Genomic DNA, 57,496 nt, shown 5'->3' on the forward strand with positions numbered 1-57,496 from the left:
ATCGCCGACGTGTACGAGGGCCGCCTGCAGCAGGCCGACAAGCTCTATTTGGCTGGCATGAGCCAGACGCTGCGTTCCGCCGGCGTCATCGCGGTCTTTAGCGTGGCACTGTTCCTCACGCGCGGCATGCCCATCGCGGCCATGGCCATGGGCATCGCCGCAATCGCCTCGCTCGTGCTGGTCACCGCCCCGCTCGCCCTGCTCGAAACCGAAAAATCACGCCGCATGAGTCTGCGCGAGGCTGGCCACCTGTTTATCCAGTGCGCCCCACTTTTTGGCGCGCTGTTCCTGTTCAACCTAATCGAGAGCATGCCCAAATTCGTGATGGAAGGCACGCTGGCCTACAAGTATCAGCTGTACTTTAATGCACTGTTCTTTCCGGCGCAGGCTATTTTGTTGAGCATTGGATTTATCTATAAACCGCAGCTCCTGCGTCTGTCGAGCATTTGGGCGAATCCGCGCAAGCGTCGCCGCTTTGACTTGATTATTGTTGCCGTTATGGCGCTGATCGTGGTCATCACCGGCATGTGCGCCGCATTTATGGCAGGCCCCGGCATCCCCATTATGAGCTTTATGTACGGCCTTAACTTTGAGCGCTACCGTACGCTGGCGCTGCTGATGGTCGTCGCCGGCGGCGTCACCGCAGCCATCGACTTTATCTACGCCATCATCACGGTGCTGCGTCATGCCGGCGACGTCACCAAGGTCTACCTGATCTGCTTTGCCGTGAGCGTGGCGCTACCGGTGATTCTGATCAATCTGCTCGGCCTGATGGGCGCCGTCGTGAGCTACCTGGCCATCATGGCCCTGCTGCTGGTGCTGCTGATCGTCGAGTACGCCCACATCCGCCAGCGCATCGAGCGAGATCGCAACCCATACGGTGCCTAGGTAGCTAATTTGCGTCACCCAAAACTAAGTGAGTAGGCTTTTGTCGAATCGCCGACCACGCCGACAAAGCACAAGTCTGTGTCCTGCGGTTTTATTGAAGCAAATCTGTTGTGTGCTCAGCATTTCTAAAATAGCCTACTCACTTAGCCAGCGAGCAGCCAAAAAAGAACCGTCGCAACGTTATTGAACTCCGTTGCGACGGTTTTTCGTGCATTTTCGCGCATCCGCGGTCGCAGACGCGCCCCATTTCTAGTAGATAGACCGCTTTCGAATGTGACAAAGGGACTGCCCCTTTGTCACATTCCGGCGGAGCCCCTACTCGCCCGGATGAACGTCAGCGTAAAACTCCGCTCCGTCGTCCAAGCGCAGGATGCCCACGCGGCCGAATTCCGAGCCCGTTGCCGCCGCGCAGTCGATGTCGATGCGATCGGGCACGCCGGCGGTATCCTCGCCGCCCAGGCGCACGATCTGCCCGCGGCCCGAATCCTCATCGAGCCCCGCCAGGCCGCCCACCTCGCAATAACGCCCGAGCGACACCGTGGGCGTGTGGCCGCTCACCACGACCGGGCCCTTGCCGTCGGCAGAAAGCAACCCTGTCGGCGCATCCCAATAGCCGTGACGAATCCACAGCAGGTCATCGGACGACTGCACGGCAAGCATCTGCTTCAGCAGTTCGCGATCGGCGCCAACCGCTCCGGCACCATCGGCACAATCCACATCGTGTTCAAGCAAAAACGCTCGCGCAGCCTCGGTCTGGATGCCGGCATGCACCAGCAAGTACGGACGCTCGTCAGTCTCGGCCACCGCGTAGAGCGGCAGCGTCGCCATCCAACGCACGAGCTCCTCGTACGCCTCAAATTCCATGTCGTTGAGCTGCTGACGGGTAGTCCAACCGCCGTTGATATCCCAGGTCTCGGCATCGAGCGGATCCTGCCCAATGATGGCGTCGAGCATGATCTGCTCGTGATTGCCCTTGAGCACGCGGGCGTTGGGCAGCGAGCGCACGAGCTTAATAACGCCGACCGGATCGGGCCCGCGATCGATCATGTCGCCCAGCACGTACAGCGTGTCGTCGGACGTCAACGAGATCTTAGACAGGGCCTCGTCAAGCGCACGCACGTGCCCGTGAGCATCAGATGTCACATAGATCGCCATGGTACGCCTCTCCTTGCATTGCGGCCGAAGCCCGGTGCCGCAACTAAAACTTCAAGTTGAACTTAAACGTTACCCATTGTACTCCGTTGCAATAAAGCTGGAAAGGGTTTCCGAGCAGAGGCAAAGACGGCAGCCGTCTATGACGATATCGCGCACGCCCGCAATCCAACCCCATAAACCCACCATCTTTGGGTACAAATAACCGCAGACAACTGACCGTGCCACGCCAACCACCCAGGAGCGGACACCATCCATGAACCAGATCCTTCTCTTTATCGGCCTCGTTATTATTCTGTGCCTGACCATCAAACCCGTCGGCAAAAAGCTCCCCTTCCCCACCCTGCTCATCTTTATCGCGCTCGGCATGCTGTTGGGTGTCAACGGCCCGGCGCATATCGACTTTAGCGACTACGCACTCACCGAAACCGTCTGCAGCACGGCGCTATTGTTCATCATGTTCTACGGCGGCTTTAACACCAACATCGACCGTGCCAAGCCCGTCGCTGCGCCGGCGGTTCTGCTGAGCACGCTCGGCGTCGTCATCACTGCCGGCATCACCGGCGTGTTCGCCCACTTTGTGCTGGGCTTCGACTGGATCGGCGGCCTGCTGCTGGGATCGGTCGTGGCGTCCACCGACGCGGCCAGCGTCTTTAGCGTTCTGCGCGAGCACAGCCTTTCGCTAAAGGGCGGCACCGACTCGCTGCTCGAGGTCGAATCGGGCTCCAACGATCCCGTCGCCTACATGCTCACCGCGGTGCTCGCCACACTCGCAGCCGGCGGCGACATCAACATTCCCGCACTGCTGGCCAAGCAGATTATCTTGGGCGTGGGTCTGGGCCTCGTCATCGGCTGGGCGGCGGGCCGCCTGATTGAACGCGCGCACGCAACGGCCGAGGGCGCGCAGACCATCTTTTTGTTCGCCGTGGCCATCGTCGCCTACGCGCTGCCGAGCTACCTGGGCGGCAACGGATTTTTGGCCGTGTACCTGGCCGGCATTGTGCTGGGTGCGAGCGACATCACCGGCAAGGTCGAGCTGGCGCACTTTTTTGACACCCTCACCGAGATGGCCGAGATGACCATCTTCTTTTTGCTGGGCCTGCTCGTCACGCCCGCGCGCCTGCCGCAGATGCTGCTGCCGGGCCTGGCGCTCATGGCGTTTATGCTCTTTGCGAGCCGCCCCATCGCCGTCGGTCTGCTGCTGGTGCCCTTTAAGACGAACCCTCGCCAGGTTGCACTCGTAAGCTGGGCGGGCTTGCGCGGCGCGGCTTCGGTCGTCTTTAGCCTCTTTGCCATGGTAGCCGGCGTTCCCGGCGGTCACGACCTGTTTGACCTGGTATTTGTAATTGCCGTGTCGAGCATTGTGGTGCAGGGCTCGCTGCTGCCAGCGGTGGCGAAGAAGCTCGATATGATCGATGAGACCGGCGACGTGCGCCGCACCTTTAACGACTACCGCGACGAGGACGGCATGTCGTTTGTAAAGCTCAAGGTGGGCGCTGGACATCCGTTTGCCGGACGCTCGCTCGCCGATATTGGCAGCGCAACGGACATGCTGGTTGTCTTGGTACTGCGCGATGGTGCACACCCGGTGCTGCCCAACGGCGATACCGTAATTGAGGAAGGCGACCTATTGGTGATGGCCGCGCCGACGTTTGAAGAGCGTGCCGAGGTTACGCTGCGCGAGGTCACCGTGACGCCCCACGGTCGCCTGGCCGGCCAGCGCCTGCGCGATGTGCCGCAAGGCAAGCATCCGTTTATTGTGGTGATGCTCAAACGCGACGGCCAAACGATCATCCCCGACGGCAACACCCTCATATACGCCGGCGACGAAGCCGTCATCGCCACACTGGCGTCGTAGTGACCAGGAGGTAGCTAAAAGAGACACGTCCCGAATTGGCTACATTTGAGCATCAATCGCCCAGACTGAGGCCTCGTTGCGGACAATTTACGTCTGGCAAAACTAAGTGAGTAGACTTTTGCCGAATCGCCGACCACGTCACCAAAGCACAACTCTGTGACCTGCGGGTTTGTTGAAGCAAATTAGTCGTGTGTTCAGGATTTCCAATAAAGCCTACTCACTTAGCCAGCGTGCAGTCAAAATAGAACGGTCGCGAGGTCATTAGACTCCATTGCGACGGCTTATCGTGCATTTTCGCGCAGCTGCGGGTGCAGACGCCCCGTCCCAAATTAGCTACCCTAGTCATCGTCGACGGCGAAGGCACGGAGGTCGAGGCCTTCGCGTGCGGCTCGGGCTAGGAGCTTTTGGGGCGACTCGTCCTCGATATCCATCACGTCGAGCATAGCGGCCGGAAAGCCCACGCCCGCCGCACTCCCCGCGCGGTCGAGCTGGCTCTCGCGCAGCTGATCTACATCAACTTCGATTTTCATGGTGAAACCTCCTACCGGCCAATCGCGACCGAACAAACCGCACGCCCCAAATGATGTGCAATAAACCCCAAATACGGCCATAATAAAACAATGAACATCAGGGAGGCTGCGGACGATGGATAAGCTCGATGCCATGACGGCACAAGTTAGGGACTTTTGCGATGCACGCGACTGGCGCAAATATCACACGCCAAAGGAGCTTGCCATCGGCATAGCGACTGAGTCCTCCGAACTCCTTCAGCTTTTCCGCTTTATGAGCGACGAGCGCATTGCAGGAATGTTCGATAACCCTGATCAGCGCCAAGTCATCGAAGACGAAGTCGCTGACACGCTCCTCTTTCTCCTGCGTTTCGCCGATCTAAACGGGATCGACCTCCCAAAGGCGCTCTCGTCCAAACTCAAACGCAACGACGAGCGCTATCCCGTCGACGCCAGCTCCAGCGAATACAGAAAGGCGGACTACCATGAGTAACGAGTTCGCCCTTCGGCAATACACGCTTCCCCTGCCCCAGCCCTTCAAGACAAGCGAATCGCTGCAGGACTTTGGCACGCCAAAGCCAGGGTCGCACCACGACGAAAGCTGGCCTGTTCTCTACATCCTGACCAACAGCAGAAACAAGACGGCATACATCGGCCAAACAACCAACTACCAGCGCCGTATGAAACAACACGCTGCAAACGTGGACAAGGACTTCGACCGGACTCTTCTGATCGACAATCCCACCTTCAACCAATCCGCAACGTTCGAGTTCGAGAATCGACTTATTGAGCTGTTCTGCGCCGACGAAAAATTCCAGGTAACCAATGCCAACAACGGCTATGCACAGTTCGATTATTTTGAGCGACCTCAGTATCGCCAGAAGTTCCGGACTCTATGGACGAAACTTCGCGAAGAAAACTATGCGATTCACCCTATCGAAGAGCTCGAGAATACCGACCTGTTCAAATTCTCTCCTTTCAAAACGCTCACGCCAGATCAATACGAAACGATTGAGGCGATTTACAAGCGTCTTGAGCAGGAACATGAGGACGTTGTGCACGGTGCTCCCAAGAGAAAGCGCGTGACCGTCGTAAACGGCGCGCCGGGAACAGGCAAAACGATTCTCGCCATCAGTCTCATGTTCAAAATCAAAAATGAGCCCAACCTTTCCGACCTGCGGGTCGGCTTCGTGACACCCATGGAGTCCCTTAATAAGACGCTCAAAAAACTCACGCACTATCTTCCTGGGTTAAAGCCTGGCGACATCCTGACCCCCAGCGACGCAACCAAGACGGATCGGTATGACATCTTGCTTGTCGACGAGGCACACCGACTGGGCAATTACTTGACAGCCGGTGCCGGCATCGGAGCTTTTTACAACACATGCGAGCGACTCAACTTGCCTCGTACGAGCAGCCAGGTGGAATGGATTTTCAAATGCTGCGACAAGGCTTACCTGTTCTACGACCCCAAACAGCAGGTCCGCGCATCTGGACTCAATCGAGACGGCCTTGAGCAGCGACTCAATCAGCTCGAAGAAGCGGGTATCGAAACTGAAGAATTCAACCTAAGCACGCAAATGCGCGTACGCGGTGGCGACGAATACCTCGATTTTATCTACGACTTACTCGACAACAAGGCGTACATGCATGCCGGCATGAAGTTCGAAGAACTCTTTTCATCGGAGCCTTACGATTCGCGAGCCGGGGATCCGGACAGCGATATCCCCAGATACCAGTTTGGAATCGTCGACCGATTTGAGGATTTCTGTTCCCTGCAGCAAGCCAAGGAAGAAGAAGTTGGTCTTTCCCGCATGATGGCAGGCTTTGCGTGGAAGTGGGAAACGAAGAATAACAAAGACGCGTTCGACATCGTCATCGAGGGCATCCCTAAACGTTGGAACTCAACTCAAAAGGATTGGGTCAACTCCGTCAACGCCGTCAATGAAGTCGGATGCATCCATACAGTACAGGGCTATGACCTCAACTACGGATTCGTCATTCTGGGGCCAGACATTTACTACGACACCGACAAGGATGCCGTCTGCGTCAACAAGGCGAACTTCAGAGATGCCGTCGCAAAGAAGAAGGCAAGCGACGATGATCTGCGAAAGATCATCGTCAACGCCTACTACGTCCTCATGACACGCGGCATGCTGGGAACATTTCTCTATGTGTGCGACCCCGCTCTCAAGGAATATTTGTCACGGTATATCCCGATGATATAGACCTAGCGAGCGCCCTCCCCCATGTAACCATCCTGTAAATCATAGCGGCGCAGTCGAGTTCTACCGTGATGCGGTCGCGCTTGGCGCTCCACTGTGCTAAAGTATCCCGAACGCTCAAACGACTACGAGGGGGACTTAGAAGATGGCACGTGTGCACAACTTCTCAGCAGGCCCGGCCGCACTGCCCACCAGCGTGCTTGCCGAGATCGCCGACGAGATGATGGACTACCGCGGTTGCGGCATGTCCGTGCTCGAGATGAGCCATCGATCTAACATGTACCAGCAGATCATCGACGACGCCGAGGCAACCCTGCGCCGCCTGCTGAGCATCCCCGACAACTACCGTGTCCTGTTTTTGCAGGGCGGTGCCACGCTGCAGTTTGCGGGCATCCCCATGAACCTCATGCGTCGCGGCCGCGCCGGCTACGTCGTGACCGGCAACTTTGCCAACAAGGCGCACCAAGAGGCCGCCAAGTACGGTGAGGCTGTGCTGCTCGCGAGCTCCGAGGGCACCAATTTCGACCGCATTCCCAACATGGCCGACATCAACGCGCGCATTGCCGCCGAGGCCGCGGGCAAAGGCCTCGACTACGTCTACATCTGCCAGAACAACACCATCTTTGGCACCATGTTCCACGAGCTGCCCGATTGCGGCGATGTGCCGCTTGTCGCCGATGTCTCGAGCTGCTTTCTGTCGCAGCCGCTCGACGTCGAGCGCTACGGGCTCATCTACGCCGGCGCCCAGAAAAACGCCGGCGCCGCGGGCGTAACCGTGATTATCGTGCGCGACGACCTGATCGCCGAAGGCCCCGCCTTTGCGCAGACGCCGCAGTACATGGACCTTAAGACCCAGGCCGCCAAGGGCTCCATGCTCAACACGCCCAACACCTTTGGCATCTACGTGTGCGGCAAGGTGTTCCGTTGGGTCGAGCAGACTGGCGGACTTGCCGCCATGGCCGAGCGCAACTGGGCCAAGGCCAACCTGCTCTACGACCTGCTCGAGAACAGCGTGCTGTTCCATGGCACCACACAGGCCGACAGCCGCTCCATCGCCAACGTCACCTTCCGCACCGGCGACGCCGAACTCGACGCGGCCTTTGTCGCAGGCGCGGCCGAGCACCAGATTCAAAACGTCAAAGGCCATCGCCTGGTGGGCGGCATGCGCGCCAGCGTCTACAACGCCGTAACCATGGAAGACATGCAGGCACTGGCCTCGTACATGAAGGACTTCGAAGCACAGCATAGTTTGAGTCCGCGATCTAACTAGCCCGCAACCCGCGGGCCGACCAGCCACTTCAAACCACCTGTTTAAACCAAACCTGCTAAGGAGTTTTCCATGCGCAAGATTAAGACCATCGACGACATCACCAAGGACGGCAAGGTCGAGTTTGGCGAGGGCTACGAGTTTGTGAGCACCGCCGAGGAGGCCGACGCTATCCTGATGCGCTCCACCGACCTGCACGGCTACGAGCTGCCCGAGGGCATCCGCGCCATCGCCCGCTGCGGCGCCGGCGTCAACAACATCCCCATCGAGGAGTACGCCAAGAAGGGCGTCGTGGTCTTTAACTCCCCCGGCGCCAACAGCAACGCCGTCAAGGAACTCGTCCTGGGCATGCTGGTGCTTTCGAGCCGTGGCGTGGTGCAGTCGATGAACTGGGTGCGCGACAACGCCGACGACCCCGAGATCCAGGTCGATGCCGAGAAAGCCAAGAAGGCCTTTGTGGGCCGCGAGCTCAAGGGCAAGCGCATCGGCGTCATCGGTCTGGGTAACGTGGGCTCCAAGGTCGCCAACGCCTGCGTCGACCTGGGCATGGACGTCTACGGCTACGATCCGTTCATTTCCGTCGAGCACGCGTGGGTGCTGAGCCGCGAGGTGCAGCGCGTGGGCACGCTCGAGGACCTCTGCCGCGGCTGCGACTACCTCACCGTGCACGTACCCAGCAAGGCCGACACCATCGGCATGATCAGCACCGAGCAGATTAACCTGCTGGCGCCCGACGCCGTGCTCATCAACTACGCGCGCGAGACCATCATTGACGAGGACGCCGTCGACGCTGCCCTGCGTGAGGGCAAGCTGAGCTGGTTTAGCTGCGACTTTGCCACACCCAAGACCGTCAAGATGCCCAACACATTTATCACCACGCACTCGGGCGCCGGCACCGGCGAGGCCGAGGCCAACTGCGCCGACATGGCCATCAGCGAGCTCAAGGATTACCTGGAGAACGGCAACATCGCGCACAGCGTCAACTACCCCGCCTGCAGCATGGGCAAGGCGCGCGCCGCGAGCCGCATCGCCTGCCTGCACGCCAACGTGCCCAACATGATCGGCCAGATCACGGCAATTCTTGCCAAGGACAACGCCAACGTGCAGCGCATGACCAACGAGTCTGCCGGCGAGAACGCCTACACCATGTTCGACACGGACGAGCACCTGGACAGCAGCACCATCGAGGCGCTCAAGCAGATTCCGTCGATGTATCGCGTGCGCGTGATCAAATAGAGCCGGCGCCAAGCCTACCAGGCAGGCCACGAAGCCCATTCGCCCCCCGTTTTCACGAAATGGGGGGCGATTTCGTTGCTCCGGACGACTTTAAAATGATACTCAGAACAAGTTTTTTCGGATAATGGATAGTGAGGCTCAATTCGCTAAGCACACCCGCTTTGATAAACAGCTTTATCAGGGACTTTAATAGGTAAAAATCGATCTCTATGTATCGAATGTAATTTGACTGTCTATTTTCCGAAACAACTTATTCTAGATAGCATTTTTAGGGTCCCTCCAAGGCAAAATTGAAGCCTTTTTCGCGCCCAAAACTCTAGCTCGCGCGACCGTTTTCCGCCCGCACGACTATATTCCCGCCCAATCGATAAAAATCTCCTCACGAAGCCGCCGTTCGAGCTCCTGCTGCCGCGGCGTCTTGTCTTTCAACGGCACATCGAGATAGGACATGATAAGTTCCATCACCACGCGAAAGGCATCGGGGTCGGCCAGCTGGCCATAGGTCATCAAAACGACGGGATATCCCATCGCTTGCAGCGCCGTCGTTCGATCGGAGTCCGAGATCTTGGATTCTATGGATCCATGAATGGCTTTACCTTGACATTCAACCAGGCACTCTCGGCTGCCGTCCTTATTTGCCAGCAGAATATCGGCATAGCGCCGATCAAGCCCCGAAATCAGGCGGGCACTGCGCGTCATGCGAATCTCGACGTTATTGGTAAGGCGCAGCCCTTCGCCGCCGCGCAACCTCGTAAGGCCAAACAGCATCGAAGCCTGGACCTCGAGCGGCGATGCCGCCACCCCCGTAATACACTTCGCGGCACGCGTGAACGATTTAGCGCCGCGGAGCCCCCGGATCTTATTGGCGAACTCCGTTAGTTCAGAGAGCTCGATCAAGGGCGGTCGTTTCCACAAGTCTGTTGGATTCCCCGAGGTATCCTTTACGTTTTCCCAGCCCGACCGTGCGTCACCCCACCGGTCCCCATATGCCTGCTCAAGTGCCAACTTTACCTGAGGCGCAATCTTACACACGGCAAAGGTGCCGCACATCTCATACATGCACATGATCAGACGCTCGTTTGAGACCGAGGAAGCCAGGGTCAGCAGGGTAAAGAGCGGGGACGCGACATCGAGGCCAAACTCTGTCTGCCGCACGGAATCAAACGGCCTCTCCCCGTTCCAAACATGCCTGACAATGCGATCGCCCTTACGTCCGCAGCCGCCTTGCGCCAACACGTGTAACGGAGTGCCCAGGAAATGCTTGACGAGCGGATGCTCACAAAGATGCTCCCTGCGCGGATCGTCTACAGAATCGGGCAGGTCCGGCATTATTGCCAAGACCTGTGGGGGTATCCGGTGATACCGAAAGGCAGATATGTCGCACAGTATGTCGTCCATAAAAGGTACGTACCCACCGCGTCGTTTGCAAACCCGCCTGGACGGCAAACGCGCTGGCTCGGCCTGCGAACGGTAAATACTGCTGCGCGCACGTCGCGGATCTCTTGGGAGGCTTACAATCGGCTTGGAAAGCAGACTGATTGTGAGGTTGCATATGGTTGATGAGGACTTTGCCTGGCGGCTTGCGCAGGACCTTGTGAAGATTGACAGCTCGGACCCCGGCGCATATGAGGGCGAGATCGAGTGCTTCATTAAGAGGCTCATTGAGCAGCAGCTGGCGCAGCTCGATAGCTCTGCGCTCGATGCCGTGCAGATTGAGGAACTCGAGGTGCTGCCCGGGCGCCGTAACCTTATGGTCACCGTGCCGGTACTGAGCGACGAGCCGCGGCTGGTCTATATCTGCCATATGGATACCGTTACCTTGGGCGATGGCTGGGACGCGGACATCGCACCGCTTGGAGCGATTGTGCGTAACGACAAACTCTATGGCCGCGGCTCCTGCGACATGAAAGGCGGCCTGGCCTGCGCCATTGCCGCACTTGTCCACACGTTCGAGCGCGCGGCGGCGGAGGGCGAGCTGCCCCGCCGTGGCTTTTCGCTCATCTGCTCGGTCGACGAGGAAGACTTTATGCGCGGCTCAGAGGCCGCGATCAATGCCGGCTGGGTCGGCTCGCGCGAATGGGTGCTAGATACCGAGCCCACCGACGGACAGATTCAGGTAGCGCACAAGGGGCGCACGTGGTTCGAGATCGAGATGGCCGGCGTCACGGCGCATGCGAGCCAGCCTTGGAAGGGCGCCGACGCCGTCGCCGCCATGTCCGAGGTCGTGTGCTCGCTTCGCCATGCGTTCGCGGCGCTGCCCGTGCATGATGAGCTGGGGCCTTCGACCATTACGTTTGGACAAATCGAGGGCGGCTATCGCCCCTACGTCGTGCCCGACCACGCCAAGGTCTGGGTCGATATGCGCCTGACGCCGCCGACCGATACGGCCGCCGCGACGCGCATAGTAGAGCAGGCCATCGACGACGCCGAAGCCGCGGTCCCCGGCTGTCACGGCAGCTATGTTGTGACGGGCGATCGCCCCGCCATTGAGCGCGACCCAAACGCTCCGCTTCTGGCGGCGCTCAAGCGTGCCGCCGATGACGTGACGGGCGCGGACACGACCGTCGGCTTCTTTACCGGCTACACCGACACTGCCGTCATTGCCAGCAAGACAGGCAACCGCAACTGCATGAGCTATGGCCCAGGCTCGCTCGCACTTGCCCACAAGCCCAACGAATATGTACCCCACGCCGATATCGTTCGCTGCCAGCAAGTGCTGATCGCGCTTGCCGACAACACGCTCTGGGACGCGAGCAGCCAAGTTGGGGCATAATAAGCCGCGAACAAACCGACTCGCTCGTTAGGACCGCCCATGAAAGCACTTCCGTTTCCCTGCATCCGTCCAGCTCAGGACCGCGTGCTCGAGGCACTGCCTGCGATGGGTGGTATCCTGAGCGGCAACGACGCCCTGCGCGGCGCCATCGCCGACGGCCTGATGCTCAAGGATCCAGGCGCGGCGTATTACGTGTACGAGTGTTCGGGAGAGCCGGGGCGCGTAACGGGTGTCGTGGCGATTTGCCCGGTTGGCGCGCTGGCGGGCGGCAAGGGCGATGCCAACGCTGACGTGGCCGCCGCTGCGCACGCGATCGCTGAACTCAAAGTTCAGCCTCGTCCCGTGTCGCTCGCCTACGAAGCCTCGCCTGTCATGGATATCATCCTCGGCGCCGCCAAAGAGGGCGCTTCGCTCTATGCCGTCACCGACCCCGCCGGCATTACGCATCGCGTGTGGGAGGTCAAACGCAATGACGCCGTTGCCGCCATCCACGCCATGCTCGACCAGGCACCGGAGCCTGTCCCCGCAGACGATCCGGCCTACGTTGCCGCGCTTGCAGGTGTGGCACAGCTCCTGGCTGACGAGGCCCGCGGCGCCGGCACCTACACGGGCAAGGAGCCGTTCAACTTTGTCATTTCCGCGCTGTTCCCTGCCGCGCAGGTCGCAGGCGGCGCGCCGCAGGTTCCAACGGGTCTGCTCACTCACCAGATTGCACGATACTAGCAGGGCCTAAACGCTTAGCGCAAAGACTCGGCAGTCCAACAAACGAAGGGCGGAGATGCAATGCCAGCGCATGCATCTCCGCCCCTTTCTCATCGAGCAAGTATGTCGGCGACCCGTATCGCCACGCCCGCGTTACCCGCGCTGCGGACCCGCTGCCGCCACCAGCGGCTCAAGACCCAACTCGCGCGCATAATCTTCCTGTGTAAAGACTTCGACCAGGTCAAATGTGTCGATCGCATCGGCAAACGCAAAATGCAGCACCGAGCAGTTGCCCGGCACGCGCTCGCGCTCGTCGGCCGCTGCTCCCCTCACGTGATCCAAAAACTCCTTGATGGCCGAGCCATGGCTCACCGCGAGCACGCACGAATGGCCCGGGCGTCGCATCAAATCGGTCAACGTCGCCACCATGCGCTCGCGCACCTGCATCTGTCCCTCGCCGCCAAACTGGCGGTAGAAGTCACGCCACGGACGCTCGGGCATCAGCATCACGCGCTCGGCCTCAAAGTCGCCAAAGAACCACTCGCGCAGGCCATCCAGGCGCTCGTAGGCAAGGCCCGGCCACAGATTAGCGATGGTCTGCTCCGTGCGATGCAGCGTCGAGGTGTAGGCATGATCGGGCTCAATGCCGCGCGCTCGCAAGAACATGCCGGCGCGCGCCGCCTGATCGCAGCCCAGCTGCGTGAGCGGCGAATCGCTCCACCCCTGAATGATGCGCTTAAGGTTAAATATTGTCTGTCCATGACGGACCAGATACAGGTCTTTATTCATAGGGGTCCTTTCGTTCGTTACCAATCAAGGAGCGAAAACGCCCCGTCGCAATAGCCAAAATGGAGCACGGCACCGTTGTCGGGCAGTTCTCCCCCGCCGGCCACGTACTCAAGAAACTCCTGGCAGGCTGAGCCGTGGGAAACCGCCAGCACGCAGTCGTGCTGCGGCCTGGCCATGATGCGGGACAACGCCGCGACCATGCGCGACTGAAGCTGCACTTCCGACTCGCCGCCAAAGGCCACCGGATAATCGCCCCAGGGCTGCGGCGGCATCTCGCGATTTGATGTGCCCTCCAGCGAGCCAAAATGCCACTCGCGCAGGTCATCGACCAGTTCTATGGTGCGGCCCTTACCAACGATAAGCTCGGCCGTACGCTGCGCCCGCCCCAGCGGCGAGGAATACACATGGTCAAAGGTCACGCCACGGTCCGCAAACGCCGCACGCGTCGCCAGCGCCTGCTCGCGCCCGCGCTCCGTGAGCGGCGAATCGTGCCAGCCCTGCAAAATGTTCTGCACATTGAGCTCAGTCTGCCCATGCCGCACCAAATACAGATCTGCCACACACCCTCCCCTCGTACCACCACAAAGGGGACAGGAGCCTTTGTGGTGGTTTACCGCCGGATCACACCGCGGTGACACTCAACTACACCAGCACGTCGGCGAGCGAACGCTTGGGTACGTGGTGCACCTGCGCCTCGTCGCGCCAATAATTGATGGAGCCGTCGGGGTTGGAATCGATCGCATCGATCACCTGCGTCTCGGCCGGAACGCCAAACGCCATGATCAGCTTGAGCTCATACTTGTCGTTATCGAGCCCCATGGCATCGATCGCGTGGGACGTAAAGGCCTTGAACATGCAGGCTGCCACCTCGGGCGTGGCGCTGCGGGCGGCGAACATCATCGTCTGCGCGGCAATGCCCGTGTCGACATCGGTAATGGGAGCGGCGGGCTTGCCCGGAACGGCGCGCTCAGCAAGAATCGCGATGTAGCCGGTCGGGCGCTCGCCCTCATCGGGACCCGGCCAATCCTTGAGCGCACCGGCCCATGCAAGCTCGTCAAATACACGCGCGCAGTCCTCTGCACCGCTTACCACATGAAAACGCAGACGCTGAGCATTGGCGCCGCAGGGAGCCAGGTGCGCCAGTTCCGCCAGCTCGAGCAAAAACTCGCGCGGCACGCGCATAGACTCGTCAAAGCGACGGCACGTACGGGCACGACGGACCAGCGCATCAAACGCTTCCAGACCGAGCTTTTCGCAACCTTGCTTTGCCATCGATTCGACACTCGACGGTGCCTCGGGAACTGCTTCGTTCATAGGGACCCCCAAATAAAAGGCAATTGTTCTTAGAAAAATCTAACCTAAAACGTAGGCAATAACGAACAGAGCTGCAATGTTCTACATCTGTTGAATATCCCACATCCAAACGGGAACAAAGATAACAATTCGGGAATGTGGGGCGGCAATTCGTCCTTTCCACCCCATACATCGGCGCCCTTGGGCGATACTGGTTGCAAGAGCCACGGCTTACGCCGCACGGAAAGGAGACATTATGGGCATCTTTAAGAACGATGACCAAAAATCGAGCCAGTTTGGATTTGACGAGAAAAGCATGGCGGGCAAAGCCGTCAAGGCCGTACGCTGGATCTACGCCATCACGGGTGTCTTAGCACTCATTGCTGGTATCGCGCTGCTTTTTGCACCCGCCAAGTCCCTCGTCTTTTTGACGACCGTCCTGGGTTTTTACTTTGTGATTACGGCAGCCATCAGGCTGTTCACTGCCATTTTTGAGCCGCTGCTGCCCACCGGCTGGCGCGTGACGAGCATCATCTCCAACCTACTCATTATCTTGGGCGGCGTCATAATCCTGCGCAACCAGGCCTTCTCGACCGCGACGCTCACCACGATGGTGGTTATCGTGGCCGGCTTTGGCTGGATTGTCGAAGGTGTCATGTCCATTCTGGAGTCCGAGCTTTCGTCCAACCGCGCCCTCGCCATCCTGAGCGGCGCGCTCTCCATCATCGCCGGCATGTTCGTGTTTATCTATCCGCTGTGGTCGGCAAAGATGCTCGTCATCTTTAGCGGCGCCGCGCTGCTGGTGTTTGGCGTAACGCTGATTGTTCGCGCTATTCAATTTGGCAAACTGGTGCACTAGATGCCACGAACGCTCTTTATTGATGCAGACGCCTGCCCGGTCACGCGCGAGTCGATTGACTGCGCGCGGCGGGCGGGCGTCGCCGTCGTTATCGCCGGCAACAGCACGCAAAACCTGGAACGGCACATTCGCCGCGACGACCCGCGCGATGCCGAGCACGCGCGACGCGGATTTTGGGTCACGACGCTCGATGTGAGCGTGGGCGCCGACAGCGCCGACTTTGCCATTGTCGAACGCCTGCAGGCGGGCGACGTGGTCGTGACGCAGGACATTGGCTTGGCGAGCATGGTGCTCGGGCGCGATGCCGCCGCCATCGGTGTGCGCGGGCGCGTCTACGACAAAGCGACCATCGACATGCAGTTGTTTATTCGCCACGAGGAAAAGAAGGTACGCCGCGCCGGCGGACGCACTCGCGGACCGGCGGCATTTACCAGCGAAGACCGCGCCCGCTTTAAACGCAACCTCACCGAGTTGCTGCACTAACCAAGGTAGATTTTTAGGACATGCCCGAAAATCTACCTTTTTGTTTTGGCAGCGGGGAATGCCCTGGTCACAGGGGTAGATCGTAAGACATGCCCCAAACATCCACTTAGAACCCAAAGGCGGAAAGGATAAGGCCCCAGCCCGCGCCGATGACATACATCATGATCAGAAACACAGCGTTTTCGCGGGCGCTGCGGTTGGTGCGGAACAGCACCAGGTAGCCCACGCCAGCGGAGATAAGCGTGCCGGCGAGCATCGGGGCCAGCTGCAGCGCGCCTTCCAGGTACAGTTGCGTGATGACGACGCTGGCCGAGCAGTTGGGGATCAGGCCGACGAGTGCCGAGCCCAGGACCGCAAGCGTCTCGTTGCCGCGCAGGAACTGCTCGATTGCGGACTCGCCGAACGTCTCGAGCACGGCAACCAGAATCAGCGTCACCAGGAAAATGAATACCGATACCTGCACGGTGTGGGAGATGGCGCTGCGGATAATCGACAGGACAGGCGTCCCTTCGTGGGAATGGGAGTGACCGTGACCATCATGGTGTTCATATTCGCCCTCATGACCGTGATCGTGGCCATGTCCGTGTTCGTGCTCGTTCTCGTCTTCATCACAACCGCAATGGTCGCGCTCGCACAGCTCGTGGATGTGGTCGGCGCTCACGCCCGCCTCGGCCACCTCGTCGATGATGTCACCGCCGCTGTGGTCGTCGTGCGCGCAGTTCACATGAGCCGGATTGGCAGCGGTCCCCAGCACGGTACGGCGAATCGCCGCATGCGCGCGAGCGTTACGACGCAGGCCGCGAATGGCAGCGTCCACAATAAAACCCGTGACCAGCGCGATCAGTGCCTTCGAAGCCAAAAGCATCGCCATGGTCTGCACGGGCACCTGCTCGGCGAGCAACAGCGGCAGCATCTCATCGGAGGTCGAAAGGAACACCGCCACCAACGTGCCCAAGGTCACGACACGACCGGCGTACAGCGTGGCCGCCATGGCCGAAAAGCCGCACTGCGGCACCATGCCCAACAACGAGCCAACCACAGGGCCCGCAGCGCCGGCGCGCTTGATGGCGCCGTTAACGCGGTCGCCCGCAACATGCTCAAGCGTCTCGAGCGCAAGGTACGTCACCAACAAAAACGGCACCAGCGAGAGCGTGTCTTTGCCGGCATCGAGCAGAATATCTATCAGTAAATCCATGACGGATGGAACCTTTCGTGTCTTTCGGCAGCATTGTAAAAGTCCTAGCGGTCAACTAGGGTATTGTAGTTGTCCTAGGCGCGATGCCAATAGTTGCCCATGGTAAACTATCATCTCGCCACATCTCAATGAACCCGAGCCGCGCGGTGTGGCCCGTCCAAGGAGCAGTTATATGAACGTTTCACAAGCACTCGAATACGAGCGTCAGCCGTTTATCCCCATGTTTATCTATGGCGATCACGGCGCCATGGAGTCCGAGCGTCAGAAAGGCGAGGAGGCCCTTAAGGTGCTCGAAACCGAGTACTTTACCGCCGAGGATGACCCCGGCTTCGACTTTGCCACCGTACGCGACCTGGCTGACCGCAACCGCGACCTGTGCGACCAGATTGGCGAGGCACGCCTGCGCAACGTGACGCCCGCGACGCTTTCGCGCGGTCTGTCCGATGCCGACACCTGCGCGGCCATCGGTAAGATGCAAAAGCGCACCGCCGCGTCGGTCATGCGCGAGATCCGCGGCGACCGCGACGCGCTCGGCGTGGCCTACGCCCGCAAGCCCATCCAGGGCACAGTGCTCGGCATCGACATCGAGACCACCGGCCGTGCACCCGAGCGTGGTTATATCATCAACGTCGGCTGGGAGATCATGGAGCTCACCAGCGACGCCGTCCCGCATGACACCGAGGCACACTACTGCGGCCTGCCCGACATCTACCGCGGCGAGGATGTACCGCTGTCGAATATCCACCACATCACCTGGGACGACATCGACGGCAAAACGCCCTTCCGCGAGAACAAGGAGCTGCAAAAGCAGCTGCTCAAGCTTATGAAGAAGTACCCGTACATGGCGCATAACGCCGCCTTTGAGGACAGCTGGTTCAAGATTCACCTGGACGGTTACGCCGAGGCACGCCGCGCGGGTAAGATCATCGTCATCGACTCGCGCCAGATCTGCCGCAGCCTGGATGCCGATGTGCGCTCGCTCCCCCGCGAGTCCGCCCCCGCCGCACTCGAGAACTGGGCGCGCCGCCGCGGAACCCTCGCCGCCGACGCCAACGAGCAGCATCTGGGTCTGGACGACACCGACCTCATGCTCCGCACGGTACAGGCCGAGTTCAACCTCAAGAACCTATTCGCGAAATAGCAACGCCTGCGACAAACACTGCTTGCTCACGAGCGGCCTCGCAGCGGGAAACACCGCAGCGGGGCCGCCCTACGTTCCACAGATAGATCTGCCATCACAAATTCTGAACCCTCATTTTGAACGATTTCGGCCAATTCCCGACACGTAATTCGTTGTCGGATGGTGATGCATCGATATCAAATGTGCAGCAATTGAGTTTTTATATGCTATAGCTAAGCTGCGAGAACATTGATTTTAGGCGTGCCAACCCATAATTGCGTCAAGCTTTTGGACAGCATTTGGTTAGGCCCCTAAAACGACTTTCCCACTCAGCGCCATCAACACGGCATTAGCTGACACGATATATACCATGAGTATCGTATTGTCACATACCACTGCAAAAGCGGTCTACCAGGCCGCGCATTCGGCGTCTGCGAAAGACACCAAGCCCTGTAACCCTGCCGCGATTTACGGATCATGTCCCACCGGAACGCTCCTTGACGCAGCCGCAGAATGGCTCACCAAACACAATGTTTCCCTCGACGCAAATGATTCCATCGAGGTGATGGTGTTTGATCGCAGGAATGCGCGCTACGCAATGAACTGTCAATGCCACGTTACGTCAAAACGATTCTCGAACTCACGCTTTATAGAGCTCAAAGATGGCATCTTCATTGTTGGCGTTGAGCTTTGCGCGCTTCAGGCCGCCACCTATCTCCCTTTTCGCGAACTGGTGGAGTACTACTTTGAATTGTGCGGCGTTTACTCCCTTGGAACCGGCTCTTCCACCTCTTATAACGAGCGTTTCGCGCTCACCTCGACCAAGAGGTTGAAACAGTTCTTTAATTCCATTACCAGATGCGACGGTCTGGCCCTTGCCCGAAAGGCGATCCAATGTGTGCGCGACGGATGCCGGTCTCCTATGGAAACGGCCTTTGTCATGATGCTGACGCTGCCCAAAAGCGAAGGAGGGCTTGGTATTAAGGGAATTGAGACCGATTACGAGGTGCAGGTCACCGCTGCCGCAAAGAATCTCACGAGACGCAAAAAGTTCTTTATGGATGCGTATCTAAAGAAATCTCGCACAGACATTGAATACAACGGGTTTTATCATGACGCGGAAGAAGACCGCGCCATCGATGAGGAGCGCAAGAATGCGCTTGCGTCCATGGGATACGGAATCATCACCGTCAGTCGTTATTCCTTTATGCATGCCAGCGCTTTCGTTAGGGTCATGGAGGCGATCCAACGGAAAGAGGGCATACGTCCCTCGCGTCTGCCAAAAGACTTTCAAATCATGCAGGAGGACCTGAGACAGTTTGTGCTCAGAAGGTTTATAGAAGAGAAAAAGCGAATTCAGAAGCAGCTTCGCCAGGATTCCGAAGATCGTCAACGAATCGACCTCGAAAAAGCAACACTCGAAGGCATCACGCTGGATGACCCGACAATAAATGAAGTTCCGGCAATCGATGACATGCAGACTGTCGAATCCGACAGCCCATCATTTGCCCAAATAAGCAGCCTCGCGCCCGAGGGCAGAATCTTCGGGGCCGGAAGCTAGACCGGCTAACAAGGTGGGTACCCTAGCGATGTGCAAAATTGCGAGTATTCAGCAGGGTCGGCCCTCCAGCACCCACAAGTTAATCCAAATGAGAAACAAAAACGCTATCGAACGAGAACGTTAGGCAACATTTGAGGAAGACCTTGTCTGTTTACCGCCTTTGGATAACTCTTGAGCGGCTTTATTTGGCCTGGAATAGATTAACGGACCCCCTATAGTTGCAGAATACTCCAATTTTTGCACGGCGCGGGGGCACCCACCCCGGCATCGGCTATCAAAACCGCTCAGTCCGGAATCTCGTCCACTATTCCCCATCATTTTGTGCGACGAATTACCTGAACGTCATTGACATATGAACATGCGCTCATATAATCGGAAGTAAGTTATATGAGCGCATGTTCATATGAAAGGATATTGCAATGAGCATCCGCGTTGATGAAACGAAACCCGACACCGAGGCCACCGAGCCCGTGATCCCCACCACCTGCTCGCCCGAGGACCTTCCCGACGAGGAGCTTCTCTACGACCTCGCCGACCTGTTCAAGGTCTTCAGCGACACCACGCGTATCAAGATTCTCTATGCCCTCATGGGCCGCGAGCTCTGCGTGGCAGACATCGCCGAAGCGACCGAAACCTCGCAGTCGGCAGTATCGCACCAGCTGCGCACACTCAAGCAGTCGCACCTAGTTAAATTCCGACGCGACGGCCGCAACATTCTCTACTCGCTCGCCGACGACCACGTCTACACCATGCTCAACCAAGGCATGAGCCACATCTGCGAATAGCGACCAACCACGGTACCAGCGCGGCCTGCACCCAAGCCGCAAAAACAGAGAAAGGAACCCACCATGAAAAAGCAGTTTAAACTCGACGAGATCGACTGCGCCAACTGCGCGCGTGAGCTTCAGGACGAGCTGGCCAAGCTCGAGGGCGTTAAATCCGTGTCCGTCAACTTTATGACCCAGAAGCTGACGCTCGAGGCCGATGATGCTGAGTTCGACGAGGTGCTCAACCGCGTTGTTGAGTTTACGGCCGACGCCGAGCCGGACTGCGAGATTATTCTCTAGCCCAGGTTTACGCCAACCTGCAAGGCCGCGCTTGCCGCGGCCTTTGCTCGCGAAATTATATGAGCGAGTGTTCATTCATTCAAATGGGAGGATACGAGTCATGGCCACCGCCGACCCCAAGAAGAAAAAGAAGAAGCGCAAGAAAAAAGAGTCACTCGAGCATAAGCGCAACCGCATCCTGGTAGCGCTGGGCATTTTTGCGGTGGTGTACGCCCTCGAGGAGCTCGGCACCCTCGCCGCCACATTCGGCACCCCGGGCGACATCTACGCCAGCTTTGCGCTGTTCCTCGTGCCGTTTTTGATTGCCGGATACGACGTACTACAAAAGGCATTCAATAACATCCGCCGCGGCAAGGCGTTCGACGAGAGCTTCCTCATGGCCGTCGCGACCATCGGCGCGTTTGCCATGGTGTTCTTCCCCGATACCGACCCGCACATGGCCGAAGGCGCCGCCGTCATGCTGTTCTACCAGGTCGGCGAGCTGTTCCAGGCATACGCCGTGGGCAAGAGCCGCAAGTCGATCAGCGCCATGATGGACATCGCGCCCGACTACGCTAACGTCGAGCAGCCCGACGGCACGCTCGAACAGGTCTTTCCCGATGACATCGCCGTGGGCACCGTGATCGTGGTCAAGCCCGGCGAGCGCGTGCCTATCGACGGCGTCATCGTCGAGGGCGAAACCCAGCTCGACACCGCCGCACTCACGGGCGAGTCAGTTCCCCGCCCCGCCAAGTCCGGCGACGATATCATCAGCGGCTGCATCAACATGACGGGCCTCATCCACGTGCGCACCACCAAGCCCTTTGGCGAGTCCACCGTTGCGCGCGTCCTGGAGCTCGTTGAAAACGCCAGCGAAAAGAAGGCGCGCACCGAGAACTTCATCACGCGCTTTGCCCGCGTCTACACCCCCGCCGTCACCGGAGCCGCCGCGGTGCTCGCGCTCGGCGGCGGCCTGGTCACCGGCGCCTGGTCCAACTGGATTCTGCGCGGCCTGACCTTCCTGGTCGTCAGCTGCCCGTGCGCCCTCGTGATCAGCGTACCGTTGAGTTTCTTTGGCGGCATCGGCGGCGCGTCCAAGCTGGGCGTTCTCATCAAGGGCTCCAACTACCTCGAGACGCTCGCCGACGTAGACACCGTCGTCTTCGACAAAACGGGCACCCTCACCAACGGCACGTTCTCGGTCGTCGCGGTGCACCCCGAGGCAAGCTATACCGAGCAGTCGTTGCTCGAGGTCGCAGCCCTTGCGGAGTCGTTCTCCGATCACCCCATCGCGCAGTCCGTGCGTGTCGCCTACCAGGGCGAGGTCGACCCCAAGCGCGTTAGCGACTCCGCCAACGACGCGGGCCACGGCGTGACGGCAATCATCGACGGCAAGCACGTCGTCGTTGGCAACGCAAAGATGCTCGCCGCGGCCGGTATCGACGCTCCCAATTGCGAGGTCGTCGGTACGATCCTCCACGTGCTCGTCGACGGCACCTATGCCGGCCACATCGTAATTGCCGACACCATCAAGGTCGATGCGGAGCAAACGATTCGCGACTTGCACGCCGCTGGCGTCAAGCACACCGTTATGCTCACGGGCGACCGCGAGGAAGTGGCTGCGTCCGTTGCCGAACAGTTGGGGCTCGACGAGTTCCACGCGCAGCTGCTGCCGGGCGACAAGGTCGAGCGTGTTGAAGCGCTGCTCGCGGGCGAAAGTGGCAAGGGCAAGCTCGCCTTTGTAGGCGATGGCATCAACGATGCGCCCGTGCTCACCCGCGCAGACGTTGGCATTGCCATGGGCGCCATGGGTTCCGACGCCGCAATCGAGGCGGCGGACGTCGTGCTGATGGACGACAAGCCGTCCAACATCTCCCGCGCGATCCGCGTGGCGCGCAAGACCATGTCGATTGTTTGGCAGAACATTATCTTTGCGCTGGGCATTAAGCTGCTGATCCTTGTGCTGGCAGCGCTGGGCATCGCCAATATGTGGCTTGCCGTCTTTGGCGACGTGGGCGTGGCGATCATCGCCATCCTGAACGCCATGCGCGCGATGGGTGTCAAGAACCTGTAGCGCTCGTGGTCCCTCCGGCCGGGGCCGGGCTTGGTTTTGAAAACGTCCTCGCGCATGAGGCCCGTCTTTCTTGCTCCTGCGGAGCAACGGAAAGGCGGGCCTCGCGCTGCGGAGTGTTTTCAAAACCAAGCCCGGCCCCGGCCTGCATTGACACAGCTGGCGGTTCTTGGGCATCGCTTGCTGGCGGGGTTCCTTTGCTGAAATGGACTTGGCCGAAAGGGCCGCTGGTCCCGGTCGCTGGTTCGCGCTTTGCGTGAACTCCGCGCTACTGTGGGTCAGTTAGGCTTCTGTTGTTGGACCCGCTACATCTTCCCGTCTCAGCATCGATCTTAGCTTCTCGAAGCTCTCCTCGCTCAGGCAGTGCTCCATGTGGCAGCCCTCTTGCGACGCGACCTCGGGCGTTACGCCTGCGTCCTCTAGCAGACCTACAAAAAAGCAGTGGCGCTCCCACATTTGACGGGCAACCTCAAGACCGCGTTCCGTCAGATGCACGTCGCGTTTGCCCATCTCCACGTAGCCGGTGCTCTCCAAGGCCGCCATGGCTTTAGAGACGCTTGCTTTGGTTACGCCCAAGTATTCGGCAACGTCGATCGAGCGCACGATGCCCTGACGTTCCGATAGAACGTAGATCGATTCGAGATAGTCTTCTCCGGATTCACGCAGGGCCATGGGCCGCCTTTCGCGATGGCTTCTAGTTAGCCTTTGGATACTTTTGCTTGATTTACTTTACCGCAAAAGTTGCCCATGTCTTACTACTTTGCCTAAAAGTTAGCCGTGTTTCACAAAACATGCGGGACGAAAACAAAATGGGGACGCCCCGCAAGGAGTGTCCCCAACTGCCGGCAGAAAAGGAACGTCCCCAAGTGCCGAATCCGCAGCTACACCAGCCCGAAGTGCTTTGCGGCGTTGTAGATGCCGTCGTCGTCTACGGCGGTCGTTACGTAGGTCGCTGCGGCCTTCACAGTATCCTGCGCGTTGCCCATGGCAACACTGGTGCCCACGGCTCCAAACATCGACAGGTCGTTCTCGCCATCGCCAAAGGCAATCGCTTCGCTCACGTCGACGCCCAGGCGCTCCAGCGTCGCCGCAACGCCCAGATCCTTGCCGCCGTTGGCAGGGATAATGTCGCAGAACAGATCACACCAGCGCGTGGTGAGCGAATGCGACACGGTGTCGGTCACGATATGCTCGTCGGCAGGGTCCACAAAGGCGCAGAACTGGTAAACCGGCGCATCGAAGGCGTGTTCAAACGGCTCCTCGTGGTAGACGATTCCCGCGTTGCTGCCTGCCGTCACCACGCGCTCGGACAGGCGGTTCACAAACGAGTTCTCGCCCTGCATGCACAGCGAGTCATAGCGCCCCTGCGCCACCTGGTCCACAATCAGCGCAACGTCGTCCGGGTCAATCGGGCAGCTACGGTAAACGCCCTTGGCATCAAAACAGTGCTGGCCCGAAAGCGTAATGTACGCATCCCAACCCAAGTTGAACAGCCAATCGGGCATCTGGTAGGTCGGGCGACCCGTAGCAATCACACATGCGATCCCCTGCTCGTGAAAGCTGTCGAGCACCTGCTGTGCCGACGCCGGAATCCGGTGGGTCTTAAAGCTCAGCAGCGTGCCGTCGATATCGAAAAACGCGGCCTTGATCATCCTCGCCTACTCCTCGCCCTCGAGCTTCTCGCTCGCCTCGAGCCACGCCATCTCCAGCTCGTCCATGGCGGCGTGGGCCTCGTCGATCTTTGCCTGCTGCTCGCCCAGCGCCGTGTAGTTGGTGGGGTCGACCTGAGCCATCGCGGCCTCGGCCTCCTCCACGCGGGCGCGCTGCGTCTCCATTTTGCGCTCAAGCGAGCTCACCTCGCGGCGAAGCTTCTGGCGTTCAGCGTTAGAAAGGCCATTGGGCTGGCCGCTCGACTTGGGCTTTTCGGCCGCAGCCGCCGCGGCACCGGTATCAAACGTGCCGGTCTTGGCGCTCGGCGCACCCACGGGCTCGCCCTCGGCGGTAGCGTTGCACAGGCGCAGGTACTGGTCCACACCGCCGGGCATATGCGTCAGATGGCCATCGAGCAGTGCCCACTGCTGGTCGGTCACGCGCTCCATAAGGAAACGGTCGTGCGTCACCAGGATTAGCGTGCCGGGCCAGCCGTCGAGCAGGTCCTCGACAATCGCGAGCATGTCGGTATCCAGGTCGTTGCCGGGCTCGTCCAGGATGAGCACGTTGGGTTCGTCCAGGATCGTCAGCAGCAGCGACAGGCGACGGCGCTGACCGCCCGAAAGATCGCCGATGCGACTCCAGAGCTGCTGTGTCGTAAAGCCCAGGCGCTCGCAAAGTTTCTCGGGCGAAGTCTCCTTGCCGTCGATGACGTAGTACTTCTTATAGTTACCGAGCACCTCGCGGATCGTGTCACCCATGTAGGGCTCGAGTTCCTCGAGCTGCTGCGACAGCACGCCAAAGCGCACCGTCTGGCCAATCTTCACACGGCCGCGCGTGGGCTCAATCTTGCCCTGGATCACGTCGAGCAAGGTCGACTTGCCGGCGCCGTTCTCGCCCAAAAGACCATAGCGGTCGCCCGCGCCGATGAGCCAGGTCACATCGGTGAGCACCTGCTTGGGCGCACCATCGGTATCCGCATAGCCGGCATCCACGTCGATGACATCGATGACCTGCTTGCCTAGGCGGCTCACGGCAAGGCGCTTGAGCTCCAGCTCGTCACGCACGGGCGGTACGTCGGCGATCAGCTCGCGAGCAGCCTCAACGCGAAACTTGGGCTTGGTGGAACGCGCCTGGGCGCCGCGGCTCAGCCACGCGAGCTCCTTGCGCGCCATGTTGCGACGGCGCTCCTCGGTAACGGCGGCCATGCGGTCGCGCTCCACGCGCTGCAGGATATATGCCGAGTAGCCGCCCTCGAAGGGATCAACCTGGCCGTCGTGGACCTCCCACATGCTGGTACAGACCTCGTCCAAGAACCAACGGTCATGCGTGACCACGAGCATGGCGCCCTGGCCGCGCTGCCAGCGAGCCTTTAAGTGACGCGCGAGCCAGTTGATGGTGCGCATGTCCAGGTGGTTGGTGGGCTCGTCGAGCATGAGCACGTCGTAGTCGCCAATCAGCAGGCGAGCGAGGTCCACGCGACGGCGCTGGCCGCCCGAAAGCTCGCCCACCGTGCCCTCCCAGGGCACATCGCTGATGAGGCCGGCGAGGATCTGACGCGTGCGGGGGCTCGATGCCCACTCGTACTCAGGCGTGTCGCCCACAACGGCATGATGCACGGTATCGGTGTCGACAAGCTGGTCCTTTTGGCCGAGTAGACCGATCGTGGTGCCGCGGCGGTGCGTCACGCGGCCGTCGTCGGGTTCCAGCGTGCCGGCGAGTACACTCAGCAGCGTCGACTTGCCGTCGCCGTTTTTACCGACGATACCAATGCGGTCGCCCTCGCCCACGCCGAGCGTCACGCTATCGAAAATATGCTTGGTGGGAAACTCTAGGCTGATGGAATCGCATCCCAAAAGAATCGCCATATGCCCTGCTCCTTCGTAGAAATTCAACGTTGTCCATGATAGCAGCGAAAAGGCAGGCCGCACACGACACAAAAAGGCGGGCCATCTCCCGCAAGAGATGACCCGCCTCTCCAATCAGTCCCGCGGCAACCGTGGTCGCCGCGGGCCTCAAGCATGTCCCGGACTAGGAGAACATGCCAGTGAGGTAATCATTCAGCCGCTTATCCTTGGGCCGTTGGAAAATCTCGTCGGTCTCGTCGTACTCGACCATATCGCCCATGTAGAAGAACGCCGTGCGGTTGGAAACGCGCGACGCCTGCTCCATGTTGTGCGTCACGATGACGATGGCGCGCTCGGCCACAATCGACGACATAAGGTCCTCGATCGCCAGCGTCGAGATGGGGTCGAGCGCCGAGCAGGGCTCGTCAAACAGGATTACGTCGGGGTTGAGGGCGAGCGTGCGCGCGATGCACAGACGCTGCTGCTGTCCACCTGAAAGCGCATAGGCGCTCTTGTCGAGCTTGTCCTTGACCTCGTCCCACAGCGCGGCACCACGCAAGCTCTCCTCGACCATACGATCGAGCTCGTCACGGTCGGTGATACCGTGGCGCTTGGGCGCAAACGTGATGTTGTCGCGAATGGATTTGCGGAACGGGTTGGGCTGCTGAAACACCATGCCAATGGAGCGACGCAGCTCGTACGTGTTCTCGGTTCTGGTGTTCACGTTGCGCCCGCGGTAGTTGATCTCGCCCTCCACGCGGCAGCCGCGAATCTCGCGATTCATCAGGTTGAGGCTGCGCAAGAAGGTCGACTTGCCACAGCCAGAAGGCCCGATGAGCGCCGTGATCTCACCCTTGTGGAAATCGAGCGACGTATTGTGCAGCGCATGGTGCTCGCCATAGTACACGTTAACGTCCTTGGTGGAGAGCACAACCTCGTCGCTCACGGCCTTGCCGCTCACGCGCACGCGCTTTTCGCTCTCCCCCACGCTCGACAGAAAGTCCTGGGTCTCGGACGCGGCCGCTTCGGTTGCGGGCGTCGCATTTATCTCGCTCATTCGGCCGTCATCTTCCTTGCCAGTTGCTTGCCCACGATACGGGCGACTACGTTAAACAGCAGCACGCAAATCATCAGCAGCGCCGCGGTGCCCCAAACGATCTGCTGGGCCTCGGGGCTGCCCTCGCCATAGATCTTGTAGATGTGCACGGCGAGCGACTCACCGGGGCGGAACACGTTCCAGGCGCAGGTGGGACTCGACAGGTTAAAGCTCAAGAAGTTCAGGCGAACCGGCGAGCTCATGCCCGAGGTAAAGAGCAGCGCTGCAGCCTCGCCAAACACGCGGCCGGCCGAAAGCACGATGCCGGTCACGATGGCGGGCATGGCCTCGGGGATCAGGATGTGCAGCGTGGCCTCCCAGCGAGTGAGGCCCATGGCCAGGCACGCATCGCGCTGGGCCTGCGGCACGTCCTCGAGCGCCTGCTGAATCACGCGCACCAGGATGGGGATGTTGAACATGGTGAGCGCGACGGCGCCGGAGATGATGGAGTACTTCCAGCCCAGCTGCACCGAGAACACTAGAAAGCCAAACATGCCGACGACGATGGAGGGCAGCGAAGACAGCGTCTCGATGGCGGTCGAGGCGATGTCGCGGATGGGTCCGTCCGGCGCGTACTCAACCAAAAAGACCGCACCGCCCAGGCTGATGGGCACCGAGATGATCAGGGTGATCAGCAGCAGATAGAACGAGTCGAACAGCTGATAGAGCACGCCGCCCTGGGTTCCGTTGGCGCGCGACGGCTGCGTGAGAAAGCCCGGCTGGAACAGCGTCGAGATGCCCTCGAACAGGATGTAAGCCACCATGGAAACGACGATGAGCATGACGATGGCGACAATCACCGTCAGCACGCCCGTGGCGATGCGGTCCTGCTTTTGGACACGCCCGAGTCTCGCCTCGTCGATATGGATGCGCGTGCTAGCCACGAGCCTTCGCCCCCTTGCGGCCAATGAGATGGATGATCAGGATAAAGATGAGGCTCATGCCCATCAGCAGCAGACCGAGCGCCCACAGAACATCGTCCTGGGCCGAGCCCTCGGCATAGACCGCCATGGATGTGGTGAGCGTGGTGGTAATGGTGGACGCCGGCGACAGCAGCGACGTCGGCATGGCCTCGATGCCGCCGATAACCATGCGCACGGCGAGCGTTTCGCCAAAGGCGCGGGTCATGCCCAGGATGATCGCGGTCATGAGCGAGGGCATGGCACTCTTGAGCACCACGTGCCAGATGGTCTGCCAGCGGGTGTAGCCCAGCGCGAGCGAGCCCTGACGGTAGCTGTCGGGCACGGCGCGCAGGCCGTCGACCGAAAGCGTAGTCATCGTCGGCAGAATCATGACTGCCAGTACGATGGCACCGGGCAAGATGCCCAGACCCGTGCTCACGTGGAAAACGCTCTTCATAAGGCCGACGACCACGTGAAAGCCGATCAGGCCAAAGACGACCGAGGGAATACCGGTCAAAAGCTCAATGAGCGGCTGAAAAACCTTGGAGCCAAACTTAGGCTGAATCTCGACCGCAAAGATGGCAGAGCCGATGGCGATGGGCAGTGCGATGAGCGTGGAGAGCACCATGACCGCAAACGAGGTGACGATCAGGGGCAGGGCGCCAGTGTAGGGCAGGCCGTTTTCGGCCGTGTTGGCCAGGTCCCACTTGGTACCGGTAAAAAACTCGACGATCGAGACGCCGTCCTTGAAAAAAGCCGAGAGGCCCTTTTGGGCGACCATAAAGATGAGCGCGGCAACGACAAGCGTCACGAGCGCTACGCACGCACCCGTGACGCCCAGGCCCACGTTCTCAAGGTCGCGCTTTGGCAGCTGTTTTGCCATTGCAAACCTTTCCGGGGGCGATTGCTTATTTAGCAGAGACCTTGCCGCTGGCGTCCTTGACGACCTTCATGGCAGAGACGGGGATAAAGCCCTGCTCCTCAACGAGCTTGCCCTGGACGTCGTCGGAAAGCATGAACTCCAGGAAGGCCTTGGTGGCCTCGTCGGCGTCCTTCGCGCAGTACATGTGCTCGGTAGCCCAGATCTTGAAGGAGTCGTCGGTGACATTCTTGCTCTTGGGCTCGACGCCCTCGACCTTGATGGCGTTGAACTTGGAGTCATCGAAGTGCGAGAAGTCGAGGTAGGAGATGGCGTTATCGGTGCTGGCCATCTGCGTCTGGACATCGCCGGACTTGTCGAGCTCGGCATCGCCCTTAAAGTCGACGGCCTCGTCGCCAAAGACGGCGGCCTCGAAGGTGGCGCGGGTGCCGGAGCCGGCCTTACGGTTGAGGACGACGATCTTGGCGTCGTCGCCGCCAACCTCCTTCCAGTTGGTGATCTGGCCGGAGAAGATGCCCTTGAGCTGCTCGAGGGACAGGTCGTCGACCGTGACGTTCTTGGAGACGACGGGGCCCATGCCCACTACGGCGACCTCGTGGTCGACGAGGTTCTTGACCTGGTCGGCCTCGAGCTTGGTCTCGGCAAAGACGTCGGAGTTACCGATGGTGACGGTGCCGGCGGCAACGGCGGTCAGGCCCTTACCCGAACCGTTGCCCGAACCGGAGATGGAGACGTCCGGGTTGGCGTCCATGAACTTCTCGGCAGCAGCCTCGACGAGAGCCTGGAACGAGGAGGCGCCGTCGTAGGTTACCTCGCCCGAGACGGACTCGGCAGCAGCGGCGCTACCCTTGTCGGCGGCGTCGGATGCGCCGGAGCCGCCGCAACCAACGAGGCCGAGACCGACGATGCCGGCAAGACCACCAGCGAGGCCGAGGAACTGACGACGAGAATAAGCCTGATCGAGCATGATCTTCCTTTCATACATGCGACTCGCGGGCACCCCGCCCGCTTTGCTGTTTGGAAAGATACGGCCTCGATCGGGCGGCGTCCGCGCCAACTGCTGTTTCTTACGGGCATTTGATAGACCCTTACCGCAAGCTCTGCCCAGCCTTTACAAACGGATAACAATCCAGCGCCGAACATGGCGCACCTTTTACACCAGAGCAAAGTAGTCATTGGGGACGTTCTTGTTTGACTAGTCATTTAAGAACGTCCCCAATGACTGCCCCACCGCAACAGAAAAAGCCCGGGCCGAAGCACCGGGCTCGTAATGCAGGTTTGTATCCAAGCAGGATATAGGGGAAGCCCTACAGCTCCAACTCGTTGAGCTTTAAGATTGCCACGATGTAGATCTTGAGCGCCTGCTTGAGCTGTTCCTCGTTGGCGCACTCGTTGGGACCGTGCATCTGGCCGCCCCACGCGGGCAGCTCCAGGCCGGTCTCTTCGGGGCCAAACGAGACGGCGCGGGCAAAGTTGCGCGCGTACGTGCCGCCGCCCATGGCAAAGGGTTCGGCATGCTTGCCGGTGAACTCGTTATAGGTATCGATAAGCGCCTTCACGGCCGGATCGTCGGCAGACACCGAAAACGGCACCTTCGCGCGACCCAGCTGGCACGTCACGCCAAAACGGCCCACGAGCGGGTCGAGCTGCTCGCGGATGGTATCGGCACTCGTGCTGTCGGGGAAGCGCACGTCGATGACCTGCTCAATATGGCCATCCGCCACGCGGATGACGCCAGCGTTGCAGGTGAGCGGGCCAAACGCCGGACTCGTCGCATCGATACCCAGGCCGCGGCCATAGGCATCCGCATGCACAAAGGCCAGGAACTTGACGAACTCGTGCTCGGCAGGCGTCAGCAGGCGCTCGTCGCGTGCACCAAACGCGTCCTCGGCCTCACGCAGATACGCCACGATGAGGCCGACGGCATTGATCGTTCCCTCGGGCATCGAGGCGTGACCGCCAATACCGTGGGCGAAAATCTGCGCATGCCCGTTATCGAGCGTCGTGATCTCCAGGCGGTCGGCGTTCTCGACCGGCGCCGGCAGCTCATCGGCGGCAATCGCGAGCTCGCAGATGGACTGCGACGGAATGGCATTGCTTGCCTCGGCGCCGCTCCAGGACACGATGCGCCCGCCATCGATCTTGGGGCTCACAAACGTCACCCCAAACTGGCCCTTCTCGGCATTGCAGACCGGAAACTCGGCATCGGGCGTAAACAGAAAGTCGGGGCCTGCGTAGTTCTCCAGATAATGGTGAACGTCGGACATGCCCACTTCCTCATCGCAGCCCAGCAGCGCGCGGATGGTGTAGCGCGGAACAATGCCGTGCTTGAGAAGGTAGGCGCCGGCGTAGAGCGACAGCACCGCCGGGCCCTTGTCGTCAATCACGCCGCGACCGAGCAGCCAGCCCTCGCGGCGCTCCATGGCGAACGGGTCGGTGTTCCAGCCAGGGCCGGCGGGAACCACGTCCACGTGGCAGATAGTCGCGAGCTGCTTGTCGCCGCGGCCCGGGATATCGGCGATTCCCACATAGCCCTCGTCGTCGCTCGTCTGATAGCCGAGCTTCTGCGCGATACCGAGCGCGCAATCGAGCGCGTCACGGACCGGGCGGCCAAACGGCGCGCCGGGCTCCGCATCGGCAGAAACTGCCACGGACGGATAACTCACCAGCTGCTCGATATCGGCGACGACATCCTCCCAGACCTCGTCGACATACTCGGCGACGCTCTGCTCCACCTGATTCATGGACGACCTCCTTACCAATGAGCGGCAAGCGCACCCGCCCCTCACATTAAATTCCTAGATAGAGAAAAGTTTAGCAAGCTCTGCCACCGAGTGCACCACCGCATCGGCACCCGCCGCCTCGTGCTCGCCCGGCGCCGCCGCGCCCGAATAGATGCCGATGCACGGTACGCCCATCGCGTGCGCGCCCTCCACGTCGTTAAAGCGGTCGCCGATCATCACGGCCTCGTCGGCAGTCGCGCCAAGCGCCGCCAGGGCGTCGCGGACCGAATCGGCCTTGGTCTCGCGCCCCTGCGGCGGATTCATGCCAACCACCGCCTCAAACTGAGAAAGCCCCAGCTCATGCACCATGTCGATACACTTTGCCTCCAAGCGAGACGTCGCCACGGCCATGCGATGACCCTGCGCCGCCAAGCCATCGAGCAGCTCGGGGATTCCGTCGAACACGGGATACTCCTCCGGACCCAGCTCGTCAAAATAGGCACGGTACTCGTCGGCCACCACGAGCGACTCCTCGCGCGTAAAGTCGTAAAAGTCGTGGAAGCTCTTCCACAGGGGCGGCCCGATCATGCGGCGCAGGTCACCCATCTGCGCCTCCGAAAACCCGCGCGCGGCCAACGTTTTGCGTGTCGAGGTCATCACCGCCCGACCCGTATCTGCCACCGTGCCATCGAAATCAAACAGCACGACCGGCCGCTTGTCTATCTCCAGCGCCTCCATCGGTATCCCTCTTCCCCAGTTGACGATTTCCACACCGACACTTCAAACTGTTGACTATTCAACAATTGAACCCAGCAATGTAGAGCAACTCCACTATACTTGTCGCACTTTGCTCTCAGAAGGCGGCGCCGTCGCGCCCCAACGAAAGGTGCAATTATGTCTTTTGCCATCATAACCGACTCCACGTCGGACATCTCCCCCGCCCGTGCTCAAGAGCTTGGCATTTACGTGATTCCGCTGCATGTGATTATCGAAGGCGAGGACCTGCTCGACCAGGTGCAGATTACCGCCGAGGAGTACGTCGCCCGCATGGCAGGCTCCGAGCAGCTGCCGCACACCTCGCAGCCGAGCGCCGGCGAGTTCAAGGCGCTGTTTGACCGCGTGCGCGCTGACGGCTACGACAGCGCGATCTTTATCTCGCTGTGCAGCGAGTGGTCCGCCTGCTATTCCAACGCATGCCTAGTCGCCGAGACCCACGAGCTCGACGTGCGCTGCATCGATTCGCGCACCGGCTCGGGCGCCGAGGGTCTGCTGGTGGAGTACGCGCTTGCCATGCGCGAGGACGGCCGCAGCTTGGACGAGACCGAGGCGCAGATCCGCGCGACGTTGCCCGACGCCCATCTGCTGCTGATTCCCCGCACGCTCGAGAACCTGGTCAAAAACGGCCGCGCCCCCAAGCTCGCCGGCCAGCTGACGCAGATGCTCAACATTCGCCTGGCCGTTTCGCCGGAGTGGAAATCGGGCGAGATCAAGGCCATCAAAAAGGGCCGCGGCGCCAAGCGTATCGTCGCCAACACCATGGCAGACTGCCTCGCGTTTTTGGACGAGTACCCGGGCTCAAGCGTGCGCGTGCTCACGACCGGCGCCGCCGAGGAGCAGGAACTTGTCAACGAGGCGCTCGCGGGCCAGGACTACGTAGACGCCGGCGCCGGCACCATCGGCTGCACCATCGCCACCCATGTAGGCGTCGACGCCATCGCCATCAGCTACTGCCCCCGCTACCAGCCAACTCGCTAGGGACGCCCACATCAGTTGCGGTGAAATAGGGACTGTTTTTGGCTTATTAGCCGCCAATCAATCCCTATTCCACCGCAACTTAGAAGCAGTTCATTTGGGACGGGGCTAAAAAGACTGGCATGTAACGTTACGCACCGGTCTTTTTAGCCCCGTCCCATTTTAGCCACTCTACATCAGCCCGCTCAGGGCAATGTCAACGGCCTCGTTGAGGTCGTCGGTAATGTGTACCAGATCCGGATCGAGCGGACTGATCATGCCGGCGTCCATCACCGGACCGTTGAGCCAGTCGAACAGGCCCTGCCAGTACTCGCTGCCCACCAGCACGAGCGGCATGCGCTTGACCTTGTGCGTCTGCACCAGCGTGAGAACCTCGAACATCTCGTCGAGCGTGCCAAAGCCGCCGGGAAATACGATGGCGCCCGAGCTGTACTTAACGAACATGGTTTTGCGCACAAAAAAGTAGCGGAAGTCCATGCCGAGGTTCACGTATTTGTTGAGCCCCTGCTCGTGCGGCAGTTCGATACCCAAGCCGACCGACTTGCCGTTGGCGCTCGCCGCTCCCCTGTTGGCTGCCTCCATGACGCCGGGACCGCCGCCGGTGATAACCGCCACGCCGCGCTGGGCGATTTTGCGGCCGACCGTGCGCGCCGCCTTGTAGAGCGGATCGGTCTTGGGCGTGCGGGCACTGCCGAAGATGGTCACCGCGGGCCCGAGCTCGGCAAGCGCGCCGAAGCCATCGACAAACTCTGCCTGAATGCGCAGCACGCGCCAGGGGTCGGCGTGCAGCCAGTCAGTCGACTCCTCGGGCGCCAGCAGGTTGGCGTAGGTGTTGTCCTTAGGAATCATGGGGCCGCGCATGACCACGGGGCCGCGGCGGTACGTCTCGTCGTAGGCGGGCTCGCCCTCGACATTCTCATTCCTAATCATGGGTACTCCTATCGAAAATAGAAACGGGCGGGGTCGACGCCATGCGCCAAACACCCGCCCGAACATCAACTATTCGGTATGGTACCCACGATGCATCAAGTGCTTGCAAGGCATCGGTCAGCGGTCACGCAGACCGTGTTAGCGAACGCGACGACCAATCGCCGCTTGGCCTTTGCCGTTGTTCACGCCCCGCAAACGCGCCCGCGGCTCTTAGTAATCCACCGCCGCTGGGCTGTTCATCCAGTCACTCACGAACGCGCCGTAACGGCCCTCGATAATGGCCTGGCGGGCACGCTGCATAAGGTTGAGCAGGTAGTAGATGTTGTGCATCGACAGCAGAATGCCGCCGAGCATCTCCTTCTGCGTGACCATGTGACGGATGAGCGCACGGCTGTAACCGCCCGTGCACACCGGGCAGGTGCAGGTGGGATCGATGGGACCGTCGTCGTGCGCAAAGCGCGCGTTGCGGAAGTTGAGGCGACCCTCACTGGAGAACGCCGTACCCATACGGCCGGTGCGCGTCGGCAGCACGCAGTCGAACATGTCGATGCCCACGCCAACGCCGCGCACGAGCGTGGTCGGGTTGCCGACGCCCATCAGGTAGCGCGGCTTGTGCTTGGGCATGTACTCGCTCACGAGCGGCGCCAGGGTCTCGAACATGGTCTCGTGGTCCTCGCCCACCGAGTAGCCACCAATGCCGTAACCGGGGAAGTCGCCGCACTCCTCCAGATGGCGCAGCGAACGCAGGCGCAGATCCAGGTGCATGCCGCCCTGAACGATGCCAAAGAGCGCCTGGTCATCGCGGGTATGCGCCTTATAGCAGCGCTCGGCCCACATGCTCGACAGCTCAACGGCGCGCTCAACGTAGGCGCGCGTGGCGGGATAGCCCGGGCACTGGTCGAGCTGCATGCAGATATCGGAGCCGAGTTTCATGGCGATTTCCATGTTGTCCTCGGGCGTCCAAAACACGTGGCGGCCGTCGTAATCGTTGACAATAAAGCGCACGCCCTCATCGGTGAGCTTGACGGCATCGTTGTGGCTGAAGACCTGGAAACCGCCCGAGTCGGTGAGGATGGGGCCGTGCCAGTTCATGAACTTGTGCAGGCCGCCCAGCTCGGCGATGGTGTCCTCGCCGGGACGCATGGACAGATGATAGGTATTGGCGAGCACGATCTGGGCGCCGAGCTTCTTGACAGTCTCGGTAGGAATGCCCTTGACGTTTGCCTTGGTGCCCACGGGCATAAAAATCGGCGTCTCGATGTCGCCGTGCGGGGTGTGCAGTACGCCGGCACGCGCGTGCGTCGTCGGGTCCTCGGCGATCAGGTCGAATTTAAAAAGGTTCTGGTCCATAAACTGGAACTCCTTGGTTGCGGTTCATACGCAAACCATTATACGGGCAACCCGCAAGAAGCACCGACTCGACAGAAACTGGCGCAAGAGGTGGCGCGGCAGGGACACGGCAAATGAGCGTGGATTTTTGGACGCTTACCGAATGAGCGTGGATAATCTCCCACTTTTGCCCAAAACACAGACCAAAAACGGGAGATTATCCACGCTCATTTTACGGCTAGTCATTGGGGACGTTCTTAAACGACTAGTCAAACAAGAACGTCCCCAATGACTAGCCCAACCACGGAAACGCCGATGTTTTGGCACCGACAGCGAAAACCCGCCAGAGCGAGCAAGGTGCCTTCAAGCAAAATGGCGCCGCAGGTTGAGCATAAGTCAGCGAGCGGGCCGCATTTGAGACAAGGTGACGTGAAACGAAAGGGCGCTGACCTTCTGGTCGCGCCCTTGAAGTTGAACGTCAGATTGTCCAAATGCGGCCCGCGCAGCGTCGGCCGGTTACGCGGGTTGGTAAAACCGCGTAACCCCTAAGGACGCTGGCCCATGCCACCCTCGAGGGTGACGGTCTCGCCGTTCATATACTTAAAGTCGGGACCGCAGAGCTGAACGACAACGCGGCCGATTTCCTTCTCGACGTCGCCGTAGTGGCCAGCCGGCGGCATGTGGACGTTGGCCTTGAACGCCTCGGGATAGGCATCCTGGAAGTTCTCGAGCGCAGCGGTCCAAGCAAGCGGGCAAACGATATTGACGTTGATGCCGTCCTTGCCCCACTCGTTGGCAGCGACGCGGGTCAGACCGCGGATGCCCTCCTTGGCAGCGGCGTAGCTGCACTGGCCATAGTTGCCAAACAGGCCGGCTCCCGAAGCAAAGTTGACCACGGAGCCCTTGGTCTCCTTCAGGTGCGGGTAGGCCTTCTGCATGTACAGGTAGGTGGCATACAGACCGGAGTAAATGGCGAGGTTGAACTGGTCCATGGTGTGGTCGGCGATGGTCACGCCCGAAGCGCTGGCCTGAGCATTGTTGACGACGGCGTCGATGCGGCCGAACTCCTCAATAGCCTTGTCGATGACGTTCTGGACGACGGCCTCGTTGTCCTGACCAGCCGAAACATCGGCCTGAACAGGCAGAACCTTGACACCGTACTCGGCCTCGAGAGACTCCTTGGCGGCCTCGAGCTTGGCGACGTTGCGGCCGGTGATGACGAGGTTTGCGCCCTCCTTGGCAAAAGCGATATCGATGCCGTAGCCGATGGAACCAGCGGAGCCGTCCTTAAGTGTGGCCTTGCCGCCGCCGGTAACGATCACGGTCTTACCAGTGAAAAGTCCCATACAAAGTCCTTTCAAATCGCGACGGGCCTGCCCGTCGACTGCGCGCATCCAACTTCACGCGCCAAAAGCTGAAATGCAACTTTAACGGGTTCAAGTGAAAAGAAAAGGCCTCGGCAGGCGAACGGCATAACGTCTTTCGGCGAAGGGATTGTCAAGTACAAACTGGATAAAGTGGCCGAGTTTTTGCTATCGACGCGAGCCATCGAACACGTTTTGAAACTTTGCTGCAGCGCGCGGGATGTCGGCGCGAGACTTTATCATAGGGTGACAAACAACGATGAGGAGCACATGCCTATGACAGACGAGCTGGACCCCCAGACTCAACAGCATATTGATGATTCCGCAGACGTCACTGCAGATGCCGACGCTGTGACCTGCGATGATATTGACCTCGACGACCCCATCTTGGACGAAAGCGCTACGGCGGAAACCCCTGGCGCCGAAGATGCAGACGAGCAAAACGACGATGCGCCCGCTCAGGACGACGACCCCGTACAGGATGCCGCTCCGCAAGCTGCGGGCCCCATCGAGGTTTCTTCGGAAGAAGAGCTCGACGCCGTCATGGACTCCATGATGGATGCCGTCAAAGCGATGAAAGACGCCGTGGCCGACGCTGACGTTGACGCCGAGGAAGAGGAGGCCGCCGAGGCAGCCTCGACCTTCGTACCCGGCGAGACTCCGGTTGCCGACCAGGGCAGCACCATGCCCTCGTTTCTGCAGCTCGAGCATCCCACGATTGGCGCCGATGCGGTCGACCCGCACGCAGCAGGCTTTTCTGTAATCGAGGGCGGTACCGGCAATATCGCCGTGCCGCAGGCTGCCGATGCGGACGCTGCCGACACCGCTCGCCCGACCGCCCCGCACTCCTCCGCCGCGAGCCGCGATCTGGGGACCGCTGTCTCGAACACTGCGAACGCCGTGGGCACCTTTATCGCCCAGGGTGCCTCGGCCATGCGCGAGATGAACGCCGCGAAAAAGGCACTTGCCGATGCCCGCGCCCACCTGGCCGAACTTGAGCAGCGCATTGCCGATCAGGCCGAGGAACTCGAGACGCGCCAGGATATCGCAGGCCGCTACGACCAGATCGTCGCCGACCAGCGCCAGGCGATTGCCACGGCCCAAAAGACTGCAGCGGCCGCCGAGATTGACCGTGATGCCCACGCCGCCAAAGCGACAGGGCTCAAGGGTCAGCTCGAACAAATGAAGACAGAGGATGACGCGACTGAGCTCCGCCTGAAGGCCGCGCTCGACGCCGTGGAGGCCCGCGAGGCGAGCTCACGCGAGACCGGCAACCGCCTCGTTCGACGTCTTGAGGATTCCAAGCGCATCCGCGACAAGGTGAAGGCAGAGCGAGACGCCGGCATTGCCGCCGCACAACAAACCGTCGACGCCACGCGCGCCCAGCTCGAGACGCTGCGTCATGAGTATGCCGAGCTGCAACGCAATCCCTCGGCAAATCCCGCCAACTATACGGTGCGCACCAGCGAGCTCTCGATGCAGATTTCCGACACGGCAGATGCCCTGCGTAAAGCCGAAGAAGATGTCCCGCGCATCACCGCCGACCTTGAGCACTCGCTTGCCGCAGCCGAGCAGGCCGTCGAGCAGGCTCAAGCCCCTATCGCCGACGCAAAACGCGCGCACCAAGCCGTGACGACCGAAGCCGATACCGCGCGCGACGAGCTGCAGACGGCGAAGACCGCCGCCGCGACTCGTCAGCGCGAACTGCGCGAGAAGATCGCCGCGGAGGACAAGGCACGCCGCGAGCAGGAGCAGACCATCGCCAACGCCCAAGCAGATGCCGCACATGCGCAGTCGATCATCGAACAGGCGACCGAGGTGCACGACCACCCAGAGATCACCGAGTCGCTTGCAGGGTCCTTGGCCCGAGACAAAGCCGAACACACCGAGACCGAGCGAGAAGTCGCCCAGCTCGAGGCCACCGAGGACGCGGTGCGCGAGCGTACCCGCGACTCACGCATCAAATTCACCGGCGCCATCGTCTGCATCGTCGCCGCAATCCTGGTGATCATCCTAGTCTGGCTGTTCGCGAGCAAGTAGTCGTTCAAAAACGTCCCCAAAGACTACTTTTCGCCAGCAACGCAAACGCCAATGTTATGGCAGAGTCAGCGAGCGGGCCGCATTTGAGACAAGGTGACGTGAAACGAAAGGGCGCTGACCTTCTGGCCGCGCCCTTGAAGTTGAACGTCAGATTGTCCAAATGCGGCCCGCGCAGCGTCGGCCGGTTACGGCGTTTGGAAAACGCCGTAACCTACAAAATGAGCATCGCGTCACCAAAGCTGAAGAAGCGGTAGCGCTCCTCGATGGCGGCGGCGTAGGCATCCATGATCTGGTCGCGGGTGGCAAGTGCGCTCACAAGCATCATGAGCGTGGAGCGCGGCACGTGGAAGTTCGTGATCAGAGCGTCGACCACGTGATAGGTCGAGCCGGGCATGAGGTAGAGCTGCGTCGTCGCGTTCTCGCGCACCACGATGTCGCCGCGGCCGAGCGTGTCAGCGCCGTCCTCGCGGCCCTCAAAATAGCGCGCCGTCACAGCCGGATCGGACACCGGAGCATCGGCGTCAAACGCGCTCTCGAGCGAGCGCACCGCCGTGGTACCGACAGCAATCGCACGATGGCCCTCGGCCTTCGCCTTATGCACGGCGTCGACAACCTCCTGCGACACGTGGTAGCGCTCGGTGTGCATCACATGCTGCGTGGGATCGTCCTCCTCCACCAGACGGAAGGTATCGATGCCCACCTCGAGTTCGACGGCGGCAAACTTGGCACCCTTGGCCTCGATGGCAGCCATAAGCTCGGGCGTAAAGTGCAGACCCGCCGTGGGAGCGGCAGCCGAGTGCTCTTCCTTCATGGCGTAGACGGTCTGGTACTTCTCGGGGTCGCCCTCGTAATCGGTAATGTAGGGCGGCAGCGGCACGTGGCCGGCAGCATGGATGGCCTCGTCGAGCGTGCGCGGGTCGCCGGCGGCATTGCAACCGGCCGGCTCAAAGCGCACCAGACGGCCACCGCGGCTATCGGTAACAAAGTCGATGACCTCGGCCGTCAGCACCACGGGAGCCCCCTCGGGCGCATGGGCGCCACCGGCGCGATACTCAATCTGAGCACCGGGCTTCAGGCGCTTGCCCGGCTTGACCAGGCACTCCCACACATGGCCGAGCGGATCCACATCCTCACGGCGCTTGAGCAGCAGCGTCTCGACCACGCCACCCGAGCCGGCTTTGCGACCGATCAGGCGGGCCGGCATCACGCGCGTCTGGTTGATGACGAGCACGTCGCCCGGCTCGATATAGTCGATGATGTCGCGGAAGATGCGGTGCTCAACAGTACCGCCGTGCTCCAGCGGCTTCCCCGCCTGGGAGCCTTTGCGATCCACCACCAGCAGGCGGCAGGAGTCGCGCGGCTCGGCAGGAGCCTGGGCAATCAGTTCCTCAGGAAGGTTGTAGTCAAAATCATCGGTACGCATAGACACGTCTGATACTCCTTATATAGCTAAAGTCCGCTCTACATCCTAGCAGGCTGACGTCCCAAACGAACTACTTTTTGGCGGCTTTGCGCTCGTCGCGGATGCGGGCGCGGTCCATGGCCGCCTCGACAGCAGAAAAGCGGCAGCCGCAGTAGTTCTGTCGATACATGCCCAGTTCGCGCGAACGGCGCGTAGCCTCGGGATAATACGGGCGAAAATCGCGAATGACCGGGGTGAGCCCACGTGCCGCCGCCAGGCGCTCGAGTACGTCATTGCAGGTGTCGAACAGCTGGTACGGCGAGACGGCGAGCGTCGTACCCACATATTCAAACCCGCGCTCCTGGGCAACGCGGCATGCCTCGGCCAAGCGCAAGGCATAGCACGCGCGACAGCGACGGGGACGATCGGCACCCAGCGGGGCCACGCCGGTCTCCCAGCGTTCGCGGTCCTCCCCGGCCTCGATGAGCTCGATGTCGCCATCGGCACACCACCGGCGCAGCTCGTCCAAACGCCGCCGCCATTCATCGTGAGGTTGAATATTAGGGTTGGTCCAGCAAATCGTGGGCTCAAACCCCTCCTCGCGCAGCAGGCGAACCGGCTCAAGCGAGCATGGTGCGCAGCACGCATGCAGCAACAACGACTTCATCGACATCTCCTCACCCAAAAAAGCGCACGCCAAAGGACGTATCCTCGCAGGCGACAATGCGGCGGTCGCGCAGGATGGTCCGCACGTAATACCAATCGCCCACGCAGCCCGACAAGTGCAGACCAGCCGCCAGGTAGCACAGCAGCGGATAGTCCGAGAACGCAAACCCCAGGGCAAATGCTGTCGTCACAACAACCGTCGGCGCCAGGCAAACCGCCATGTACCGCCGGCGCGAATACACAACGCCCTCGGCGCAGGCATAGATCATCGCCGTCTCGAGGTTCGCCCCAAAGGTCACGCGCGCGCCCGCAGGAGCCAGCAGCTTAAAAAACACCGCATGTACCAGCTCGTGCACGGCAAACGACGCCATTGAGACCGCAGTCAAGCCGACTATCCAGCCCACGACAGCCATCCAGCCGCCCGCCTCAGCCGCGTCCAAGTCCGCAGGCCCGCCCAGCAGCATAAACATCGGCACCAGGCACACGGCAAACACCGCGATCACGGCCATCCCCCACACAAAGCAGGCGTGTAGAAAATCCTCGTCCTCAAACGCATGTATGTTGGAAATCTCATTCATAGCATCTTAGGATAGCGCCCCTGCCACGTACCCGTCCGCATGTGCGATAATGTCGAACGATATGCACGAATTGACCACCGCGTCGCCAGGCCTTGCGCCCGGCCGCGCTCTCACCATATGCGAAGGAGTCCCATGGCATCCAAATACTCCATGAACGACCGTCCCAGCTGGCCTCGCCGCGCCATCGTTACCGCCGGCGAGCCCTACGGCAACAAGGGCCTTCACTTTGGCCACGTCGGCGGCGTCTTTGTCCCGGCCGACTTCTTCGCCCGCTTCCTTCGCGACCGCCTGGGCCGCGAGAACGTCATCTTCACCTCGGGCACTGACTGCTACGGCTCGCCCATCATGGAGAGCTACCGCAAGCTCAAGGAGAACGAAGGCTACGATAAGTCCATCGGCGAGTATGTCGAGTCCAATCACTCCCGCCAGGCCGCGACCCTCAACAACTACAACATCAGCTGCGATATCTACGGCGGCTCGGGCCTTGAGCCGGCCGCGCAGATTCACAACGAGGTAACCGCCGAGATTATCAAGCGCCTGCACGAGCAGGGCACCATCTCCAAGCGCTCCACGCTGCAGTTCTACGATGCCAAGGCCGGCACGTTCCTCAACGGCCGCCAGGTGATCGGCCGCTGCCCCATCCAGGGCTGCAAGTCCGAGAAAGCCTACGCCGACGAGTGCGATCTGGGTCACCAGTTTGAGCCCGAGGAGCTCATCGCGCCCAAGAGCCAGCTCACCGGCGAGGTGCCCGAGCTGCGCCCGGTCGACAATCTCTACTTTGACCTGCCGGCCTACCTCGACTTTATGAAGACCTACACCGCCAAGCTCGCCCAGAACCCGCAGGTTCGCTCCGTGGTCTCCAAGACCATGGAAGAGTGGCTGCTGCCGGCTCAGCTCTACATCCAGAACAAGTTCCGCGAGGCCTTCGATGCCGTCGAGGACCAACTTCCCGAGCACACCGTGTTGGAGCCCGAGGGCAACAAGAGCAGCTTTACCGTCACCTTCCCCAGCTGGAAGGAGCGCGACGATGCCCACGCCGTGCTCGCCAACGGTGGCGTGCGCTTCCGCAGCGGCAAGGCACTCGTGCCCTTCCGCATCACCGGCAACATCGACTGGGGCGTTCCGGTGCCCGAGGTCGATGGCGTGACCGACGTCACCTGCTGGTGCTGGCCCGAGAGCTTGTGGGCGCCCATCAGCTATACGCGTACCGTACTCGCCCGCGACGCCCGCGCCGCCGGCGTGACCGAGGGCGTCGCCGCCCAGGACGCCGCCCTCATGGGCGAGCCCGCTGCCGACTCCACGCAGGTGCCCGCGCCCACCTACCAGCACAGCTCGCTCGACTGGCGCGACTGGTGGTGCTCGGACGACGCACAGATCTACCAGTTTATCGGTCAGGACAACATCTACTTCTACTGCATCGCGCAGACCGCCATGTGGGAGGCCCTGGGCTGGGACCTCACGCAGAGCACCGTCAGCGCCTGCTACCACCTGCTCTACATGGGCAAAAAGGCCAGCTCGTCCTCGCAGACGCCTCCCCCGCCGGCAGACGACCTGCTCAACCACTACACCTGCGAGCAGATGCGCGCGCACTGGCTGTCGCTCGGCCTGTCCGAAAAGCCGGTGAGCTTTAGCCCCAAGGCATACGACACCCGCGTGACCGGCAAGGACAAGGACGGCAACGAGGTGCGCGCCTGCGACGACAAGCGCGTCATCGATCCGGCCCTTAAGGAGAGCGCGCTGCTGACCGGCGTGTTCAACCGCCTGGCCCGCAGCTGCTTCTACGGCGTCGCCGTCAAGGAGGGCGACGAGAGCCCCTATCGCAACGGCTGCATCCCCGCCGGTGCGGCCTCTGCCGCCGTGGTCGAAGCCGCCGAGCAGGCAGCTCTCGCCTTTGAGCAGGCTATGTACAAGTTCGAGACGCACCGCGCGCTTGCCGTGTGCGACGACTACCTGCGCGCCGCCAACAAGCGCTGGAGCGATGCCTCCAAGGCCGCCAACAAGCTCGAGGGTAACGAGGCAAACGCCGCAATGACGCAGGCCCTCGTCGACGCCTTTACCGAGCTGCGCGTGGCGACCGTGCTCATGCACGGCATCGTCCCTGCCGGCTGCGAGCTCATCTGCGAGTACTTCGACGTTGACCCGGTCGCCTTCTTTAGCTGGGACAACATCTTCGCCTCCACGGACGAATTTGTGGAGAGTCTGGGCGAGAAGCCCGGCGAGCACCGCGTAAAGCCACTGCCCCCGCGCTTCGACTTCTTCAGCAAGCACGAGAGCCAGTACTAAACACTCGACATGTAATGGAATGGGAAGGAAAGACGGATGTCCAAGCCGCGTCGTCGTAAGCAGAAAAAGCAGGTCAAGGCCGAGCTCAAGCTCAGGCAGTTTGCTGCTACCGAGCTTTCCGACCAGCTTGCCGCCCAACACTCCGCCGCCGACCTACCGCGCTTTATGGTCGACACGGTCGCCGGCGCCTATGCGCCCGCCGATGCCGAGCTCATGATCGAGGGCTTCGGCGCCGCGGCCACACGCCCGGTCACGCTGCGCGCCAACACGCTCAAGGCAACCGTCGAGGACATCGCTGCGGCGCTCGATGCCGCCGGCATCGCTCACAACCCCGTCACCTGGTACCCAGACGCCTTCATCCTGCCCGAGGCCCAGGTTTCCGATCTGTGGGATCTCGACATCTACCGCGACGGCAAGATCTACCTGCAGAGCCTGTCGTCCATGATGCCGCCGCTGGTCCTGGGCGCTCAGGTAGGCGAGGACATCCTGGACATGTGCGCAGCCCCTGGCGGCAAGACGACGCAGATCGCCGCCCTCACGCAGGGGCAGGCGCACCTTACCGCCTGCGAGATGAGCATTCCCCGCGCCGAGAAGCTCGAAGCCAACCTCCACCGCCAAGGCGCAAAAAACGTGCCCGTCATGCGCACCGACGCACGCGAGCTCGACGAGTTCTTCCGCTTTGACCGCATCCTGCTCGACGCTCCCTGCACCGGCACGGGCACCGTCATCAGCGGCAACGAGAAAAGCCTGCGCGGCCTGACCGAGCAGCTGCTGAGCAAGTGTGCCCGCTCGCAGCGAGCACTTCTGGACCGCGCCATGGGAGCCCTCAAACCGGGCGGCACGCTCGTCTATTCGACTTGTTCGATCTTGCCGCAGGAAAACGAGGACGCCCTGCAAGAGGCCCTCGACAAGCATATGGACTGCGAGCTCATCCCCCTCGACGGCACGCCAAGCGAAAGTGAGGCACGCCGCGCCCAGGAAGCTGGCGAGGAGCCGCGCATCGAGTCCAACGCCCTGACCGAGGCCATTGCCGCGGGTCAGGTATCGGCCATCGCCAACGGCCTGCCCGGCACGCTCACCATTCCGCCCAGCCGCGAATTTGAGGGCTTCTACATTGCCCTGATCCGAAAACGCAGCTAGCGCACGGATCCAAAACTCAACAAGCTATCTCCGTGCGCGTTTGCTCTGCTGGTCGCGATGCTGTTTAAGCGTCGCGCGCTCCTTGCGTTCGGCCCTTTTGCCCTTAATGGCCGTGACCACAAAGTAGATGACCGCGGCGGCAACGATTGCGCCCACGCACAGGCCAATCGAGCTAAACATTGCTGTCAATTCCATACCGCGTCACCTCTCTTTTAAACGGGACATTCAAGATAGCACCTCAATACCCGCCACCACAGCTCCTTCACGTTCGCCGGCCCTTCGGTCTAACGGATGGCGCGGCGGGGAAAAATCAACTCGTCAAACGATTTAGCATTCGCAATTCCGGCTGCATCGCGCCGGCCGTCATCACATAGAATCGAGCTTCCATGGATACCCTCAACGATCTAAATGAGCGCGTCGACGCCTTCGTCGGCACCAGCTCTTTCGACACGCCTGCCGCGGCAAACGACCAAGCCCCCATCGATGTGCCCGCCGAGGTTCACGAGGACATTGTCGCCTCGGTCGATTTCTCCGAGGTCGAGCTCGCAGACGAGTTCACCGAACCCCAGGTAGCCGTCACGCCCAACGGCCTGCTCCCTATGGAGCCCCTGCCCATCGACGGACGCCTGCGCAAGGCGGCCCTCCGCATGCCCGACGAGATTGAGGAGGCCAGCGGCTTCACGCTCTTCGGCCGTCGTATCAAATCGCTCATCTACACCACCGACGTCGCGGTCATCCGCAACTCCAACGCCGATGCCGTCTTTGCCGTTTACCCCTTCACGCCGCAGCCCGCCATTACGCAGGCGCTGCTGACCGTCGCCGAGTGCCCGGTCTTCGTAGGCGTGGGCGGTGGCACCACCACCGGCAAGCGCTCCGTTCAGATGGCAGCCGTCTCCGAGATGCAGGGCGCGGCGGGCTGTGTGGTCAACTCCCCCGCCACCGCCGAGATGGTCGAGCACATCACCAACATCGCCGACATCCCCGTCATCGCTACGGTCGTTCGCTGCGACGACGATGCCCACGCCAAGGTGCGCGCTGGAGCCAAGATTCTCAACATCGCCGCCGGCAAGAACACGCCCCAGGTCCTACGCGAGCTGCGCAAGCACTATCCCAACCTGCCGCTCATCGCGCCGGGCGGCAAGACGCCCGAGAGCATCCGTGAAACCATCGCCGCCGGCGCCAACGCCATCATCTGGACGCCGCCTTCGGCCCAGCAGCTACAGACCGACATGATGCAGCGTTATCGCAAGATGAAGGAAGACGCCACACCTGTCATCTCGCACGACGATGTGCCCATTATCGACCAGGTCTCCGCCGCCGAGGTCAGCCAGGTCGAGAACATGAATCCCGACGTGCCGATTCCCGACGAAGTCATCGAGCGCGTCGCTTCGATCCACGAGCGCGTCGAGGAGCATCGCGCCAACCGCGGCCTCAAGCCGTCACTGCACGGCTTCTTCTTCCGCGGAAAGAAACGCTAACCCCAACAGCAAGGCCCGCCCCACAAACGTGAGGCGGGCCGTTTTCGTTTGAGCAATCATGCAGCGATGTGATGGGGCAAACTAATCCACGCGCTTGTCGCCCATAAAGAAGAGCGCCACCGTACCAGGTCCGGTATGCGAGCCAATCAGAGTACCGATGTTATTGATCTCAATCTTGCCTTTAAGCTGCGGAATCTGTTCCTCGATCAGCGCCGCAACTGCCTCGGCATCCTCGCGGCACGCCGAGTGCGACATGACGCACTTACCCGAATAATCCGCACCGTCCTGCACGTGTGCCATCATGGTCTTAGCCATCTCGGAAATCGCGCGCTTCTTAGTGCGAATCTTCTCACGTGGCGACAGCCCACCTTCGCAATCGACCGTCATAAGCGGGCAAATCTTAAGCGCCGTGCCGATGATCGCGCTCGCAGCCGAAATGCGACCGCCGCGCAGGTAGCTCGACAGATCGGTCGAGAAGAACCAGTGGTGCAGGTTGAGCTTGTGCTCCTCGATCCAGGCAGCCGTCTCGTCGAGTGAAGCCCCGCTATCGCGCACGTCGGCGGCACATTCCGCCAGCAGGCCAAAGCCCGAAGACGCCGCCAGCGAATCGATGACGCGCACCTTGCCGCCCTGGGGATAGCGATCCGCAAGCATCTGCGCCGCAACGCAAGCCGAGCCATACGTACCCGAAATACCCGACGACAACGTCAGGTGCAGCACGTCTTTACCCTCGGCAACAAGCGGCTCCCAAAACTCCTCGTACTCACCCACGCTCACCTGAGACGTCTTGGGCATGGCGCCTGCGGCAATCTGGGCAAAAAACTCGTCCGGCGTAATCGACTGATACAGATCGTCCGTATAGACAACATCGTCGAGCTCGTAATGAAAACACACGACAGGGATATTGCGCGATTCAAAGAACTCCCGAGTTCGATCGGCGGCGGATTCACAGGTCAGGACAAAATCACTCATATGAGGCTCCTTACTCATTGCTGCGCAAATTATCGCACAGTGAGCCTACATACGGTACATATGTCCACTATTTACCAAATCGAACCAAAAATAGCGAACATCTTTACCACCATCGTTTCCACCGACCCCACGCATAAATATCTGAGAAAACACCCTCTATCGTCTCCACTCAACCGCCATATCTACCTCCACTAAATCGATTTACCAAACCGTTCGGCTAACAATTCGGCCGCCCATCCCCAATCGAAACAAAAGCGGCGCATACTGATAAACGTTTGACGCTGTTTATCAGTTTTACCAGCCCTATCGGAAGGTGTTTCATGGTCGCATTCGATCGCAATCCGCAAAACTTCAAGTATCTGCGCCTGCTGTCGAGACAGTTTCCCACCGAGCAATCCGCGTTTACCGAGATCATCAACCTCTCGGCCATCCTCAACCTGCCCAAAGGCACTGAGCATTTTATGAGCGACGTGCATGGCGAGTACGAAGCCTTTATGCACATCCTCAACAACTGCTCGGGCGTCGTGCGCGAGCATGTCGACGAAATCTTTGGCGACACGCTCTCCTTTGACGAGAAGGGCGAGCTGTGCACGCTCATCTACTACCCGCGCGAGAAGATCGAGCTGGTCCGCAGCCAGCGCGAGGACTCGCCCACCTGGTACAAGACGATGCTTGACCAGCTCATCATGGTCGCCCGCTCGCTTTCGAGCCGCTATACACGCTCCAAGGTGCGCAAGGCCATCCCACGCGATTACGCCTACATCATCGACGAGCTGCTACACACGCATCCGGACGAGAACAACTATCGCGTGCGCTATCACGAGCGCATCGTGGAGTCCATTCTGGAGACCGCCAGCGCCGACGACTTTATCGAGTCGCTTGCCTCGCTCATCAAGCGCCTGGCCGTCGACCACCTGCACCTGGTGGGCGACATCTTCGACCGCGGCGGCGGCGCGGCCAAGATTATGGACTGCCTGCTCACCTACCATTCGCTCGATATCCAGTGGGGCAACCACGACCTGCTGTGGATGGGCGCTGCGGCCGGTGAGCCCGCCTGCATCGCCACGGTGCTGCGCAACAACCTACGCTACGACAACTACGAGATCCTAGAGAACGACTACGGAATCTCGCTGCGTGAGCTTGTCGCCTTTGCCGATGCCACCTACACCGCCGGTGAGTCCATCACCCCGCTGATCAAGGCCATCAACGTTCTGCTCTTTAAGCTCGAGGGCCAGATTATCCAGCGCCACCCCGAGTTCGACATGACCGACCGCCTGTTACTCGACAAGATCGATCACGACACCGGCACGGTCACGCTCGCCGACGGCAGCGTGTGGCCGCTCACGACCAACGACTTCCCCACCGTCGACCCGGCGGACCCCTATACGCTCACGTCTCAGGAGCAGCACATCATCGACAAGCTCGTGTCCGAGTTTGTCACCGCCGATCACCTGCATCGCCATATCGATTTCCTCTATTCCCACGGCTCGATATACAAGGTCGCCAACGGCAACCTGCTGTTCCATGGCTGCGTGCCGCTCAACGAAGACGGCACCTTTAGCAGCATGAACTGCCTGGGCACCTGGCACGCTGGCCGCGATTATCTCGATTTTTGCGACCACATCGCCCGCCGCGCCTGGCGCGTGGGCGACCGCGACGCTCTCGACTGGATGTGGTACCTGTGGATTGGCTTTAACTCACCCGCCAGCGGACGCCTGGTGCGTACCTTTGAGCGCGCCTATATCGCCGATAAGAGCACCTGGGTCGAGCCGATGGACCCGTACTTTACGCTTACCAAGTCGCCCTCGGTCTGCGACGACATCATGCGCGAGTTTGGCGTCGCGCCCATGGCATGCTCACCGACCGGTCACATCATCAATGGCCACACGCCCGTTAAAACCACCAAGGGCGAGCAGCCCATCCGCGCCGAGGGCAAGCTGCTGGTCATCGATGGCGGCTTCTGCCGCGCTTACCATCCCAAGACGGGTATCGCCGGCTATACGCTCATCTCGAGTTCGCGCGGCTGCCGCCTCAAGTCGCACCGGGCCTTTACGACGGTTGCCGAGGCACTCACACGCAACGTGGACATCGAGAGCGAGACCAATCGTTTTGACCAAGCAGACCGTCGCCGCATGGTGAGCGACACCGATTCCGGTGCCAAGATTCGCAGCCAGATCCAAGACCTGCGTCAGCTGCTCGATGCATATAGAAACGGTGCTATCGAGGAGCGCGCCTAGCCCCGTCTGCAGGGATTGGCTAAACTTGCTGAGTTTGTCATCCCCACGGCGCTGCGGCGCCACCCTAAGGCAGGTACCATGCAAAAGCTCCTTGCGCAGATCATGAAGTTTGGCGTCGTCGGCGTCATTGCCACGGTCATCGACTTTGGCATTATGAATCTGCTCCACTACGGTCTGGGCCTCAACATCCTAATCGCCAACACCAGCGGCTTCATCATCTCACTCATCTTTAACTACCTCGCCAGCATGAAGTACGTGTTTGCACACAAGGAGGGCATAAGCCGCCGCCGCGAGTTCATTATCTTTGTCGTGCTGTCCGTGATCGGCCTGGCACTCAACGACGGTATCGTGTTGACACTCAACGCCGGCCTGGGACTCGAGGCCAATATCGCCAAGATCTGCGCCACCGCGCTTGTCATGGTCTACAACTTTGTGACCCGAAAGATCTTCCTGGAAGGCGACGAGACCAAGTAACTTGCAACCTTACAGCTTTACGATGCCCACGGATGACGCGCGTCGAGCGCTGTGTTGTTCGTGGGCTTTGCTCGTTTACGGGCAAATTTTCAACGTTTGCGGATTAGCTCTTGAAAATTTGGCAAGTTCGTATAGTTCTTGGCAAAGACCTTACGTTTCCCTTGCAAAAGCTCTAAAGTATCCTCTGCTCAATTCATCAACGCATTGGATGTGATTACGTGCGCAAGGCACTGGCACAACCTCATACCAAGCAGTTCCTCAAGTTCGCTGTCGTGGGTCTCGTCTCCTTTGGCATCGACTGGGGTATGCTCATTGCGCTCGTCGAGCTGTTTCACCTCGACTTTTTGATGAGCACCACGGTCTCGTTTACCACGTCCGTCGTGGTCAACTACTGGCTCAGCATGAAGTACGTGTTCGACCATCGCGAGGGCATGAGCCGCAAGCGCGAGTTCACGATCTTCACCATCCTGTCGGTGATCGGCCTGGGCCTCAATGACCTGTACATGTTTGTGGGCGTCACGTTTTTGAGCATCGGCTACCAGGCCATGAAGGCCATCGCCACGTTCTTGGTCACCTGGTACAACTACTTTAGCCGCCGCTTCTTCCTCGAGGGCGCACGGTCGTAGTCGATTCATTATTAGCTTGAATGTATAACCGGTTGGAATTCCCATTCCAACCGGTTTTTTTGTTTGCCGACAGACCCGGCGACCCAGTCCCATTCACTTGAAAAACGGGCGGCCCGGATGTTTGTCCGAACCGCCCGTCTGGCGCGCTATGTCGAAGCCTCTAGCCTGTAACGTAATACCAGACCACGTTGTCGCCGTTGGAGAGAACGTAGTTGCTGCAGGCCGTCATGGGCGTTGAGCCGTTGACGGAGTACATCCAGCCGCTCGTGCCGCCGTACTGTTTCTCGGCCAAACCACCAATCGCGGAGACATACGTGCCGTACGACGAGCCATGTGCGTTGACGGAAAGACCCAGCGCGCACAGGGCATCGTAGACGGTAGCGCCTTCGTTAAAGGTAAAGGTGCCACCAGAGGACACAGGATTGCCCACAGCGCTCGATGTGACCGAAACCGTCACCGTGACGTAGCTGGACTCCTGCGAGCCGCTCTGGCCGCCCGAGGAGACGTTTCCACCATTAGAGGATGAGGCTCCATCAGACGACTGGCCACCGCCCGAAGAAGCACCGCCAGACGCATTGGAAGTATCACCGGTTCCCGTATTTTGGGCAGCGGATTTATCGCCAGACTTCTTGCCGTCCTGGTCCTCGGACTTCTTGTTATCCGAGTTCTTGTCCGATTCCTTGTTTGAAGACTCGGAATCGTCCTTGGACTTGGACTCATCAGAATGCTTGGACTCATCTTTTGCGTCATTCGATGACTTGGAATCCTTGGAACTGGCCTCGCCCGAAGCGGCAGACGAGCCAGACGCCTTGGTGTCCTTGGTGACGACGCTCTCCCCCGACACGGTCTGAATGATCCAGTCGATAGACCAGGCACCGCTTGTGGAAGGATGGACGAAACCCAGCGAGACGACGATCAGAATGGTGCACGCGGCAGTCAGAACGCCGAGGAGCGCCTTGCGGCGAGGGGCGGACGCCGCCGAAGCGGCGCCCTTTTGCTTTGCATCGTCAAGCTGGATAAACGAGGAATCTGGTTGCTTGGGGTCAGCGTCCTTGGATTTATTGGACAAAGCCCTCACCTACCGACGTTTGGTGAACACGAACACGCCGACGATGGCGAGACCGATGACGCCGGCGGCGATGCCAACGATGGCGAGCGGGTTGGTGCCAGTCTCCTGCTCGGAAGCACTAGAGGACTTCTTAGCAGTGGTCGTGGAAGCAGCACCCGTATCGGACTTGGAATCGGACTTCTTGTCGGACTTGCTGTCCTTCTTGTCAGACTTCTTCTCGTCCTTCTTATCGGACTTATCGGAGTCCTTCTTGTCGGACTTGTTGTCCTTGGTCTCGGTCTTGGTCGACACCGTCGTCTTGGTCACCGGCTTCTGACCCGGGGCGATAGCGCCGCCGGCCTGCTGGCCCTTCGTGCCGGAGCCGGAACCCGTGCCAGTGCCAGTGCCAGCGCCAGCGCCGGAACCGTTGCCAGCGCCACCGTTGCCACCATTAGTGCCAGAACCGCCATTGCCGCCAGGGTTAACGGCATTCTTGGTCCACTTGGCATACAGCGTCAGATCGGCCGTCACCGGCGTACTGAAGTCATACGCCTGCGTGCAAGCCTCATCGGTGAACCAACCGCCGAAAGTGTAGCCATCGCGCGTCGGATCGGCCGGCTTGACCAGCTTGCCGTCGGCCGTAGCCACAAACTTAGTGTCGCAAGCAGACCCGCCGTTGGAATTAAAGGCAACCGTCCAAGACTCAACAGCCCCGAGCTTGAACAGCGTGCCCGAATCATTGATGTAGTAGAGGTTGCCAGAAGCATCGGCAATGACCGGAGAGTCACAGTATTGGTAATGGCCGGCCGCATCATAAATCTGCGTCGCCTCTGCGTCGCCGAGCGTATAGCGATACACGCCACCACCAGCAGAGTAGTTGACGTAATCCTTGCTATCCGCGCTGTTCACGGTGAAGTACACGTAGGTCTTGCCGCCCTGAACACTCACCAGCGGAGTAGCAGCAATACCGTTGAGGCCAGCCGGCAGCGCCTTGCCGTCGGCAGCAGCGACCATCGTGGTCTTGCCCGTCTTCAGGTTATAGAGAACCAGAGCAGAGCCCGTAGCCGTCTGTCCGCCGACAATCAGATTGTCACCAGACACCGCAGGGGCGCTCAGATTATTCGTAAGGCCCAGATCAACCGTCTTCTGTTCGCTCAGCACGCCCTTCGCCGAAAGCGAAATCACATGGAGCTTTCCGTCGTGCGTCATCTGATAGAAGGTCGAACCATTGGACGGATCGGCAATGCAATCGGCATTTGCGACAGCGCCGAGCTTCATGGTCGAAACGACATCGCCCGTCGTCTTATCAATGCACTTAAGCGTGCCCGCGCTCGTAGGAACAATGGTGTACTTATCCGTCAGCGCAGCGCCAGTCCAATAATAGCCCTCGGAAGGGTCAATGTTCTGCCAAGAGACTTCGCCCGTGGCAATCTTGATACGCTTCAGGGAGCCGTTGCCGTAGGTCGCGTTGTAGTTCTCGTCATACGAAATATCGACCGTACCAACATAGACGTACTCGCCGTCCGAAACCACGGTGCAGGAGCTCTGCGTCAAGTCCGTCAAACCAGGCGTCAGCCACTTGCAGATCAGCTTGTCCGCAGTAATCGCCTGGACCGCACCGCCGTTGAGCGGAACGATGATAAGGCCGTTGGTATAGATCGGACGAGAGGTATAGCTCACCTTGGAGGCAAGCGGCGCAGAGGCAACCTTTTTGCCCGTGGACGAATCGATCTTAATGAGCTCGTTCTCGGTCGCGATGTACACAAAACCGTTAGCAATGACAGGCTCGCTGCAGTTGGCATACTGCTGGCCAGACTCGGCCTTCCAATCGAAGGCCCACTTAAGACCGGCGGCCTGCGCAGGCGTCTTGGCATCCGTTACGGTCGAACCGTTGCCACTGTTGCCGTAGCCGGCCCACTCGGCATCCCAATCAGGAGTCGTCGCACTCGGGTCCACGACAATCTTGTCGGGATCGGGCATGGCCGAATCGTCGGTGGTATAGGCAAGCGTAACCTTATCGCCGCTCTTGAGCGTGACCTGGTTGGCGCAGAGAGATGAGGGCTCTCCGTTGATAAACAGACGCCAATATTTCTTGGTCGCACCATCCCAGCCATACGGCTTGTGATCGAACGGCGAAGTAATGGAATTCAGGAACCAATATGCACCGCTCTGGGAGGCGTTGTACTTAACGCCCTTCGCCTTCAGAACCGTCTCAATAAGGTCCTGGGCCGTAGAGCCTTCGGGCAGGGAAACATTGCTTGCCGAGCCCCAGCGAGTATTGTTGCCGTTGACATCGGGACCGATAACATCGACGGACCCAAGAACCTGACCGGGGAGGGCATCGGCGTCAGCACCATACATAAAGGTGACGGCGTCACCCTCCTGGAGCTTGTAGGCACCGGCGCCAACGTCGGCGAACTTTCCATTTACGTAGAAGCGCCAATAGCTATTGGTCGCAGCATCCCATCCATAGGACTTACCATCGAACGGTGAAGTAATGCCGTTGAGGAACCAGCCCCAAGACGATTCGCTAGCATCGAGAGTAAGGCCGGTCTGCTCAAGGAGATCCTTGGCAGTAGAGCCCGCCTTGAGACTCGTCTGGCCCGTCGAGGCCCAAACCTGCTGCTTGCCGTCCTTGTCCTTACCGAGGACCTGAACGGAAGCATGGACGGAATCGGACGGCAACTGGTCGCCCCAGCCACCGTAGAACCACGTAACGGTATCGCCAGCATGAATGGTGACATTGTCTGCCGTGTAGTCGCTCGACTTGCCGTTGATGAACAGCTGCCAACAGGTCGAATAATCGAACGGCGTACCCAGCTCAACGCCGTTGTACTTAAGGCTCAGAATGAAGGCGCCCGCAGCAACGGCGTCGATGCCATTCGCCTCGAGCGCGACCTTCGTAAGGTCAAGTGCGCTCGAGCCGGACGTCACCACATACTGCGCGTTATCGACCCAAGTCTGAGTCTTGCCCTGGGCATCGCGACCAATGACGGTCACATTCGCAGCAAGTTGGTCCTTAACGACAGGGGACGAGCTACCAGCCGTATAGGCAAACTCAATCTTCTGCCCCTGGGTGAGCTTGACGCTGCTCGCGCCAACCGAGGAAGACGCACCATCAACAAAGAGCTGCCAGAAGGCACCAGTTGTCGCGTCGTAGGCAAGCGTGCGGCTATCTGTCGGGGACGTGATGCTCTTGAGGTAGAGCCCATATGCTGTGTTTGCATCGTAGTCTGCCTTGAAGCCCGTCTTCTCCTGCAGCTTAATGAAGGCATCCGCAGCCGTCGCGCCCTCGTCGAGCTTGAGCTGCGTAGGTGCCACCCAGGTCTGAGCCTTGCCGTCGGCATCGGTGCCGATAATCGAGAACGAGACCTCGACTTGCTTCTTGGCGACATCGCCGGTTTCTGTCGGGCTCTCCGTCTGGACGGCAGCCGCGGCGGCGGATCCTGCGTGGCCATCGGATACCGTCGAAGACTGCTCGCTCGCGGCAGGGTTCTCCCCCGTCGCCGAGCCTTCGTCGCCAGCTGCCGCCCCTGTTGTGGCGGCACTAGCTGCGGGCGTGCTCCCAGAATCTGAAACCTCGGCGCCGCTCTGCTCGGCGGCACCGCCCGCAAGCGCTGCACCCTCGTCCGGCGTCGCAGCCTGAGCCACAGCCTCGGCAATGCCCTCGGCGCCCTCGGCCCACAGCTGAGCCGGCGTGGTGCCAAAGGCCATCGCGAAGGCCAGGAATGCCACCAGGCCGCGCTTAGCTACACCGCGTGCAATCGCGCCACGGCGATGCAACGAGGCGCGCTCGCGCTCGTCCTCAAACATATCCATTTGTCCCCCATTGTCTGTACTTGGAGCGTTACCTTGAGGCTGCCCCACGTCATCGCGCATGTTGCGCTCGAGTTCCCCCATCGGGGTCCCCCTTCCCTCCAGAGCCCTATGCACACCGGCGGCATACGCCGCAGCCGCATACAAGATGGGAGGCGATCCGACTTAACCTTAACGGCTCAGGCGCGCCGTCCGATCTGCGACACGAACATCCCGAGCCAAGAGGAATTACGGTTACTGGTACAGCCGGGGACTTGCACCCCAATTCTCCCAAACGCGCAGGAAAACCGCGCATTCGTGCGTCTCCGCACCACCATCTAGGCCATCGATTATTACCGTCAGTATGGTATCACGCAAAAGGGCCTCGCACGCAGGCGAAGCCCAAGGTAAAAGCTATTGTTTGCGATAGGAAAATGCGGTGACGGTCGCGGCCTCTAGTGCTTGCCGCCGTGACTGTTGAGCCAGATATTGCGGCCCAGCATAAGCGCCAGCACCAGTGCGCTGACGTAGCCCATAAAGCCAATGACCGGGATACCAAACACAACCGGCTCGATGCGCGCGTAGTACACCACCGACGAACCGATAAACAGGCCAGCAATCACAATTGCCATCGACATGCGGTCGATAATTCCGCCCAGCTGTCGCAGCGCCTTATCGCTGCTCATGATCTGCGTGTTCACCTTAAGCTGGCCGCGCGTGAGCATACGCGAAGCCAAGCCCAGATACTCGGCCGCCTCGAGTGAGCCCTTCGCCGCGCGATAACTGCTCGCGGCAAGATCGCGTCCCATATCACGCACGCGCGCATAAGTGCTTTTTTCGTTTTTGATGTGCGTCTGGATGATCTGGATCATGTTGACGTTGGGCATATACTCAGTCAGCAGGCCCTCGAGCGTCACCATGCCGCGGGCGAACATCGTTACCACGCTCGGCAGCTCAACGTCGTTTTTGCGCGCCAGGTTTAACAGCGAGGTCAAAAACTCGCCGATATCCAGATCCTTCAGGTCAAGGCCTGCAAAGTCAGCCACGATAAAGTCCAAATCGGACAAAAAGGCCGAATGATCGAGCTCAGCCGAGTCGCCACGCGTCACGGCGAAGCGCATGAGCGAATCCTTGAGCTTGGGCACGTCGCCCTCGGCCACGGCGAAAATCATGTCCTTAACGATACCGCGATCGTGACTCGACATGCGTCCGACCATGCCCAAGTCGATAAAGTAAACGATGCCGTCCTTGAGAATA

50 protein-coding genes (2 of these 50 running past the window's edge) are annotated in these 57,496 nt (G+C 60.4%); 23 read left to right on the plus strand and 27 right to left on the minus strand.

Annotation, left to right across the window (positions count from 1 at the left end; translation table 11 throughout):
* Positions 1-888 carry the 3' portion of a lipopolysaccharide biosynthesis protein gene (locus DWY05_RS01010; protein ID WP_233503974.1) on the plus strand. The gene continues 687 nt to the left of window position 1, outside the view, so only the last 888 of its 1,575 coding nucleotides appear in the window; its start codon lies off the left edge, out of view; the stop codon is at positions 886-888.
* A 315-nt stretch (positions 889-1,203) separates the two neighbouring features.
* Here the strand turns inward: DWY05_RS01010 and DWY05_RS01015 are convergent, their stop codons facing one another.
* Positions 1,204-2,043 carry a metallophosphoesterase family protein gene (locus DWY05_RS01015; RefSeq protein ID WP_117820501.1) on the minus strand — a complete coding sequence of 280 codons (840 nt, stop codon included), beginning with the start codon at positions 2,041-2,043 and terminating at the stop codon, positions 1,204-1,206.
* 253 nt (positions 2,044-2,296) lie between these two features.
* Here DWY05_RS01015 and DWY05_RS01025 point away from each other — a divergent pair, with 253 nt between their 5' ends.
* Positions 2,297-3,898: a potassium/proton antiporter gene (locus DWY05_RS01025; RefSeq protein WP_117820500.1), complete on the plus strand. Its 1,602-nt coding sequence runs from the start codon at positions 2,297-2,299 to the stop codon at positions 3,896-3,898.
* Between the two features lie 338 nt (positions 3,899-4,236).
* Here DWY05_RS01025 and DWY05_RS01030 read toward each other — a convergent pair whose 3' ends face one another.
* Positions 4,237-4,428, minus strand: a complete 192-nt coding sequence (locus DWY05_RS01030; protein ID WP_117820499.1) for a hypothetical protein — start codon at positions 4,426-4,428, stop codon at positions 4,237-4,239.
* Positions 4,429-4,543: 115 nt separating this feature from the next.
* Here DWY05_RS01030 and DWY05_RS01035 point away from each other — a divergent pair, with 115 nt between their 5' ends.
* From DWY05_RS01035 to DWY05_RS01050, 4 genes are all read left to right on the plus strand, one after another.
* On the plus strand, positions 4,544-4,900 hold the full coding sequence (locus DWY05_RS01035; protein WP_117820498.1) for a nucleotide pyrophosphohydrolase: 357 nt from the start codon (positions 4,544-4,546) through the stop codon (positions 4,898-4,900).
* Entirely contained in the window at positions 4,893-6,635 is a 1,743-nt protein-coding gene (locus DWY05_RS01040) for a DUF2075 domain-containing protein (protein WP_117820497.1), read from the plus strand. Before DWY05_RS01035 ends, DWY05_RS01040 begins: the two co-directional genes overlap by 8 nt.
* Positions 6,636-6,777: 142 nt before the next feature.
* Positions 6,778-7,902: a 3-phosphoserine/phosphohydroxythreonine transaminase gene (gene serC / locus DWY05_RS01045; protein ID WP_117820496.1), complete on the plus strand. Its 1,125-nt coding sequence runs from the start codon at positions 6,778-6,780 to the stop codon at positions 7,900-7,902.
* Between the two features lie 69 nt (positions 7,903-7,971).
* A complete protein-coding gene (locus tag DWY05_RS01050; protein WP_117820495.1) occupies positions 7,972-9,135 on the plus strand; it encodes a phosphoglycerate dehydrogenase in 1,164 nt (387 codons plus the stop codon).
* Between the two features lie 348 nt (positions 9,136-9,483).
* Here the strand turns inward: DWY05_RS01050 and DWY05_RS01055 are convergent, their stop codons facing one another.
* Positions 9,484-10,464 (minus strand): hypothetical protein, encoded by a 981-nt coding sequence (locus DWY05_RS01055; protein WP_147335196.1) that lies wholly within the window; start codon positions 10,462-10,464, stop codon positions 9,484-9,486.
* A gap of 223 nt (positions 10,465-10,687) precedes the next feature.
* On the opposite strand from DWY05_RS01055, the gene DWY05_RS01060 reads away from it, so the two are divergent.
* Together DWY05_RS01060 and DWY05_RS01065 are read left to right on the plus strand one after the other, a co-directional pair.
* Positions 10,688-11,908 carry a M20 family metallopeptidase gene (locus DWY05_RS01060; RefSeq protein ID WP_117820493.1) on the plus strand — a complete coding sequence of 407 codons (1,221 nt, stop codon included), beginning with the start codon at positions 10,688-10,690 and terminating at the stop codon, positions 11,906-11,908.
* A gap of 39 nt (positions 11,909-11,947) precedes the next feature.
* Positions 11,948-12,631, plus strand: a complete 684-nt coding sequence (locus tag DWY05_RS01065; protein WP_117820492.1) for a DUF1015 family protein — start codon at positions 11,948-11,950, stop codon at positions 12,629-12,631.
* A gap of 132 nt (positions 12,632-12,763) precedes the next feature.
* Here DWY05_RS01065 and DWY05_RS01070 read toward each other — a convergent pair whose 3' ends face one another.
* The 3 genes from DWY05_RS01070 to DWY05_RS01080 all read right to left on the minus strand — a co-directional run bounded on the left by DWY05_RS01070 (position 12,764) and on the right by DWY05_RS01080 (position 14,713).
* The gene (locus DWY05_RS01070; protein ID WP_117820491.1) at positions 12,764-13,399 is read right to left on the minus strand and encodes a histidine phosphatase family protein; all 636 of its coding nucleotides are present in this window, start codon (positions 13,397-13,399) and stop codon (positions 12,764-12,766) included.
* A gap of 17 nt (positions 13,400-13,416) precedes the next feature.
* Positions 13,417-13,959, minus strand: coding sequence for a histidine phosphatase family protein (locus DWY05_RS01075; protein ID WP_117820490.1), 543 nt, complete (start codon positions 13,957-13,959; stop codon positions 13,417-13,419).
* Positions 13,960-14,041: 82 nt separating this feature from the next.
* Positions 14,042-14,713 (minus strand): nitroreductase family protein, encoded by a 672-nt coding sequence (locus DWY05_RS01080; RefSeq protein ID WP_117820489.1) that lies wholly within the window; start codon positions 14,711-14,713, stop codon positions 14,042-14,044.
* Positions 14,714-14,948: 235 nt separating this feature from the next.
* Between DWY05_RS01080 and DWY05_RS01085 the strand changes: the two genes are divergently transcribed.
* The gene (locus DWY05_RS01085; protein ID WP_117797862.1) at positions 14,949-15,551 is read left to right on the plus strand and encodes an HdeD family acid-resistance protein; all 603 of its coding nucleotides are present in this window, start codon (positions 14,949-14,951) and stop codon (positions 15,549-15,551) included.
* Positions 15,552-16,034, plus strand: coding sequence for a DUF188 domain-containing protein (locus DWY05_RS01090; RefSeq protein WP_055252057.1), 483 nt, complete (start codon positions 15,552-15,554; stop codon positions 16,032-16,034).
* 106 nt (positions 16,035-16,140) lie between these two features.
* Here DWY05_RS01090 and DWY05_RS01095 read toward each other — a convergent pair whose 3' ends face one another.
* Positions 16,141-17,229, minus strand: coding sequence for a putative manganese transporter (locus DWY05_RS01095; RefSeq protein WP_117820488.1), 1,089 nt, complete (start codon positions 17,227-17,229; stop codon positions 16,141-16,143).
* Positions 17,230-17,401: 172 nt separating this feature from the next.
* On the opposite strand from DWY05_RS01095, the gene DWY05_RS01100 reads away from it, so the two are divergent.
* The 5 genes from DWY05_RS01100 to DWY05_RS01120 all read left to right on the plus strand — a co-directional run bounded on the left by DWY05_RS01100 (position 17,402) and on the right by DWY05_RS01120 (position 23,030).
* Complete coding sequence (locus DWY05_RS01100; RefSeq protein ID WP_117820487.1) at positions 17,402-18,370, plus strand: 3'-5' exonuclease; 969 nt, start codon at positions 17,402-17,404, stop codon at positions 18,368-18,370.
* 349 nt (positions 18,371-18,719) lie between these two features.
* The gene (locus DWY05_RS01105; protein WP_117820486.1) at positions 18,720-19,910 is read left to right on the plus strand and encodes a hypothetical protein; all 1,191 of its coding nucleotides are present in this window, start codon (positions 18,720-18,722) and stop codon (positions 19,908-19,910) included.
* A 419-nt stretch (positions 19,911-20,329) separates the two neighbouring features.
* Positions 20,330-20,695, plus strand: a complete 366-nt coding sequence (locus tag DWY05_RS01110; protein WP_082437811.1) for a helix-turn-helix transcriptional regulator — start codon at positions 20,330-20,332, stop codon at positions 20,693-20,695.
* A 63-nt stretch (positions 20,696-20,758) separates the two neighbouring features.
* Complete coding sequence (locus DWY05_RS01115) at positions 20,759-20,977, plus strand: cation transporter (RefSeq protein WP_035137286.1); 219 nt, start codon at positions 20,759-20,761, stop codon at positions 20,975-20,977.
* A 100-nt stretch (positions 20,978-21,077) separates the two neighbouring features.
* Positions 21,078-23,030 carry a heavy metal translocating P-type ATPase gene (locus DWY05_RS01120; RefSeq protein ID WP_199409542.1) on the plus strand — a complete coding sequence of 651 codons (1,953 nt, stop codon included), beginning with the start codon at positions 21,078-21,080 and terminating at the stop codon, positions 23,028-23,030.
* Between the two features lie 279 nt (positions 23,031-23,309).
* Here DWY05_RS01120 and DWY05_RS01125 read toward each other — a convergent pair whose 3' ends face one another.
* The 9 genes from DWY05_RS01125 to DWY05_RS01165 all read right to left on the minus strand — a co-directional run bounded on the left by DWY05_RS01125 (position 23,310) and on the right by DWY05_RS01165 (position 32,863).
* The gene (locus tag DWY05_RS01125) at positions 23,310-23,699 is read right to left on the minus strand and encodes a metal-dependent transcriptional regulator (protein WP_055252669.1); all 390 of its coding nucleotides are present in this window, start codon (positions 23,697-23,699) and stop codon (positions 23,310-23,312) included.
* A 209-nt stretch (positions 23,700-23,908) separates the two neighbouring features.
* A complete protein-coding gene (locus tag DWY05_RS01130) occupies positions 23,909-24,679 on the minus strand; it encodes a Cof-type HAD-IIB family hydrolase (RefSeq protein WP_117837158.1) in 771 nt (256 codons plus the stop codon).
* A gap of 6 nt (positions 24,680-24,685) precedes the next feature.
* Positions 24,686-26,545 carry an ABC-F family ATP-binding cassette domain-containing protein gene (locus DWY05_RS01135; protein ID WP_117820483.1) on the minus strand — a complete coding sequence of 620 codons (1,860 nt, stop codon included), beginning with the start codon at positions 26,543-26,545 and terminating at the stop codon, positions 24,686-24,688.
* A 163-nt stretch (positions 26,546-26,708) separates the two neighbouring features.
* A complete protein-coding gene (gene pstB / locus DWY05_RS01140) occupies positions 26,709-27,581 on the minus strand; it encodes a phosphate ABC transporter ATP-binding protein PstB (protein WP_117820482.1) in 873 nt (290 codons plus the stop codon).
* The gene (gene pstA, locus DWY05_RS01145) at positions 27,578-28,504 is read right to left on the minus strand and encodes a phosphate ABC transporter permease PstA (protein ID WP_199409541.1); all 927 of its coding nucleotides are present in this window, start codon (positions 28,502-28,504) and stop codon (positions 27,578-27,580) included. The genes pstB and pstA overlap by 4 nt, the downstream gene beginning before the upstream one ends.
* Entirely contained in the window at positions 28,497-29,405 is a 909-nt protein-coding gene (gene pstC, locus DWY05_RS01150; protein ID WP_117820480.1) for a phosphate ABC transporter permease subunit PstC, read from the minus strand. Before pstC ends, pstA begins: the two co-directional genes overlap by 8 nt.
* Positions 29,406-29,430: 25 nt before the next feature.
* Positions 29,431-30,369: a phosphate ABC transporter substrate-binding protein gene (locus DWY05_RS01155; RefSeq protein ID WP_117820479.1), complete on the minus strand. Its 939-nt coding sequence runs from the start codon at positions 30,367-30,369 to the stop codon at positions 29,431-29,433.
* Between the two features lie 340 nt (positions 30,370-30,709).
* Positions 30,710-32,146, minus strand: a complete 1,437-nt coding sequence (locus tag DWY05_RS01160) for a M20 family metallopeptidase (protein WP_117820478.1) — start codon at positions 32,144-32,146, stop codon at positions 30,710-30,712.
* Positions 32,147-32,200: 54 nt separating this feature from the next.
* Complete coding sequence (locus DWY05_RS01165) at positions 32,201-32,863, minus strand: HAD hydrolase-like protein (RefSeq protein WP_117820477.1); 663 nt, start codon at positions 32,861-32,863, stop codon at positions 32,201-32,203.
* A gap of 156 nt (positions 32,864-33,019) precedes the next feature.
* Here DWY05_RS01165 and DWY05_RS01170 point away from each other — a divergent pair, with 156 nt between their 5' ends.
* A complete protein-coding gene (locus tag DWY05_RS01170) occupies positions 33,020-33,880 on the plus strand; it encodes a DegV family protein (protein ID WP_117820476.1) in 861 nt (286 codons plus the stop codon).
* A gap of 168 nt (positions 33,881-34,048) precedes the next feature.
* On the opposite strand, the gene DWY05_RS01175 is transcribed toward DWY05_RS01170, so the two are convergent.
* The 3 genes from DWY05_RS01175 to DWY05_RS01185 all read right to left on the minus strand — a co-directional run bounded on the left by DWY05_RS01175 (position 34,049) and on the right by DWY05_RS01185 (position 37,482).
* Positions 34,049-34,807, minus strand: coding sequence for a TIGR00730 family Rossman fold protein (locus DWY05_RS01175; RefSeq protein ID WP_117820475.1), 759 nt, complete (start codon positions 34,805-34,807; stop codon positions 34,049-34,051).
* A 210-nt stretch (positions 34,808-35,017) separates the two neighbouring features.
* Positions 35,018-36,157, minus strand: a complete 1,140-nt coding sequence (tgt, locus tag DWY05_RS01180) for a tRNA guanosine(34) transglycosylase Tgt (protein ID WP_055250876.1) — start codon at positions 36,155-36,157, stop codon at positions 35,018-35,020.
* A 524-nt stretch (positions 36,158-36,681) separates the two neighbouring features.
* Positions 36,682-37,482, minus strand: coding sequence for an SDR family NAD(P)-dependent oxidoreductase (locus DWY05_RS01185; RefSeq protein WP_006235414.1), 801 nt, complete (start codon positions 37,480-37,482; stop codon positions 36,682-36,684).
* 294 nt (positions 37,483-37,776) lie between these two features.
* Here DWY05_RS01185 and DWY05_RS01190 point away from each other — a divergent pair, with 294 nt between their 5' ends.
* A complete protein-coding gene (locus tag DWY05_RS01190) occupies positions 37,777-39,540 on the plus strand; it encodes a hypothetical protein (RefSeq protein ID WP_117820474.1) in 1,764 nt (587 codons plus the stop codon).
* A 211-nt stretch (positions 39,541-39,751) separates the two neighbouring features.
* Here the strand turns inward: DWY05_RS01190 and queA are convergent, their stop codons facing one another.
* From queA to DWY05_RS01205, 3 genes are all read right to left on the minus strand, one after another.
* A complete protein-coding gene (queA, locus tag DWY05_RS01195; RefSeq protein ID WP_117820473.1) occupies positions 39,752-40,963 on the minus strand; it encodes a tRNA preQ1(34) S-adenosylmethionine ribosyltransferase-isomerase QueA in 1,212 nt (403 codons plus the stop codon).
* Positions 40,964-41,033: 70 nt separating this feature from the next.
* Positions 41,034-41,609, minus strand: a complete 576-nt coding sequence (locus tag DWY05_RS01200; protein WP_117820472.1) for an epoxyqueuosine reductase QueH — start codon at positions 41,607-41,609, stop codon at positions 41,034-41,036.
* A 10-nt stretch (positions 41,610-41,619) separates the two neighbouring features.
* A complete protein-coding gene (locus tag DWY05_RS01205; protein ID WP_117820471.1) occupies positions 41,620-42,186 on the minus strand; it encodes a DUF3267 domain-containing protein in 567 nt (188 codons plus the stop codon).
* Positions 42,187-42,318: 132 nt separating this feature from the next.
* Between DWY05_RS01205 and DWY05_RS01210 the strand changes: the two genes are divergently transcribed.
* Together DWY05_RS01210 and DWY05_RS01215 are read left to right on the plus strand one after the other, a co-directional pair.
* The gene (locus tag DWY05_RS01210; RefSeq protein ID WP_117820470.1) at positions 42,319-44,469 is read left to right on the plus strand and encodes a class I tRNA ligase family protein; all 2,151 of its coding nucleotides are present in this window, start codon (positions 42,319-42,321) and stop codon (positions 44,467-44,469) included.
* Positions 44,470-44,505: 36 nt separating this feature from the next.
* The gene (locus DWY05_RS01215; RefSeq protein ID WP_117820469.1) at positions 44,506-45,609 is read left to right on the plus strand and encodes an RsmB/NOP family class I SAM-dependent RNA methyltransferase; all 1,104 of its coding nucleotides are present in this window, start codon (positions 44,506-44,508) and stop codon (positions 45,607-45,609) included.
* 24 nt (positions 45,610-45,633) lie between these two features.
* On the opposite strand, the gene DWY05_RS09910 is transcribed toward DWY05_RS01215, so the two are convergent.
* Positions 45,634-45,804, minus strand: a complete 171-nt coding sequence (locus tag DWY05_RS09910) for a hypothetical protein (protein ID WP_158558677.1) — start codon at positions 45,802-45,804, stop codon at positions 45,634-45,636.
* Between the two features lie 191 nt (positions 45,805-45,995).
* Between DWY05_RS09910 and DWY05_RS01220 the strand changes: the two genes are divergently transcribed.
* Complete coding sequence (locus tag DWY05_RS01220; RefSeq protein ID WP_099431937.1) at positions 45,996-47,087, plus strand: hypothetical protein; 1,092 nt, start codon at positions 45,996-45,998, stop codon at positions 47,085-47,087.
* 81 nt (positions 47,088-47,168) lie between these two features.
* Here the strand turns inward: DWY05_RS01220 and DWY05_RS01225 are convergent, their stop codons facing one another.
* Positions 47,169-48,059: a DegV family protein gene (locus DWY05_RS01225; protein ID WP_117820468.1), complete on the minus strand. Its 891-nt coding sequence runs from the start codon at positions 48,057-48,059 to the stop codon at positions 47,169-47,171.
* Between the two features lie 320 nt (positions 48,060-48,379).
* Here DWY05_RS01225 and DWY05_RS01230 point away from each other — a divergent pair, with 320 nt between their 5' ends.
* From DWY05_RS01230 to DWY05_RS01240, 3 genes are all read left to right on the plus strand, one after another.
* Positions 48,380-50,296: a fructose-1,6-bisphosphatase gene (locus tag DWY05_RS01230; RefSeq protein ID WP_117837159.1), complete on the plus strand. Its 1,917-nt coding sequence runs from the start codon at positions 48,380-48,382 to the stop codon at positions 50,294-50,296.
* A gap of 78 nt (positions 50,297-50,374) precedes the next feature.
* Entirely contained in the window at positions 50,375-50,770 is a 396-nt protein-coding gene (locus tag DWY05_RS01235) for a GtrA family protein (RefSeq protein WP_117629590.1), read from the plus strand.
* Between the two features lie 218 nt (positions 50,771-50,988).
* Entirely contained in the window at positions 50,989-51,396 is a 408-nt protein-coding gene (locus DWY05_RS01240; protein WP_117634919.1) for a GtrA family protein, read from the plus strand.
* A gap of 160 nt (positions 51,397-51,556) precedes the next feature.
* Here DWY05_RS01240 and DWY05_RS01245 read toward each other — a convergent pair whose 3' ends face one another.
* The 3 genes from DWY05_RS01245 to DWY05_RS01255 form a co-directional block, all read right to left on the minus strand.
* Positions 51,557-52,465 carry a DUF4430 domain-containing protein gene (locus tag DWY05_RS01245; protein WP_233503973.1) on the minus strand — a complete coding sequence of 303 codons (909 nt, stop codon included), beginning with the start codon at positions 52,463-52,465 and terminating at the stop codon, positions 51,557-51,559.
* 9 nt (positions 52,466-52,474) lie between these two features.
* Positions 52,475-56,263, minus strand: coding sequence for a DUF4430 domain-containing protein (locus DWY05_RS01250; RefSeq protein WP_158558676.1), 3,789 nt, complete (start codon positions 56,261-56,263; stop codon positions 52,475-52,477).
* 431 nt (positions 56,264-56,694) lie between these two features.
* Positions 56,695-57,496, minus strand: partial view of an AarF/ABC1/UbiB kinase family protein gene (locus DWY05_RS01255; protein ID WP_117639742.1) — the end only. 962 nt of this gene lie beyond the right edge of the window; only the last 802 of its 1,764 coding nucleotides appear in the window; its start codon lies off the right edge, out of view; the stop codon is at positions 56,695-56,697.

It is taken from the genome of Collinsella sp. AF23-4AC (genome assembly GCF_003462685.1).
In the GTDB taxonomy this organism is placed as follows: Bacteria; Actinomycetota; Coriobacteriia; order Coriobacteriales; family Coriobacteriaceae; genus Collinsella.

Excerpts from the sequence above, each read along its gene's own strand:
- DWY05_RS01060 (WP_117820493.1), top strand. The coding sequence starts at position 10,688 with ATGGTTGATGAGGACTTTGCCTGGCGGCTTGCGCAGGACCTTGTGAAG.
- DWY05_RS01175 (WP_117820475.1), bottom strand. The coding sequence starts at position 34,807 with ATGATTAGGAATGAGAATGTCGAGGGCGAGCCCGCCTACGACGAGACG.
- DWY05_RS01105 (WP_117820486.1), top strand. The coding sequence starts at position 18,720 with ATGAGTATCGTATTGTCACATACCACTGCAAAAGCGGTCTACCAGGCC.
- DWY05_RS01015 (WP_117820501.1), bottom strand. The coding sequence starts at position 2,043 with ATGGCGATCTATGTGACATCTGATGCTCACGGGCACGTGCGTGCGCTT.
- DWY05_RS01035 (WP_117820498.1), top strand. The coding sequence starts at position 4,544 with ATGGATAAGCTCGATGCCATGACGGCACAAGTTAGGGACTTTTGCGAT.
- DWY05_RS01185 (WP_006235414.1), bottom strand. The coding sequence starts at position 37,482 with ATGGGACTTTTCACTGGTAAGACCGTGATCGTTACCGGCGGCGGCAAG.
- serC (WP_117820496.1), top strand. The coding sequence starts at position 6,778 with ATGGCACGTGTGCACAACTTCTCAGCAGGCCCGGCCGCACTGCCCACC.
- DWY05_RS01130 (WP_117837158.1), bottom strand. The coding sequence starts at position 24,679 with ATGATCAAGGCCGCGTTTTTCGATATCGACGGCACGCTGCTGAGCTTT.
- queA (WP_117820473.1), bottom strand. The coding sequence starts at position 40,963 with ATGCGTACCGATGATTTTGACTACAACCTTCCTGAGGAACTGATTGCC.
- DWY05_RS01135 (WP_117820483.1), bottom strand. The coding sequence starts at position 26,545 with ATGGCGATTCTTTTGGGATGCGATTCCATCAGCCTAGAGTTTCCCACC.
- DWY05_RS01200 (WP_117820472.1), bottom strand. The coding sequence starts at position 41,609 with ATGAAGTCGTTGTTGCTGCATGCGTGCTGCGCACCATGCTCGCTTGAG.
- DWY05_RS01055 (WP_147335196.1), bottom strand. The coding sequence starts at position 10,464 with ATGCCGGACCTGCCCGATTCTGTAGACGATCCGCGCAGGGAGCATCTT.
- DWY05_RS01210 (WP_117820470.1), top strand. The coding sequence starts at position 42,319 with ATGGCATCCAAATACTCCATGAACGACCGTCCCAGCTGGCCTCGCCGC.
- DWY05_RS01040 (WP_117820497.1), top strand. The coding sequence starts at position 4,893 with ATGAGTAACGAGTTCGCCCTTCGGCAATACACGCTTCCCCTGCCCCAG.
- DWY05_RS01115 (WP_035137286.1), top strand. The coding sequence starts at position 20,759 with ATGAAAAAGCAGTTTAAACTCGACGAGATCGACTGCGCCAACTGCGCG.
- DWY05_RS01050 (WP_117820495.1), top strand. The coding sequence starts at position 7,972 with ATGCGCAAGATTAAGACCATCGACGACATCACCAAGGACGGCAAGGTC.
- DWY05_RS01080 (WP_117820489.1), bottom strand. The coding sequence starts at position 14,713 with ATGAACGAAGCAGTTCCCGAGGCACCGTCGAGTGTCGAATCGATGGCA.
- DWY05_RS01165 (WP_117820477.1), bottom strand. The coding sequence starts at position 32,863 with ATGGAGGCGCTGGAGATAGACAAGCGGCCGGTCGTGCTGTTTGATTTC.
- DWY05_RS01190 (WP_117820474.1), top strand. The coding sequence starts at position 37,777 with ATGACAGACGAGCTGGACCCCCAGACTCAACAGCATATTGATGATTCC.
- DWY05_RS01090 (WP_055252057.1), top strand. The coding sequence starts at position 15,552 with ATGCCACGAACGCTCTTTATTGATGCAGACGCCTGCCCGGTCACGCGC.
- DWY05_RS09910 (WP_158558677.1), bottom strand. The coding sequence starts at position 45,804 with ATGGAATTGACAGCAATGTTTAGCTCGATTGGCCTGTGCGTGGGCGCA.
- tgt (WP_055250876.1), bottom strand. The coding sequence starts at position 36,157 with ATGGACCAGAACCTTTTTAAATTCGACCTGATCGCCGAGGACCCGACG.
- DWY05_RS01070 (WP_117820491.1), bottom strand. The coding sequence starts at position 13,399 with ATGAATAAAGACCTGTATCTGGTCCGTCATGGACAGACAATATTTAAC.
- DWY05_RS01030 (WP_117820499.1), bottom strand. The coding sequence starts at position 4,428 with ATGAAAATCGAAGTTGATGTAGATCAGCTGCGCGAGAGCCAGCTCGAC.
- DWY05_RS01250 (WP_158558676.1), bottom strand. The coding sequence starts at position 56,263 with ATGGATATGTTTGAGGACGAGCGCGAGCGCGCCTCGTTGCATCGCCGT.
- DWY05_RS01025 (WP_117820500.1), top strand. The coding sequence starts at position 2,297 with ATGAACCAGATCCTTCTCTTTATCGGCCTCGTTATTATTCTGTGCCTG.
- DWY05_RS01170 (WP_117820476.1), top strand. The coding sequence starts at position 33,020 with ATGTCTTTTGCCATCATAACCGACTCCACGTCGGACATCTCCCCCGCC.
- DWY05_RS01125 (WP_055252669.1), bottom strand. The coding sequence starts at position 23,699 with ATGGCCCTGCGTGAATCCGGAGAAGACTATCTCGAATCGATCTACGTT.
- DWY05_RS01065 (WP_117820492.1), top strand. The coding sequence starts at position 11,948 with ATGAAAGCACTTCCGTTTCCCTGCATCCGTCCAGCTCAGGACCGCGTG.
- DWY05_RS01235 (WP_117629590.1), top strand. The coding sequence starts at position 50,375 with ATGCAAAAGCTCCTTGCGCAGATCATGAAGTTTGGCGTCGTCGGCGTC.
- DWY05_RS01110 (WP_082437811.1), top strand. The coding sequence starts at position 20,330 with ATGAGCATCCGCGTTGATGAAACGAAACCCGACACCGAGGCCACCGAG.
- pstC (WP_117820480.1), bottom strand. The coding sequence starts at position 29,405 with ATGGCAAAACAGCTGCCAAAGCGCGACCTTGAGAACGTGGGCCTGGGC.
- DWY05_RS01160 (WP_117820478.1), bottom strand. The coding sequence starts at position 32,146 with ATGAATCAGGTGGAGCAGAGCGTCGCCGAGTATGTCGACGAGGTCTGG.
- pstB (WP_117820482.1), bottom strand. The coding sequence starts at position 27,581 with ATGAGCGAGATAAATGCGACGCCCGCAACCGAAGCGGCCGCGTCCGAG.
- DWY05_RS01155 (WP_117820479.1), bottom strand. The coding sequence starts at position 30,369 with ATGCTCGATCAGGCTTATTCTCGTCGTCAGTTCCTCGGCCTCGCTGGT.
- DWY05_RS01215 (WP_117820469.1), top strand. The coding sequence starts at position 44,506 with ATGTCCAAGCCGCGTCGTCGTAAGCAGAAAAAGCAGGTCAAGGCCGAG.
- DWY05_RS01095 (WP_117820488.1), bottom strand. The coding sequence starts at position 17,229 with ATGGATTTACTGATAGATATTCTGCTCGATGCCGGCAAAGACACGCTC.
- DWY05_RS01100 (WP_117820487.1), top strand. The coding sequence starts at position 17,402 with ATGAACGTTTCACAAGCACTCGAATACGAGCGTCAGCCGTTTATCCCC.
- DWY05_RS01120 (WP_199409542.1), top strand. The coding sequence starts at position 21,078 with ATGGCCACCGCCGACCCCAAGAAGAAAAAGAAGAAGCGCAAGAAAAAA.
- DWY05_RS01205 (WP_117820471.1), bottom strand. The coding sequence starts at position 42,186 with ATGAATGAGATTTCCAACATACATGCGTTTGAGGACGAGGATTTTCTA.
- DWY05_RS01230 (WP_117837159.1), top strand. The coding sequence starts at position 48,380 with ATGGTCGCATTCGATCGCAATCCGCAAAACTTCAAGTATCTGCGCCTG.
- DWY05_RS01220 (WP_099431937.1), top strand. The coding sequence starts at position 45,996 with ATGGATACCCTCAACGATCTAAATGAGCGCGTCGACGCCTTCGTCGGC.
- DWY05_RS01085 (WP_117797862.1), top strand. The coding sequence starts at position 14,949 with ATGGGCATCTTTAAGAACGATGACCAAAAATCGAGCCAGTTTGGATTT.
- DWY05_RS01225 (WP_117820468.1), bottom strand. The coding sequence starts at position 48,059 with ATGAGTGATTTTGTCCTGACCTGTGAATCCGCCGCCGATCGAACTCGG.